The 55741-nt window shown below is 72.3% G+C and carries 52 protein-coding genes, 1 tRNA gene and 1 riboswitch (1 of these 54 only partly in view); of the genes, 19 read left to right on the top strand and 34 right to left on the bottom strand.

Features of this window, described 5'->3' with window-relative positions:
• Positions 1-120: 120 nt before the first annotated feature.
• Both ACFRAC_RS12100 and ACFRAC_RS12105 read right to left on the bottom strand, forming a co-directional pair.
• The gene (locus ACFRAC_RS12100; protein WP_382923789.1) at positions 121-483 is read right to left on the bottom strand and encodes a four-helix bundle copper-binding protein; all 363 of its coding nucleotides are present in this window, start codon (positions 481-483) and stop codon (positions 121-123) included.
• A 218-nt stretch (positions 484-701) separates the two neighbouring features.
• Entirely contained in the window at positions 702-1859 is a 1158-nt protein-coding gene (locus ACFRAC_RS12105; protein WP_382923790.1) for an acyl-CoA dehydrogenase family protein, read from the bottom strand.
• A 191-nt stretch (positions 1860-2050) separates the two neighbouring features.
• On the opposite strand from ACFRAC_RS12105, the gene ACFRAC_RS12110 reads away from it, so the two are divergent.
• Positions 2051-3394, top strand: coding sequence for a UDP-glucose dehydrogenase family protein (locus tag ACFRAC_RS12110; protein WP_382923791.1), 1344 nt, complete (start codon positions 2051-2053; stop codon positions 3392-3394).
• Positions 3395-3536: 142 nt separating this feature from the next.
• Here the strand turns inward: ACFRAC_RS12110 and ACFRAC_RS12115 are convergent, their stop codons facing one another.
• Positions 3537-4037, bottom strand: coding sequence for a CGNR zinc finger domain-containing protein (locus ACFRAC_RS12115; protein WP_382923792.1), 501 nt, complete (start codon positions 4035-4037; stop codon positions 3537-3539).
• Positions 4038-4162: 125 nt separating this feature from the next.
• Here ACFRAC_RS12115 and ACFRAC_RS12120 point away from each other — a divergent pair, with 125 nt between their 5' ends.
• Both ACFRAC_RS12120 and ACFRAC_RS12125 read left to right on the top strand, forming a co-directional pair.
• Positions 4163-4522 (top strand): VOC family protein, encoded by a 360-nt coding sequence (locus ACFRAC_RS12120; RefSeq protein ID WP_382923793.1) that lies wholly within the window; start codon positions 4163-4165, stop codon positions 4520-4522.
• 14 nt (positions 4523-4536) lie between these two features.
• Positions 4537-4923 carry a VOC family protein gene (locus tag ACFRAC_RS12125; protein ID WP_382923794.1) on the top strand — a complete coding sequence of 129 codons (387 nt, stop codon included), beginning with the start codon at positions 4537-4539 and terminating at the stop codon, positions 4921-4923.
• Positions 4924-4935: 12 nt separating this feature from the next.
• Here ACFRAC_RS12125 and ACFRAC_RS12130 read toward each other — a convergent pair whose 3' ends face one another.
• The 4 genes from ACFRAC_RS12130 to ACFRAC_RS12145 form a co-directional block, all read right to left on the bottom strand.
• Positions 4936-6048, bottom strand: a complete 1113-nt coding sequence (locus ACFRAC_RS12130) for a dipeptidase (protein ID WP_382923795.1) — start codon at positions 6046-6048, stop codon at positions 4936-4938.
• 135 nt (positions 6049-6183) lie between these two features.
• On the bottom strand, positions 6184-7368 hold the full coding sequence (locus ACFRAC_RS12135) for a dipeptidase (RefSeq protein WP_382923796.1): 1185 nt from the start codon (positions 7366-7368) through the stop codon (positions 6184-6186).
• 5 nt (positions 7369-7373) lie between these two features.
• Positions 7374-7901 (bottom strand): 5-(carboxyamino)imidazole ribonucleotide mutase, encoded by a 528-nt coding sequence (gene purE, locus ACFRAC_RS12140; protein WP_361340673.1) that lies wholly within the window; start codon positions 7899-7901, stop codon positions 7374-7376.
• Positions 7898-9037 carry a 5-(carboxyamino)imidazole ribonucleotide synthase gene (locus tag ACFRAC_RS12145; protein ID WP_382923797.1) on the bottom strand — a complete coding sequence of 380 codons (1140 nt, stop codon included), beginning with the start codon at positions 9035-9037 and terminating at the stop codon, positions 7898-7900. The genes purE and ACFRAC_RS12145 overlap by 4 nt, the downstream gene beginning before the upstream one ends.
• 151 nt (positions 9038-9188) lie before the next feature.
• Here ACFRAC_RS12145 and ACFRAC_RS12150 point away from each other — a divergent pair, with 151 nt between their 5' ends.
• Complete coding sequence (locus tag ACFRAC_RS12150) at positions 9189-9740, top strand: GtrA family protein (protein ID WP_361340679.1); 552 nt, start codon at positions 9189-9191, stop codon at positions 9738-9740.
• 40 nt (positions 9741-9780) lie between these two features.
• On the opposite strand, the gene ACFRAC_RS12155 is transcribed toward ACFRAC_RS12150, so the two are convergent.
• On the bottom strand, positions 9781-11055 hold the full coding sequence (locus ACFRAC_RS12155; protein ID WP_382923798.1) for an ATP-binding protein: 1275 nt from the start codon (positions 11053-11055) through the stop codon (positions 9781-9783).
• 49 nt (positions 11056-11104) lie between these two features.
• Complete coding sequence (locus ACFRAC_RS12160; protein WP_055624243.1) at positions 11105-11782, bottom strand: response regulator transcription factor; 678 nt, start codon at positions 11780-11782, stop codon at positions 11105-11107.
• Positions 11783-12278: 496 nt separating this feature from the next.
• Between ACFRAC_RS12160 and ACFRAC_RS12165 the strand changes: the two genes are divergently transcribed.
• On the top strand, positions 12279-13775 hold the full coding sequence (locus tag ACFRAC_RS12165) for an oligopeptide:H+ symporter (RefSeq protein ID WP_382923799.1): 1497 nt from the start codon (positions 12279-12281) through the stop codon (positions 13773-13775).
• 78 nt (positions 13776-13853) lie between these two features.
• Here ACFRAC_RS12165 and ACFRAC_RS12170 read toward each other — a convergent pair whose 3' ends face one another.
• The 6 genes from ACFRAC_RS12170 to ACFRAC_RS12195 form a co-directional block, all read right to left on the bottom strand.
• Positions 13854-15131, bottom strand: a complete 1278-nt coding sequence (locus ACFRAC_RS12170; protein WP_382923976.1) for a hypothetical protein — start codon at positions 15129-15131, stop codon at positions 13854-13856.
• A gap of 62 nt (positions 15132-15193) precedes the next feature.
• A complete protein-coding gene (locus ACFRAC_RS12175) occupies positions 15194-16255 on the bottom strand; it encodes a hypothetical protein (protein ID WP_382923800.1) in 1062 nt (353 codons plus the stop codon).
• Positions 16252-17064, bottom strand: a complete 813-nt coding sequence (locus tag ACFRAC_RS12180; RefSeq protein ID WP_382923801.1) for a hypothetical protein — start codon at positions 17062-17064, stop codon at positions 16252-16254. The genes ACFRAC_RS12175 and ACFRAC_RS12180 overlap by 4 nt, the downstream gene beginning before the upstream one ends.
• Before the next feature lie 28 nt (positions 17065-17092).
• Positions 17093-17779 carry an LPXTG cell wall anchor domain-containing protein gene (locus ACFRAC_RS12185; protein WP_382923802.1) on the bottom strand — a complete coding sequence of 229 codons (687 nt, stop codon included), beginning with the start codon at positions 17777-17779 and terminating at the stop codon, positions 17093-17095.
• Between the two features lie 262 nt (positions 17780-18041).
• Positions 18042-18635: an ATP-binding protein gene (locus ACFRAC_RS12190; protein WP_382923803.1), complete on the bottom strand. Its 594-nt coding sequence runs from the start codon at positions 18633-18635 to the stop codon at positions 18042-18044.
• Between the two features lie 232 nt (positions 18636-18867).
• Complete coding sequence (locus tag ACFRAC_RS12195; RefSeq protein WP_382923804.1) at positions 18868-19254, bottom strand: STAS domain-containing protein; 387 nt, start codon at positions 19252-19254, stop codon at positions 18868-18870.
• Positions 19255-19493: 239 nt separating this feature from the next.
• Between ACFRAC_RS12195 and ACFRAC_RS12200 the strand changes: the two genes are divergently transcribed.
• Both ACFRAC_RS12200 and ACFRAC_RS12205 read left to right on the top strand, forming a co-directional pair.
• The gene (locus ACFRAC_RS12200) at positions 19494-20444 is read left to right on the top strand and encodes an RNA polymerase sigma factor SigF (RefSeq protein WP_382923805.1); all 951 of its coding nucleotides are present in this window, start codon (positions 19494-19496) and stop codon (positions 20442-20444) included.
• Positions 20445-20674: 230 nt separating this feature from the next.
• A complete protein-coding gene (locus tag ACFRAC_RS12205; RefSeq protein ID WP_382923806.1) occupies positions 20675-22258 on the top strand; it encodes a ricin-type beta-trefoil lectin domain protein in 1584 nt (527 codons plus the stop codon).
• Here ACFRAC_RS12205 and hutI read toward each other — a convergent pair whose 3' ends face one another.
• The 4 genes from hutI to hutU all read right to left on the bottom strand — a co-directional run bounded on the left by hutI (position 22259) and on the right by hutU (position 27889).
• Entirely contained in the window at positions 22259-23530 is a 1272-nt protein-coding gene (gene hutI / locus ACFRAC_RS12210; RefSeq protein ID WP_382923807.1) for an imidazolonepropionase, read from the bottom strand.
• Positions 23527-24903 (bottom strand): formimidoylglutamate deiminase, encoded by a 1377-nt coding sequence (locus ACFRAC_RS12215; RefSeq protein ID WP_382923808.1) that lies wholly within the window; start codon positions 24901-24903, stop codon positions 23527-23529. The genes hutI and ACFRAC_RS12215 overlap by 4 nt, the downstream gene beginning before the upstream one ends.
• A complete protein-coding gene (locus tag ACFRAC_RS12220) occupies positions 24900-26102 on the bottom strand; it encodes an allantoate amidohydrolase (RefSeq protein WP_382923977.1) in 1203 nt (400 codons plus the stop codon). Before ACFRAC_RS12220 ends, ACFRAC_RS12215 begins: the two co-directional genes overlap by 4 nt.
• A gap of 122 nt (positions 26103-26224) precedes the next feature.
• A complete protein-coding gene (hutU, locus tag ACFRAC_RS12225) occupies positions 26225-27889 on the bottom strand; it encodes a urocanate hydratase (RefSeq protein WP_382923809.1) in 1665 nt (554 codons plus the stop codon).
• A 115-nt stretch (positions 27890-28004) separates the two neighbouring features.
• Here hutU and ACFRAC_RS12230 point away from each other — a divergent pair, with 115 nt between their 5' ends.
• The 5 genes from ACFRAC_RS12230 (at position 28005) to ACFRAC_RS12250 (ending at position 31759) form a co-directional block, all read left to right on the top strand.
• Entirely contained in the window at positions 28005-29429 is a 1425-nt protein-coding gene (locus ACFRAC_RS12230) for a diaminopimelate decarboxylase (RefSeq protein WP_382923810.1), read from the top strand.
• 180 nt (positions 29430-29609) lie between these two features.
• Positions 29610-30002, top strand: a complete 393-nt coding sequence (locus ACFRAC_RS12235; protein ID WP_361340718.1) for a hypothetical protein — start codon at positions 29610-29612, stop codon at positions 30000-30002.
• Positions 29999-30790, top strand: coding sequence for a transcriptional regulator (locus tag ACFRAC_RS12240; protein WP_382923811.1), 792 nt, complete (start codon positions 29999-30001; stop codon positions 30788-30790). The genes ACFRAC_RS12235 and ACFRAC_RS12240 overlap by 4 nt, the downstream gene beginning before the upstream one ends.
• A gap of 82 nt (positions 30791-30872) precedes the next feature.
• Positions 30873-31370: a roadblock/LC7 domain-containing protein gene (locus tag ACFRAC_RS12245; protein WP_382923812.1), complete on the top strand. Its 498-nt coding sequence runs from the start codon at positions 30873-30875 to the stop codon at positions 31368-31370.
• A 14-nt stretch (positions 31371-31384) separates the two neighbouring features.
• On the top strand, positions 31385-31759 hold the full coding sequence (locus ACFRAC_RS12250; protein ID WP_382923813.1) for a hypothetical protein: 375 nt from the start codon (positions 31385-31387) through the stop codon (positions 31757-31759).
• Positions 31760-31769: 10 nt separating this feature from the next.
• Here the strand turns inward: ACFRAC_RS12250 and ACFRAC_RS12255 are convergent, their stop codons facing one another.
• The 3 genes from ACFRAC_RS12255 to ACFRAC_RS12265 form a co-directional block, all read right to left on the bottom strand.
• Positions 31770-32357 carry a hypothetical protein gene (locus ACFRAC_RS12255; RefSeq protein WP_382923814.1) on the bottom strand — a complete coding sequence of 196 codons (588 nt, stop codon included), beginning with the start codon at positions 32355-32357 and terminating at the stop codon, positions 31770-31772.
• Positions 32358-32449: 92 nt separating this feature from the next.
• Positions 32450-33310, bottom strand: coding sequence for a MurR/RpiR family transcriptional regulator (locus ACFRAC_RS12260; RefSeq protein WP_382923815.1), 861 nt, complete (start codon positions 33308-33310; stop codon positions 32450-32452).
• Positions 33307-34824 carry an aromatic amino acid ammonia-lyase gene (locus ACFRAC_RS12265; protein ID WP_382923816.1) on the bottom strand — a complete coding sequence of 506 codons (1518 nt, stop codon included), beginning with the start codon at positions 34822-34824 and terminating at the stop codon, positions 33307-33309. Before ACFRAC_RS12265 ends, ACFRAC_RS12260 begins: the two co-directional genes overlap by 4 nt.
• A 182-nt stretch (positions 34825-35006) precedes the next feature.
• Between ACFRAC_RS12265 and ACFRAC_RS12270 the strand changes: the two genes are divergently transcribed.
• Positions 35007-35447 carry a hypothetical protein gene (locus ACFRAC_RS12270; protein WP_382923817.1) on the top strand — a complete coding sequence of 147 codons (441 nt, stop codon included), beginning with the start codon at positions 35007-35009 and terminating at the stop codon, positions 35445-35447.
• A gap of 328 nt (positions 35448-35775) precedes the next feature.
• On the opposite strand, the gene ACFRAC_RS12275 is transcribed toward ACFRAC_RS12270, so the two are convergent.
• Positions 35776-37164: a cystathionine beta-synthase gene (locus ACFRAC_RS12275; RefSeq protein WP_382923818.1), complete on the bottom strand. Its 1389-nt coding sequence runs from the start codon at positions 37162-37164 to the stop codon at positions 35776-35778.
• A 159-nt stretch (positions 37165-37323) separates the two neighbouring features.
• Between ACFRAC_RS12275 and ACFRAC_RS12280 the strand changes: the two genes are divergently transcribed.
• The 3 genes from ACFRAC_RS12280 to ACFRAC_RS12290 all read left to right on the top strand — a co-directional run bounded on the left by ACFRAC_RS12280 (position 37324) and on the right by ACFRAC_RS12290 (position 40862).
• Positions 37324-38364, top strand: coding sequence for an SGNH/GDSL hydrolase family protein (locus ACFRAC_RS12280; RefSeq protein WP_382923819.1), 1041 nt, complete (start codon positions 37324-37326; stop codon positions 38362-38364).
• Between the two features lie 172 nt (positions 38365-38536).
• Positions 38537-39757, top strand: coding sequence for an acetyl-CoA C-acetyltransferase (locus ACFRAC_RS12285; RefSeq protein WP_382923820.1), 1221 nt, complete (start codon positions 38537-38539; stop codon positions 39755-39757).
• A gap of 283 nt (positions 39758-40040) precedes the next feature.
• Positions 40041-40862 carry a hypothetical protein gene (locus ACFRAC_RS12290; RefSeq protein WP_382923821.1) on the top strand — a complete coding sequence of 274 codons (822 nt, stop codon included), beginning with the start codon at positions 40041-40043 and terminating at the stop codon, positions 40860-40862.
• Positions 40863-40875: 13 nt separating this feature from the next.
• Here the strand turns inward: ACFRAC_RS12290 and ACFRAC_RS12295 are convergent, their stop codons facing one another.
• Positions 40876-41187 carry a hypothetical protein gene (locus tag ACFRAC_RS12295; RefSeq protein ID WP_382923822.1) on the bottom strand — a complete coding sequence of 104 codons (312 nt, stop codon included), beginning with the start codon at positions 41185-41187 and terminating at the stop codon, positions 40876-40878.
• Between the two features lie 102 nt (positions 41188-41289).
• Between ACFRAC_RS12295 and ACFRAC_RS12300 the strand changes: the two genes are divergently transcribed.
• Positions 41290-41520, top strand: a complete 231-nt coding sequence (locus ACFRAC_RS12300; protein WP_055624215.1) for a DUF4287 domain-containing protein — start codon at positions 41290-41292, stop codon at positions 41518-41520.
• A gap of 90 nt (positions 41521-41610) precedes the next feature.
• Here the strand turns inward: ACFRAC_RS12300 and ACFRAC_RS12305 are convergent, their stop codons facing one another.
• Positions 41611-42504 carry a Bax inhibitor-1/YccA family protein gene (locus ACFRAC_RS12305; RefSeq protein WP_382923823.1) on the bottom strand — a complete coding sequence of 298 codons (894 nt, stop codon included), beginning with the start codon at positions 42502-42504 and terminating at the stop codon, positions 41611-41613.
• Positions 42505-42799: 295 nt separating this feature from the next.
• Positions 42800-42883 (bottom strand) — tRNA-Leu (locus tag ACFRAC_RS12310).
• A gap of 392 nt (positions 42884-43275) precedes the next feature.
• Here ACFRAC_RS12310 and ACFRAC_RS12315 point away from each other — a divergent pair.
• Positions 43276-44046: an ABC transporter ATP-binding protein gene (locus ACFRAC_RS12315; RefSeq protein WP_382923824.1), complete on the top strand. Its 771-nt coding sequence runs from the start codon at positions 43276-43278 to the stop codon at positions 44044-44046.
• Positions 44046-46580, top strand: a complete 2535-nt coding sequence (locus tag ACFRAC_RS12320) for an ABC transporter permease (protein ID WP_382923825.1) — start codon at positions 44046-44048, stop codon at positions 46578-46580. The genes ACFRAC_RS12315 and ACFRAC_RS12320 overlap by 1 nt, the downstream gene beginning before the upstream one ends.
• A gap of 76 nt (positions 46581-46656) precedes the next feature.
• Here ACFRAC_RS12320 and ACFRAC_RS12325 read toward each other — a convergent pair whose 3' ends face one another.
• The 8 genes from ACFRAC_RS12325 to ACFRAC_RS12360 all read right to left on the bottom strand — a co-directional run.
• Positions 46657-47955, bottom strand: a complete 1299-nt coding sequence (locus ACFRAC_RS12325) for a class I SAM-dependent methyltransferase (RefSeq protein WP_382923826.1) — start codon at positions 47953-47955, stop codon at positions 46657-46659.
• 190 nt (positions 47956-48145) lie between these two features.
• The gene (locus ACFRAC_RS12330; RefSeq protein ID WP_382923827.1) at positions 48146-49534 is read right to left on the bottom strand and encodes an NAD(P)/FAD-dependent oxidoreductase; all 1389 of its coding nucleotides are present in this window, start codon (positions 49532-49534) and stop codon (positions 48146-48148) included.
• Between the two features lie 665 nt (positions 49535-50199).
• The gene (locus ACFRAC_RS12335) at positions 50200-51141 is read right to left on the bottom strand and encodes an exopolyphosphatase (RefSeq protein WP_382923828.1); all 942 of its coding nucleotides are present in this window, start codon (positions 51139-51141) and stop codon (positions 50200-50202) included.
• Complete coding sequence (locus ACFRAC_RS12340) at positions 51138-51671, bottom strand: DUF501 domain-containing protein (RefSeq protein ID WP_382923829.1); 534 nt, start codon at positions 51669-51671, stop codon at positions 51138-51140. The genes ACFRAC_RS12335 and ACFRAC_RS12340 overlap by 4 nt, the downstream gene beginning before the upstream one ends.
• 10 nt (positions 51672-51681) lie before the next feature.
• A complete protein-coding gene (locus tag ACFRAC_RS12345; protein ID WP_382923830.1) occupies positions 51682-52170 on the bottom strand; it encodes a septum formation initiator family protein in 489 nt (162 codons plus the stop codon).
• Positions 52171-52264: 94 nt separating this feature from the next.
• A complete protein-coding gene (eno, locus tag ACFRAC_RS12350; RefSeq protein ID WP_361340767.1) occupies positions 52265-53545 on the bottom strand; it encodes a phosphopyruvate hydratase in 1281 nt (426 codons plus the stop codon).
• A gap of 223 nt (positions 53546-53768) precedes the next feature.
• Positions 53769-54446 (bottom strand): transglycosylase family protein, encoded by a 678-nt coding sequence (locus ACFRAC_RS12355; RefSeq protein ID WP_382923831.1) that lies wholly within the window; start codon positions 54444-54446, stop codon positions 53769-53771.
• A 4-nt stretch (positions 54447-54450) separates the two neighbouring features.
• A riboswitch (cyclic di-AMP (ydaO/yuaA leader) is annotated at positions 54451-54643 on the bottom strand.
• A 207-nt stretch (positions 54644-54850) separates the two neighbouring features.
• Positions 54851-55741, bottom strand: partial view of a transglycosylase family protein gene (locus ACFRAC_RS12360; RefSeq protein ID WP_382923832.1) — the 3' portion only. It continues 108 nt past the right edge of the window; 891 of the gene's 999 nt are visible here — the last part of the coding sequence; its start codon lies off the right edge, out of view — the gene reads right to left on this strand; it ends in the stop codon at positions 54851-54853.

Raw genomic sequence — 55741 nt, forward strand, 5'->3', positions numbered from 1 at the left:
AACACCACCCCCCCCCCCTCCTCCTTTCTCCTTGGTGGTGTGGTGGTTTTTGTTTTTTCCCCCCGCGCGGGGGGGGGGGGCCCCCGGGGGGCCCCCCCCCCCCACGTCTGCCGGGGGGTGCTACATCGTGGCGCCGGCCATCGAGCGGCAGGTCGCGGCGCAGCGGCGACACGCCTCGGCGCAGCGCATCATCTGCGGATCGTTCGGCATGGACATGCACGCCTCCGCGCACATCTCGCACGCCTTGGCGCACATCGCGCACATGTCCGCCGACATGGGCGAGCGGCGCATCATCATGTCGGCGCACATGCGGGTCGTCTCGGCGCAGTCCATCAGCGCCCGCATGATCTGCATCTGGCCCTGGCCGTCCATCTGCATGCAGGAGCTCATGGTCTCCTCGCAGATGCTGTGGCACGTCATGCAGGCGTCGATGCAGTCCTGCATCTCCTTGGTCATCGCGGGCATGGTTCCGGGCTGGGTCATGACTCCTCCTGGGGACGCGGGAGCCCGGGGCGGGCCCCGTGCCCTTCCGTCCTACGCCCGCCCGGAGTGGGGCGCCATCGGACGGACGCCGTCAATTCCCGGCAGAACGCCCATACGGTGCACACTCCCTCACTCCACCGTCCTCACCGCCACGGGTCCGAACGAGTGAAGGGCGCCCGGAGGCACCCGGACGCCCTTCCTCGTCAAGTCCCGTCGGGTCACGGCAGGTTGCGCGCCATCACGATCCGCTGGACCTGGTTCGTGCCCTCGTAGATCTGGGTGATCTTGGCGTCACGCATCATGCGCTCCACCGGGTAGTCGCGGGTGTAGCCGTAGCCGCCGAGGAGTTGGACGGCGTCGGTGGTGACCTCCATGGCGACGTCGGAGGCGAAGCACTTGGCCGCGGCGCCGAGGTAGGTGAGGTCGGCGTCGCCGCGCTCGGAGGCGGCGGCGGCCTGGTAGGTCAGGGCGCGGGCGGCCGAGATCTTCATGGCCATGTCGGCGAGCATGAACTGGATGCCCTGGAAGTCGGCGATGGCCTTGCCGAACTGCTTGCGCTCCTGGACGTAGCCCTTGGCGTAGTCGAGGGCGCCCTGGGCGATGCCGAGAGCCTGGGCGGCGATGGTGATGCGGGTGTGGTCCAGCGTCTTCATCGCGGTGGCGAAGCCGGTGCCCTCCTCGCCGATCATGCGGTCGGCGGGGATGCGGACGTTGTCGAGGTAGACCTCGCGGGTCGGGGAGCCCTTGATGCCGAGCTTCTTCTCGGGGGCGCCGAAGGAGACGCCCTCGTCGGACTTCTCGACGACGAAGGCGCTGATGCCCTTGGAGCGCTTGGTCGGGTCGGTGACCGCCATGACGGTGTAGAACTCGGAGACACCGGCGTTGGTGATCCAGCGCTTGACGCCGTTGAGGATCCAGTGGTCGCCGTCGCGGACGGCCTTGGTCTTCATGCCGGCCGCGTCGGAGCCCGCGTCGGGCTCGGAGAGGCAGTAGGAGAACATGCCGTCGCCCTTGGCGAGCGAGGTTATGTACTTCTTCTTCAGCTCCTCGGAGCCGGAGAGGATGACCGGCAGCGAGCCGAGCTTGTTCACGGCGGGGATGAGGGAGGAGGACGCGCAGACGCGGGCCACCTCCTCGATCACGATGACCGTGGCGAGGGCGTCGGCGCCCGCGCCGCCGTACTCCTCGGGGACGTGCACGGCGTGCAGGTCGTTGGCCACGAGGGCGTCGTGTGCCTCCTGCGGGAAGCGCGCCTCCTCGTCCACCGCCGTGGCGTGCGGCGCGATCTTCGCCTCGGCCAGCGAGCGGATCGCGTCGCGGAGCATGTCGTGCTCCTCGGTCGGGCGGTACAGGTCGAAGTCAGCCGATCCGGCCAAGGTCTCTCACGCTCCAGGGACGCTCGTGTGGCAAGGGTGATGCCGACGCTAATTACCGTTAAGTAACTCAAATTTTAGAGGCCGCCCCACGGGACTGATACGTGAGCTTGGCGACAGCGGGGAGACTGCCCGCCGGGCCCGTTGACTATGCTCGGGCGCGCATCGCCCGCCCTCACCCCTGGAGTCCCCCCATGGCCCTCAAGATCACCGTGATCGGCACCGGCTATCTCGGCGCCACGCACGCCGCGGCCATGGCCGAGCTCGGGTTCGAGGTGCTGGGTCTGGACGTGGTGCCGGAGAAGGTCGAGATGCTGGGGCGCGGCGAGGTGCCGATGTTCGAGCCGGGCCTGGAGGACCTGCTGCGCAAGCACGTCGCGGGGATCGAGGGCTCGACGGGGCGGCTGCGGTTCACGATGGACTGGGCGGAGGTCGCCGAGTTCGGCGATGTGCACTTCGTCTGCGTGAACACGCCCCAGAAGCACGGCGAGTACGCCTGCGACATGTCGTACGTCGACGCGGCGGTCGAATCGCTCGCCAAGCATCTGAGCAGGCCGTGCCTGGTCGTGGGCAAGTCGACGGTGCCGGTGGGCAGCGCGGACCGGCTGGCGGCGCGGCTGCAGGAGCTGGCGCCCGGCGGGGGCGAGGTGGAGCTGGCCTGGAACCCGGAGTTCCTGCGGGAGGGCTTCGCCGTGCAGGACACCCTGCACCCGGACCGGGTCGTGGTGGGGGTGCGCAGCGAGCGGGCGGAGAAGCTGCTGCGCGAGGTGTACGCGACGCCGATCGCGGACGGCTCCCCCTTCGTGGTCACGGACTTCCCGACGGCGGAGCTGGTGAAGACCTCGGCGAACTCGTTCCTCGCCACGAAGATCTCCTTCATCAACGCGATGGCGGAGGTGTGCGAGGCGGCCGGCGGCGATGTCGCGAAGCTGGCGGAGGCCATCGGGCACGACGACCGGATCGGCCGGAAGTTCCTGCGGGCGGGCATCGGGTTCGGGGGCGGCTGTCTGCCGAAGGACATCCGGGCGTTCATGGCGCGCGCGGGTGAACTGGGCGCGGACCAGGCGCTGACGTTCCTGCGCGAGATCGACTCGATCAACATGCGGCAGCGCGGTCAGATGGTGGAGCTGGCGCGTCAGGCGCTGGGCGGCGGGCCGTTCCTGGGCAAGCGGGTGGCCGTGCTGGGCGCCACGTTCAAGCCGGACTCGGACGACGTGCGGGACTCGCCGGCGCTGAACGTCGCCGGGCAGATCCATCTGCAGGGCGGCCAGGTGACGGTGTACGACCCGAAGGGCATGGCGAACGCCCGGCGGCTGTTCCCGACGCTCGGCTACGCGGACAGCGCGATCGAGGCGGTGCGGGGTGCGGACGTGGTGCTGCATCTGACGGAGTGGCGGGAGTTCCGTGAGTTGGACCCGCGGGAGCTGGGCGAGGCGGCGGCGGTGCGTCTGATCCTGGACGGCCGCAACGCCCTTGACCCGGAGCTGTGGCGGGATGCGGGCTGGACGTACCGGGCGATGGGCCGGCCCACGGCCTAGCCACCTCTCCACCGCGGTACCAAGGACGCCGTTTCGGCCGAGGCTCAGTCGGCCGAAACGGCGTCCTTCGCATTCTGCCGCACACCACCGCGCATTGCCGAATGAATCTTCAACAACCTTTCCAAATGGTGCGTCAGGTGGCTCATTTCGCCCGGTACCGGCGCATCTTGGCGCGTGCTCCGCACACCTGCATCGAGCACCAGCGGCCGCGGCCGGCCGGACTGCGGTCGTAGTACGCCCAGTGGCAGTCGGCCGCCTCGCAGGCCTTGAGGCGCATCCAGGTGCCGTCGACGAGGCTCTGGGCGACGGCGGCGGCGACCCGGGAGAGCAGGGGGGCGGTGCCGGCGGGGGTGAGAGCCGCCGAGCCGTCGGCGGGCTCGACGGCCACGACGAGGGGGGCGGCGGCGAGCAGGTCGCCGAGCGGGGTGACCGTGCGGTGCGGCGGGTGGCCGGCGTGGGCCAGGAGGGTCACGCGCAGGGACTCGCGCAGATCGCGCGCGGCGGACAGGTCCGGCTCGCCCAGCCCGAAGCGCGCCCTGCCCTCCGCCGTGTCGAGCGCGTCGGCGCCGGACTCCAGGTCCAGCGTGTTCACCAGGGCCTGGACCAGTTCCAGGGCACCGGGCGCGGGCGATCTGTCACTCATGGCTGCCGCTGTCTCCGCTTCTCGTCCATCCCCTTGCGACGTTACCTCCTGTACGGGAGCATGAGGTAACGCCGTTACCGGTTGACCCGGTCTGCCGGTAACCCCGAGGCTTCGAGGAGGAAGTCATGGCCATCGCCGAAGTGGGCTCCGTCGTCCTGGACTGTCCCGACCCGCGCGCGCTCGCGGAGTTCTACGCCAGGGTGCTGGACGGCACGATCGTGGACGAGGGCGACTGGGTGGACGTGAAGGTGCCCGGTGGGCCGACGCTGGCCTTCCAGGCCGCGCCCGGCTACGTACCGCCGCGGTGGCCCTCGCCGGAACACTCGCAGCAGTTCCATCTGGACCTGACCGTCGAGGACTTGGACACGGCCGAGAAGGCGGTGCTGGAGCTGGGCGCGCGGCCGCTGGAGGCCGACGACCGCGAGCGGACCTTCCGGGTTTACGCGGACCCGGCGGGGCACCCGTTCTGCCTCTGTGCCGGCTAGACGAGGAGGACTCCATGGCACCCGCGGCGCGTCTGCGTTCCGTCGTCGTCGACTGCCCCGATCCGCGCGCACTGGCCCGCTTCTACGCGGGCGTCGGCGGCGGCACCCCCGAGGACGAGGACCCGGACTGGGTCGTGCTGCGGCTCCCGGACGGGCCGCGGCTGGCCTTCCAGCGGGCGCCCGGGTACGCCCCGCCGGACTGGCCGCGGGCGGACCACGACTCCCAGCAGTTCCACCTCGACTTCGACGCCGGGTCCACCTGGGAGGAGGTCGACGCGGCGCAGGAGAAGGTGCTGAAGCTGGGCGCGCGGCTGCTCCAGGCCCAGGACGAGGAGGGCTTCCGGGTGTACGCCGACCCGGTGGGCCATCCGTTCTGCCTGTGCAGGATCGAGGAGGGATGAGCCGGGCGGCGGTCAGCCGTCCAGGTCGGTGATCGCGGCCGTCGAGGGTTCCCGGCGGCGCTGTGCCTCGCGGGCGGCGAAGTCGGCCTCGCGCAGGACCCGTTGGACGTTCCCCCAGGTCAGCAGGGCGATGTCGGTCTCGGACCAGTCGCGGCGCAGCAACTCGGCGACGAGCCGCGGGTAGCCGGAGACATCGGCCAGGTCCTGGGGGTGGGCGGTGCCCGCGTCGTACGTGCCGGACAGGCCGACGCAGTCCGCCCCCGCCAGCGCGCGCACATGGTCGAGGTGGTCGGCGACGTCCCGGACGGACGGGCCGGTCTGCTCGGCGGTGAGCGGCACCATGCACAGCCCCTTGGCGGCGCCGAGCGCGGCCAGCAGGTCGTCGGGGAGGTTGGCGGCGTGCGGGCGCAGGGCACGGGCCGCGGAGCGCGTGCAGAGCACGGGTGCCTTGGAGACCGCGCAGGCCCGGCGGACGGTGTCGGGGGCGGCGCCGGAGAGGTCGGCCAGCACGCCGAGCCGGTTCATCTCGCGCAGGACCTCCTCGCCGAACCGGCTGAGCCCCGCCTCGGAGGCCCAGGAGACCCCGGTGAGCGTCAGAGCGCGCAGCCCGAGGCCGTGCAGGGAGCGCAGGATGCCGAGGGAGTCGCCGAGGGCGACGGCCCCGGCGGGTCCGGGCAGGACGGCGGTGCGGCCGCTGTGCCGGACGTCGGTGACCGGGCCGGGGGCGCAGGCCAGGCGCAGGCCGTCCGGGTGGGCGCGGACGACGGTCTTGACGAGGTCGAGCTGGTCCAGGGCGGCGCCGACGGCCCGGTCGCCGCTCAGGCCGTCCGGCAGGTGCAGCGCCCAGAACAGCGCGCCGACGCGGCCCTCGCGCAGGCGCGGCACATCGGTGTCGACGGCGCTCTCGCCGAGTTCGAGATCGAACCAGGACAGCCGGCGGAGCGCCCGGGACAGGCCGCTGTATCCGTCGGCGACGGGGTGGGCGTCGAGCAGGGCGCGGGCGTGCGTGAGCAGGTCGGCCGCGGCGGGGTCCTGGACCGGTCCGGGACCTTCCTCGGTGAGCGGTGCGGGCAGATCGTCCGTCGCGCCGGCCTCGGCCCCGGCGTCGTACTTGAGCTCTGCCATGGCGGTCTCCGTACGGGATCGGCGTCCTGATCAGCGGTAGTACGGTTCACCGTCGCACGCGGGCGCGGGGGCTTCTCGGTGAGTAGGGCGTTCGGGGGTAGGCGGGGCGCGGCCGGCCCCGCCCACCCCCGCTGGTCAGGCGTCCAGCTCCGCGAGGGTGGCGTTGGACGGTCCGCGGGTGGCCTGGAGGTCGCGGGCGACGTCCTCGGCCGCGCCGAGCACCCGGACGGCGTTGCGCCACGTCAGCTTGGCCAGGTCGGTCCTCGACCAGCCGCGGTCCAGCAGTTCGGCGATCAGGTTCGGGTAGCCGGTGACGTCGTTCAGGCCGTCGGGCGTGAACGCGGTGCCGTCGTAGTCGCCGCCGATCCCGAGGTGGTCGATCCCGGCGACCTCGCGCATGTGGTCGAGGTGGTCGGCGACCGTGGCCACGGTGGCGACCGGACGCGGGTTGCCGTCCTCGAAGGCGCGGTGCACCTTCATCGCCTCGGCGGTGGTGTCGAGGTGGTGGAAGCCGTGGGCCCGCATGTTCTCGTCGGCCGCGGCGGTCCAGTCGACGGCCGCCTGGAGGACGAACTTCGGCACGAACGTGACCATCGCGACGCCGCCGTTGGCGGGGAGGCGTTCCAGCACGTCGTCGGGGATGTTGCGCGGGTGGTCGCAGACCGCGCGGGACGAGGAGTGGGAGAAGATCACCGGGGCGGCGGTGGTGTCGAGCGCGTCGCGCATCGTCGTGGCCGCCACGTGCGAGAGGTCCACCAGCATGCCCTCGCGGTTCATCTCCCGCACGACCTCGCGCCCGAAGGCGGACAGGCCGCCCACGCCGGGCTCGTCGGTCGCCGAGTCGGCCCACGCGATGTTGTCGTTGTGCGTGAGCGTCATATAACGGACGCCGAGCGCGTACAGCGCCCGCAGCGTCGCCAGGGACTCCGCGATCGAGTGGCCGCCCTCGGCGCCCATCAGGGAGGCGATACGGCCCTCGGCGCGGGCCGCCTCCATGTCGGCGGCCGTCAGCGCCGGGCGCAGGTCGGCCGGGTAGCGCGCCAGCAGCTGCCGTACGCAGTCGATCTGTTCCAGGGTGGCGCTGACCGCCTGGTCGCCGGCGTAGTCCGAGCGGACGTACACCGACCAGAACTGGGCGCCCACACCCCCGGCGCGCAGGCGCGGGATGTCGGTGTGCAGGTGGGCGCTCTGGTCGGCGGCGATGTCGCGGGCCGCTATGTCGTAGCGCACCTGTTCGCGCAGCGCCCACGGCAGGTCGTTGTGGCCGTCGACGACCGGGAACTCGCGCAGCAGGTCCCGGGCGGTCTCCAGGGAGGTCACCGGCGTCACTTCCCGGCACCGAAGCCGAAGCCGGCCGCGCCCTCGACCTTGGCCCGCAGCCGCTTGCCCTTCTCGGTCGCCTGGTCGTTCAGCTCCTGCTGGAACTCGCTCATCCGCTGCAGCAGCTCCTCGTCGTGCGCGGCGAGGATCCGGGCGGCGAGCAGACCGGCGTTGCGGGCACCGGCGACGGAGACGGTGGCGACGGGCACGCCGGCCGGCATCTGCACGATGGACAGCAGGGAGTCCATGCCGTCGAGGTACTTCAGCGGGACGGGGACGCCGATGACGGGCAGCGGGGTGACGGAGGCGAGCATGCCCGGCAGGTGGGCGGCGCCGCCGGCGCCGGCGATGATCACCTTCAGTCCGCGCTCGGCCGCGTGCTCGCCGTAGGTGATCATCTCGCGGGGCATGCGGTGCGCGGAGACGACGTCGACCTCGTAGGCGATCTCGAACTCGTCGAGGGCCTTGGCGGCGGCCTCCATGACGGGCCAGTCGCTGTCCGACCCCATCACGATGCCAACAACGGGGCTCATTCGGTGATCGTGCCTCTCAGGTAGCCGGCAGCGTGACGAGCGCGTTCCAGCACGTCGTCGAGGTCGTCGCCGTAGGTGTTCACGTGACCGACCTTGCGGCCGGGCTTCACGTCCTTGCCGTACATGTGGATCTTGAGCTGGGGGTCGCGGGCCATGCAGTGCAGGTACGCGGAGTACATGTCCGGGTAGTCGCCGCCGAGGACGTTGACCATGACGGTCCACGTGGCGCGGGGGCGCGGGTCGCCGAGGGGGAGGTCGAGGACGGCCCGGACGTGGTTGGCGAACTGGCTGGTGATCGCGCCGTCCTGGCTCCAGTGCCCGGAGTTGTGCGGGCGCATCGCGAGTTCGTTGACGAGGATGCGGCCGTCGCGGGTCTGGAACAGCTCGACGGCGAGGTGGCCGACGACGCCGAGTTCCTTCGCGATCCGCAGCGCCATCTCCTCGGCCTGCAGGGCGAGGGTCTCCTCCAGGCCGGGGGCCGGGGCGATGACGGTGTCGCAGACGCCGTTCACCTGCCGGGACTCGACGACCGGGTAGGCGACGGCCTGGCCGTGCGGGGAGCGCACGACGTTGGCGGCGAGCTCGCGGACGTAGTCGACCTTCTCCTCGGCGAGGACCGGGACGCCGGCACGGAACGGCTCGGCGGCCTCCTCGACGGAGTCGACGACCCAGACGCCCTTGCCGTCGTAGCCGCCGCGCACCGTCTTCAGGACGACCGGGAAGCCGTCCCCCTCGGCGGCGAACGCGGCGACGTCTTGCGGGTCGCTCACGATGCGGTGCCGGGGGCAGGGCACCCCGATCGCATCGAGCCTCGCCCGCATCACGCCCTTGTCCTGGGCGTGCACGAGCGCGTCGGGGCCGGGGCGCACGGGGATGCCGTCCGCCTCCAGGGCCCTGAGGTGCTCGGTGGGTACATGTTCGTGATCGAAGGTGATCACATCGCACCCTTGCGCGAACGCGCGCAGCGTGTCGAGGTCGCGGTAGTCGCCTACGACGACATCACCGACGACCTGCGCCGCGGAATCCTGAGGGGTGTCACTGAGGAGCTTGAACCTGATGCCGAGCGGGATGCCCGCCTCGTGTGTCATACGAGCGAGCTGACCCCCGCCGACCATGCCGACTACCGGGAACGTCACGCTCCTAGGGTATCGGCCCCGCCGGGCACCCCTCTTACCGGACTTTTCCAGGGCTCTTCCCGACCCTGGACGCCACGCGCGGGCGATCACCGAGAGGGCTGGTTAGCATGGCGGAGTTGACGACCACCGACCGACAGGAGCCTTCACGACCATGGAACGTGGTTCCTCGGGGCTTCAGGAGGCACCCGCGGCGCGCGGTACGGTGCGGCGGCGCCTGGACCGGCTGGTCCGCGAGGTCGCCAAGTTCGGCGCGGTGGGCGGGGTGGGGCTGCTGGTCAACCTGCTCGTGTTCAACCTCGTACGGCAGGTCACCGACCTGCAGGTGGTGCGGGCGAGCGTCATCGCGACCGTCGTGGCGATCATCTTCAACTACCTCGGCTTCCGCTACTTCACCTACCGCGACCGCGACAAGGGCCGGCGCACCAAGGAGATGACCCTGTTCCTGCTGTTCAGCGCGGCGGGCCTGGTCATCGAGAACGGGGTGCTCTACACGGCGACCTACGGGTTCGGCTGGGACAGCCCGCTGCAGAGCAACATCTTCAAGTTCCTCGGCATCGGCGTCGCGACGCTGTTCCGCTTCTGGTCCTACCGCACGTGGGTGTTCCGTGCGCTGCCGGTGCAGAAGGACCCGGTGGCCGGTGGGGAATCGTTCCTGGAGTCCCGCCGCGGCTCGGACAAGGCCACCCGCCAGCGGGTGGGCTGACCGCCCACCGGACCCTCCGGGGCACCTCGCGGAACACGCCCTAGCGGACCATGGGCTCCGTGTCCCCGGACGACTTCTTCGGCGGGGCCGTGCGGGACAGGAACAGGCCGAAGACCGGCGGGTTCGTCTGCAGCATCTCCAGCCTGCCCCCGTCCGCCTCGGCGAGGTCGCGGGCGACCGCCAGGCCGATCCCGGTGGAGTTGCGGCCGCTGATGGCGCGCTCGAAGATGCGGGCCCCCAGGTCGGCCGGGATGCCGGGCCCCTCGTCCGTGACCTCGATGACCGCCTGGTTGCCGGTGACCCGGGTGCGCAGCGCCACCGTGCCCCCGCCGTGCATGAGCGAGTTCTCGATCAGGGCGGCCAGCACCTGCGCGACCGCGCCCGGGGTGCCGACCGCCGTCAGGTGCCGTTTGCCCGAGCTGACGATGGCCCGGCCCGCGCTGCGGTACGCCGGGCGCCACTCCGCGAGCTGCTGCTGGATCACCTCGTCGAGGTCGAAGGTGACCGCGGAGCCGCTGCGGGGATCCCGCGAGTTGGTCAGCAGCCGCTCCACGACGTCCGTCAGCCGCTCCACCTGCGTCAGCGCGATGGTCGCCTCGTCCTTCACCGTGTCGGGGTCGTCGGTGAGGGTGATCTCCTCCAGCCGCATGGACAGCGCGGTCAGCGGGGTGCGCAGCTGGTGCGAGGCGTCGGCGGCCAGGCGCCGCTCCGCCGTCAGCATCCGCGCGATGCGCTCGGCGGAGGAGTCCAGTACGTCGGCGACCCGGTCCAGCTCCGGCACGCCGTAGCGCTTATGGCGGGGGCGGGGGTCGCCCGAGCCGAGCCGTTCCGCCGTCTCGGCGAGGTCGGTGAGCGGTGAGGCCAGCCGGTTGGCCTGGCGCACCGCGAGCAGGACGGCCGCGATCACCGCGAGCAGCGCCACCGCGGCGATGATCAGCAGGGTCCGGCCGACCTCGCGGGTCACGGAGGAGCGCGGCTCCTGGACGGTGACCGTCTCGCCCTCCTCGCCCCGCTCGCGGGCGCTGATGACGTCCCCGTCGGGCCGGTCGCCGACCTCGATCACGGGCTTGCCGGGAATGCGGATCTCGGCGTAGCGGTCGCCCTGGATCTGATCGCGCAGCACGGCGGCGTCGACGGTCTCGTCGCCGAGCAGCCGGCTGTCGACGATGCTGGCCAGCCGCACCGCCTCGGTGTCCACCCGCTCCTGCGCGGTGTTGGTGATCGTCCGGGTCTCGACGATCACCAGGGACACCCCGAACACGGCGATCACGACGAGGACGACGGCGAGGGTGGACTGGATCAGTCGGCGGCGCATGGCGTGTTACTCACCTGTCGGGCTCGGGAACCGGTACGGGGCCCGCGGCTCAGCTCTTCTCGAAACGGAAACCCACGCCCCGCACCGTCGCGATGTAGCGGGGGTTCGCCGCGTCGTCGCCCAACTTCTTACGCAGCCAGGAGATGTGCATGTCCAGGGTCTTGGTCGAGGACCACCAGGTGGTGTCCCAGACCTCGCGCATGAGCTGGTCGCGGGTGACCACCCGGCCCGCGTCGCGCACCAGCACCCGCAGCAGGTCGAACTCCTTGGCGGTGAGCTGGAGTTCCTCGTCGCCCATCCACGCCCGGTGCGACTCGACGTCGATCCGCACGCCGTGCGTGGCGGGCGGCTGCTGGGGCTCGGCGGAGCCGCGCCGCAGCAGGGCCCGGACGCGCGCGAGCAGCTCGGCGAGCCGGAACGGCTTGGTGACGTAGTCGTCGGCGCCCGCGTCCAGCCCCACGACGGTGTCGACCTCGTCGGCGCGCGCGGTCAGGATCAGGATGGGCACGGCGTGACCGTCGGCCCGCAGCCGGCGGGCCACCTCGAGCCCGTCCATGCCGGGCAGCCCGAGGTCCAGCACGACGAGGTCAATGCCGCCCTGCATCCCGGCGTCGAGGGCGGTGGGCCCGTCCTCGCGGACCTCGACCTCGTACCCTTCCCGGCGCAGTGCGCGGGCCAGCGGCTCCGAAATGGACGCGTCGTCCTCGGCGAGCAGTACTCGGGTCATGAGCTGATGGTAGTCCGCGCGCGTCGGGCGCCGGGGCGGGATCAACCCGTTGCCTCTTACCGTTCTCCGTCGTGCTTCTTACCTTCGCCGGCGTCTGGTACAGACCATGCCCGGAAGGTGCGACCCTGGAGGGACCTTCGAATGGGTGTGCGCGGTTGCGTCGAAACCTGTGATTCGCGTCTCAAGACCTTCCATATGGGGCGGTGTCGTGACGTATGGTGAATCTACGCCTGTAGCACTGCGGGGACCTCCGGCCACTTGACGCCGGGGGTCTCTTCTTGCGTAGGGGTCGCTCCTTGGCCCCGTAACGGCAATGACCTGTGGCCGGGCCTCCGATGGCGGGGGCGTGGATCCCGGCGGTCGCCGTCTTCCGTCCCTCATCCGGACGGACTCCCCGAGGACGTGGGGACGACGGTTTCGTCCGCCGGTGCCGGCCGCCCCCCACCGGGCGCGTGACCGCTCCATTCGATACGCGTCCCGACAGCAAGGAACGACCATGGCGTCCAGCCTGACGAAGGACTCGGCCCCCACCGGAATGCCCGGTTCCGATCACACCTTCTTCGGCCACCCCCGCGGACTGGCCACCCTCTTCATGACCGAGATGTGGGAGCGCTTCTCCTACTACGGCATGAGGGCTCTGCTCCCGCTGTACCTCGTCGCTCCGGCCGGCCTGGGCCTCAGTGCCACCACGGCCACGGCGATCTACTCGGTCTACCTCTCGCTCGTCTACCTGCTCGCCCTGCCGGGCGGCTGGTTCGCCGACCGCGTGCTCGGCCCGCGCAAGACGGTGGCCGTGGCCGGTGCCGTGATCATGCTCGGCCACCTGACGCTGGCCCTCCCCTGGTCCGGCAGCTTCTTCGCGGGCCTCGGGCTGGTGGCGATCGGATCCGGCCTGCTCAAGGCCAACATCTCGACGATGGTCGGCCACCTCTACAACGGCCCGGAGGATCCGCGCCGCGACGGTGGCTTCACGATCTTCTACATCGGGATCAACCTGGGCGCCTTCGCCGCCCCGCTGATCATCGGCACCGTCGGTGAGAGCGTCAACTGGCACCTGGGCTTCGCGCTCGCCGCGCTGGGCATGGCGCTGGGTCTGGCCCAGTTCCTGCTGGGCAGCCGCCACCTGAACTCCCGGTCGGACATCGTCCCCACGCCGCTGACCGCCGAGCAGAAGGCCGCGACCCTGCGCAAGGCCGGCTTCTGGGCCGCCGTGGCCCTGGTGTTCTACGCGATCGTCGGCTTCTCCGGCGTCTACACGCTGAACTGGCTGCTGGTCCCGATCACCCTCGCCGGTCTGATCATCCCCGTCATGGTCATCGGCCGGATGAAGCGCGACAAGCAGCTCGACCGCGGCGAGCAGTCCAAGCTGACCGCGTACATCTGGTTCTTCGTCGCCGCCGCCGTGTTCTGGATGATCTACGACCAGGGTGGCTCGACGCTCTCCCTGTTCGCCGAGTCCTCGGCCGACAACTCGGTCTTCGGCTGGGGCTTCCCGGTCTCCTGGTACCAGTCGGTCAACCCGGTCATGATCATGGCGCTGGCCCCGGTCTTCGCCTGGGCGTGGATCGCGCTGGCCAAGCGGGGCAAGGAGCCGAGCACCGCGTCGAAGTTCGCCCTGGGCCTGATCCTGGTCGGCGCGTCCTTCTTCCTCTTCCTGGCCCCGCTGTCGATCGCCGACGGCGGCCACAAGGCGGCCGCGCTGTGGCTGGCGGCGATCTACTTCGTGCAGACCGTCGGTGAGCTGATGGTGTCCCCGGTCGGCCTGTCGGTCACCACGAAGATGGCCCCGGCCAAGTACGCCTCCCAGATGATGGGTGTCTGGTTCCTGGCCGTCACCGCCGGTGACGCCACCACCGGTCTGCTCTCCATCGCGGGCGTCGACCTGAACAAGACTGGCATCGTCGCCCTGGAGGCCACGCTCGCCGTGATCGCCGGGTTCGCGGTCTGGATGTACCGCAAGAAGGTCAAGGAGCTCATGGGCAGCGTCAACTGACGCCCGTCCCCGAGTCCGCCCGGAGGGCCACCGCACGCCACGCGCGCGGTGGCCCTCCGGCGTTCCCGGACGCCGTGGTCAGCGCGGACGCCCCGGAAGGAAGGTGAACACCGCGCCCCCCAGCAGCAGGAGCGTTCCCCCCACCAGTCCGAGCGCCTTCAGGGTGCCCCGCTCGTCCGCGCCGGTCGCCGCGAGGCCGCCGGTCACGGCGGAGCCGCCCGCCGTGCCTCCCACCGCACCGCCCGCGCCGCCCCCTGCCGCGCCGCCGCCGGAGGCCCCGCCCTCCTGCTCCGAGGTGTCCAGGGTCAGGGAGACCAGGGACTTCTCCGGGGTGCAGGTCGTCGTCGTGCCGAGGGCCCGCACCGTGAGCACACCCGGCGACAGCGTCGAGCGCCCGCTCGCGCCCGGCCGGTACGTGCCCGTCAGGTCGGGGACCTCGATCGGGTCGCCGGCCTTGATGTCCTCGGCGTTCGCGGGCCCCTCGACGTGCACCGTGCCCCGGTCGGCGCCGCCCAGGGCCACCTCCATCGACGGCTTCACCGAGCCCTTGGGAATGTCGGCGGGACTGTCCATCACCGAACCGCGGAACCGGACGGTGAGGCCGAAGCTCCCGCCGTCGCGCGTGGCGTCGATCCGGACCGGTGAGGTGGCGTTCCGGTCCCCGATGGGCGTCCTGCACGCGTAAGGGACCTGGACCTCCTCACCGGTGACCGTGTCCGGCCCGCCGCTGCCGCCGCCCGGTTCGCTCTCCCCGGGAGTCGGAGTCGGCGGCTCCGTGGGGGTGGCGGTCGGCCCGGTCGGGTCGTCCGTGGGTTCCCCGCCCGTCGTACCGCCCGGGCCCGCGCCGCCGTCGGTCACCGTGATCGTCGCCGCCGGCCGCACCGGCTCCTTCGGGGTGCACACGGTGTCCGTCGAGATCGGCTTGTCCACGTTGATGGTGTACGCGTCCGGGGTCAGGGTGACCTCGCCGGGCGAGGTCAGTTTCAGGGTGCCCTTCATCGCGGACAGCTTCATGGCGCCGCCCTTGGGGATCGGCGGGTTCTCCCGGGGGCCCCGCAGGACGACGTCCGCCGTCTGCGCGCCGGCCGCCTTCAGGGTGCCCGTCGGCTGGACGGTGTCCTCGCCCAGGTCGAGGATGTCCGGATTCTCCGACGCCGCCTGGACGAACGTCCAGACGATCTCGACCTCGTCGCCGGTCCTGGCCCGCGCGGGCGCACTGACCGCCACGGTCGTGGTGCCCCGGACCGGTGGCAGCCCCGAGATCGGGGGCGGTACGCACTCGGTCGCGTACGACACCTCGGCCGCCTGCGCCGGGGCGGCGGACACGCCCAGCAGCAGGCCGGCACCGCCGAGCATCAGGGCGGCGCCCGCCGCGCCCGCTCTTCGGGTCCTGGGGGAGGTGGCTCTCCTCGGCTCACTCACGGGGGTCCCTTCCTGGTGGGGGTCGCAGGACGCGTGGGGCTGTCGTCACGTGGTGCGCCGGGGTCGCGGTCCGGGGCGAACCACGGCAGGGCCGGGGACGGGCGCGAGGAGTGCCGTGCCCGCTCACGCGGCCTCAGGCCGACGAGACGCAGGGTCGGTCCGGGCAGGCGTATCCGGGGCCCGGGGGCGGTCCGCCGCGGCCGGACCCGGTCGACGAGCGCCATCCCGGCGCGGAACACCGCGGCCGGCACGACGACCGCCGCCAGGATCCAGAACAGCGTCACGCCCCACGGGCGGCCCACGTCCCAGGGCTGCTCGGCCAGCACCCGGCCGCCGTACTTCAGGGACACCGTGTAGGCGCCGTGCGCCCCGGCGGCGAGGTCCACCGGCAACTCGATGCGGGCCTTCGCGCCGGGCCGGACCGTGCCGCGCCACCGCTGCTCCTCCCACCGCGGGGCGAACACCCCGTGGGAGGTCCCCACCTGGAAGACCGGGTCGCGCACCGGCGAGGCGCCCACGTTGCCGACGGTGAGGACGAGCGTGCGCTCCGCCGGGGCGCCGAACCAGGTCAGCAGGCCGTCCGAGCCGTCCAGCCGGGTGTCCGTGAACACCGACAGGCGTCCGCCCAGTGGTTCGGCGGGCAGCGGCTCCACGGCGTGCCCGGCGACCTGGAAGACGGCGTCGGCCTCGGCCCCCGGCCCGGTCGCCGTCGCCACATGCACCACACAGGGGCACGGCACCGGCGGCTCGGCCACCGGCAGCTTCCGCCGGAAGCGCCCCTCGGCGTCCGTCGTCACGGCCCTGCCGTCGGCGTTGGCGCAGGAGTTGGTACCGCCGCGCACCCCGGTCGTCGGTACGGCCTGACCGCACACGAGGAGCATCAGCAGGGTGCGCGGCCGCCAGCCGCTGCCGCTGACGGTGACCGAACCGCCCGTACCCGCCTGGGACGCGGACAACCGCACCGTGGGCCGGTCCGCCGCCGACGCCGTCCCCGCCGCCGGTGGCAGCAGCAGCGCGAGCACCGCCACCAGCACCGTCCACCGCGCCCTGCCGTTCATGTGCGCGCTCCCCTCGGCTCGGCCTGCCTTTCCGGTCCGCGCCGTCGTCGTACGGCGATCAGGGCGGCCCCCGCGGCCAGCGCCCCCGCCGTCCCCGTCACCGCGCCCCGGGGCACGAACCGGGCCGACGTCCCCGCGGTGTCGCCCGCCCCGCCCGCCGCCGTCACCGTCAGGCGCACGTCGACGGCGTCGAGCGCGGGCCGCCCGGGCCACGGCTCGGTGAGCCGCGTACGGCTGCCCGGCGGCAGGTCGACGTCGAGGGCGCGGGGGCCTCGGTCGAGGAGGCGCCCGAAGAGCCCGTCGGCCCGGACCTCCAGCCGCGGGGCGAGCGGGACCGTCCCCCGGTTGACCAGCTCGTACGTGATGCCGTCGGCGCCCACGGCCACCCGCTCGACGGTCAGCGCGGTCAGTTCCGGACCGGTCGCGCGCAGCCGGAGGGGGACGGTGCGGGTATGGCCGTCCCGGTCCCGGGCGACGACCGCCCCGGAGCGGACGCCGGGGGCGGCGGCGACCGGGACGGTCACGGTGAACGGGACGTCGGCGCGGGTGCGGGCCGGCACCCGGACGGACCGCTCGGCGAAGACGAGCCGGACGCCGTCGCCGGTCAGCCGGACGGTGAGCGGCCGCCCGCCCGGGTTGGTCACGGACACCGTGTCCTCGAGGACCGTGCCGGGCGCGCCCTCGGCGTAGAAGGAGGGACGTCCGCCGCCGGAGGGCACGGCCGACCAGGGCGCGTCGGCGGCGGCCGGCGGGGCGGCCGCCGTCAGCGCGAGCAGGGACAGGCACAGGACGCGGACGGCTGACGGCATCGGTGGCTCCGGCGTCTCGGGCGAGCGGTCAGCGGCCGGCCGGCCGGTGCCGCCGCGTCAGCCACAGCGCGCCCGCCGCGCCCGCCAGGAGGACGGTGCCGCCGAGCGTACCGAGGGCGATCGCGGAGTCCTCGGGACCGGTGCGCGGGAGGCCGGCCGCCGGGTCGCCGCCGGACGAGGAGGTGCCGCCCGCTCCCCCGCCGCCCGCCGCCGTCACGTCGAGGGTGAGCGAGGGGCCCGGATCGTTGGTGGGGGTGCAGGTCGTCGTGGTGCCGAGCGCCTTGATGGTGAGCACGCCCGCGGTGAAGGTGACCCTGCCGCTCTTCCCCGGGGTGTAAGTGCCCGTCAGATCACTGATCTTGATGGGGGTGTTGGCCGGTATCGCTTCCTGGTTGGCCGGGCCGGTCACGTTCAGGGTGCCGCTGTCGGCGCCGCCCACCTCGATGGTCGCGCTCGGGCTCATCGCGCCCTTGCCGAGCTCGACCGGGCTGGACGAGACGCCCTTCTGCCACGACATCGTGATCTTGTATCCGGTACCGCTGCGGACGCCCTTGATGTCGATGGGCGAGACGGCGCTCTTGTCGCCGATCGGCGTCTTGCAGGCGTAGTCGACGTCGACGACCTCGGCCCGGGCCGCGGGGGCGGCCAGCAGCACCGCCGAACCGGCCAGGGCCGCGGCCGTCGCGAGCGCGGCGGTTCGCTTCTGCTTCGACACGGTCCCCTCATTCCTGACGGCGTATCAGATCGGCCGTCAAGGTACGCCGGGGGCCTCGAGGAAGGAAGACACGGCGCACGCCGGAGTTGCGGCGATCGTGAGTGCCCCGAAGGGAGGGGGTGATCCCGGATGGCGCGAGGTCGGTCGCGTGGGCGCTTCGGCGGCGGCCCGCGCGCAGGCAAGGAGGCCGGAAACGTGGGAACCCGCAGGGGATGGAACGGAAGGGCCACGGGAAAACCGATTCTTCCCGCGGCCGGACGGGTCAGGCCGGAGCGCCCAGCTCCGCCCACACGGTCTTCCCGACCTGCCCCGCGGTGCGGACGACGCCCCAGTCCAGGCACAGGCGCTGCACGATGAACATGCCGTGGCCGCCGGGGCGGCCCGCGCGGTGCGGGGTACGGGGGGAGGGCTGGCCGGTGCCCTTGTCGGACACCTCGACCCGGATCACCTTGTTGTCGTAGGCGATCAGCAGTTCGTCGGGACCCTCGGCGTGCAGGCAGGCGTTGGTGACGAGTTCGGAGACCACCAGCAGGACGTCCTCGGCGGCGGCCCGCCGGTCGGCGGAGGGGGCCGGCAGCCAGCCCCACGCGTACAGCGCCTGCCGGGCGAAGTCACGGGCGAGCGGGACGACGCCGCTCTGGTCCGTGAAGTCCAGCGTGCGGACCTGACGCGCCACGGACGGCTGCGCGGGCTCCACGGGCACCAGGGGAGCCCTGGGGGCCCCCGCGGACGGCTCCACGGCCGGTGGGCCCTCCGCGGAGCCGTCCGGCGCCGGAGCAGCGGCCCCGGACGCCCCGGAAGCGCCGCTGGGCTCCGGGCCGCGGTCGCCCGGCGAGAAAGGCCGGGTGGTGCTCATCAGCGCTTCACCTCACCGATTCACCAGTTAAACGTTCAATTCTTCAATGGATCTGTACGCAGAGTCAGTACACCAGTACACGACCCTTGCCCGGTGCGCCGGTCACGGCCCCTGCCGGTGGCCGACGTCACAGCCGACGGTTCCAGGATCTCTCCTGCCCGACCCGAGCGGCGGAACACCCCTCTTCTTCGGCCGAAAGATGTGACGTCCGTTGCGCGGGCGACACAAGGGGTCAGCCGGAGCCGGCGGTTCCGTCGGCGAGGGCGGCCTCCAGGGTGTCGTGGACCGTGAAGACGGCCTCGGCCCCCGTGATCTCGAACACGCGCGCGACGACGGGCTGCATTCCGGCCAGGTGGACCCCACCGCCGGCGGCCTCCGCCTTCAGACGCGCCCCGAGCAGCACGTTCAGGCCCGTGGAGTCGCAGAACTCCAGCCGGGAACAGTCGACCACCAGTCGGCTGAAACCCTTCGTGAGGCACTCGTCGAGTGGCTCACGCAACAGATCTGCGGTGTGGTGGTCCAACTCACCCACCGGGGTCACGACGGCACTGGAGCCCTCTTCGCGAACCTCCACCAGAAGTCGGCCAGACTGTGCGCTGCCGACCGTCCCGCGGTCCATGCCGTCTCTCACTCCCGACGTCGTGGCTGCTGACTGACGCTGTCGAACACTACGCCTTCCCTACGCCCTCCAACACCCGAACATCCACCCACAAATGGACATTTATGGACAATGCGGACTTGCGGTGGGCTCTGCAAAGCCGATAGGGCTAGTAGAGACACGCAACCGACTCGGCCGGCTTTGGAGGCGCCGCACACCGCAGTGCACGCAACGGCTTCGGCAGCCATATGCCGAGAACGATGGAGGACATCATGTCACCCCGGCTCGACGCATCGCATACCCCCGTCGCGACGTCGGCACCCCGACCGGAAAACCCGGATCCCATCGAGCGCGGCGGCGCATCCGCCGAACCGGCCCTCGGCCAGGACTTCGCTCAGCACGACGCACTCGCCGGGCTTCCGGACATCCCCCCGTACGACGAGGTGGGGCCGGTGGACGCGCGGGCCCTGTCCAAGACCCTCTTCGAGCGGCTGGAGTCGCTGGAGGAAGGCACCCACGACTACTCGTACGTCCGCAACACGCTGGTCGAACTCAACCTCGCCCTCGTCAAGTTCGCCGCCTCCCGCTTCCGCTCGCGCAGCGAGCCGATGGAGGACATCATCCAGGTCGGCACGATCGGCCTGATCAAGGCGATCGACCGTTTCGAGCTCAGCCGCGGAGTGGAGTTCCCCACCTTCGCGATGCCGACCATCATCGGCGAGATCAAGCGCTTCTTCCGTGACACCTCGTGGTCCGTGCGAGTGCCGCGCCGCCTCCAGGAGCTCCGGCTCGACCTGGCCAAGGCCGGCGACGAACTCGCCCAGAAGCTCGACCGCGCCCCCACGGTGGCCGAGCTCGCCGAGCGCCTCGGTCTCACCCGTGACGAGGTCGTCGAGGGCATGGCCGCGTCGAACGCCTACACCGCCTCCTCGCTGGACGCCCAGCCCGAGGACGACGACGCCGAGGGCGCGCTGGCCGACCGGATCGGCTACGAGGACAACGGCATCGAGGGCATCGAGTACGTCGCCTCCCTCAAGCCGCTCATCGCCGAACTCCCGCCGCGCGACCGTACGATCCTGTCCCTGCGGTTCGTCGCCGGCATGACCCAGTCCGAGATCGGCGAGGAACTCGGCATCTCCCAGATGCACGTCTCACGCCTGCTGTCGCGGACGCTGGTCCGGCTCAGAAAGGGCCTGACGATCGAGGAGTGACGGGCCGTCGGAGGCCGACGACACGCCTCCGGACCCCGGGACTGTGCCCGGTGCCCCGCCGAAACCAGTCGGCCGGGCACCGGGCACAGTGCTGTGCGGGTCCCGTGGCGACCGTAGGGGTTACCGGCGGAAACCCTTTCCCCAGGGCTCCCCCTCCTCCACTATGAGCCGTCATACCCGCCGGTTGTCCGTACCCCGCGCGGGTCGAACGGCTGCGAGGAGGCGGCGGGATGACTGGGGCCGAGGAAATAGGCCACGACCGTGAGGACACCGGTCCCCGGATCCACGCGGACACCTCCGACGCCCGGCTGACCGAACTGCTGCGCGGTCACACGACCACGGCGTACCCCGCCCTCCAGGAGCTGCGCGCCCGCCACCTCCCGCACGTCCTCGCCTACGCCCGGCTGTGCGCCCCCGACGACGCCCTGGCGCGTCAACTGGCCGCCGGGGCCGTCACGTCGGCTGCCCGGCAGGCCGCGCGCGGCATCGACCCCGGCCTGCCCTGGCGGCACCACCTCCTGCTCCTCGCCGCCCGGACGGCCGGGACCTGGGCGACGGACGAACGGGCGGCGGGCCTCGACCCCGCCCTGCTGCTCCTGCTGCGCACGACCGGTCCCGACGGGCCGCTCCCGCCCATGCTCACCGCCTTCCAGTCCCTGCCGGACCGTGCCCAGGGCCTGGTCTGGTACGGGCTCGTGGAGGGGGAGGCGCCCGAGCGCACGGCGGCCCTGCTCGGCCTCACCCGCGAGGACGTCGCGTACGGCACCGGCCCGGCGCTCCAGCAGCTCGCCCGCGCCTGCCTGCACACCCGCCTCGCCGCCTCCGACGACCCGGACTGCCCGGACTTCGGCCGTCTCATCGAGGAGTCCGTACGGCCGGACAACCCGCGCGACAGCGCCGATCTGCAGGCTCACATGGCGCGCTGCGCGCACTGCGCCGCCGCCCACGACGAGCTGGCGGCACTGCGGGACACCCCGCGCGCGGCCCTGGCGGAGGGGCTGCTGCCGTGGGGCGGTACGGCGTACACCGGGGACGCGGCACGGGAGACGACGACCTCCGGCCGGGGCACGCGCATACGGCCCGGCCGCGTGCGGGAGACACGGCCGGACCGCCGTCAGCTCGTCCTGGTGTCGGCGGCGCTCGGGGTGGCTCTGCTGCCGCTGGTGGTGTTCCTGGGGGCGCAGGGCGGATCGGAGGCGGGGGACCCGGCGGGCGCGGCGGTCAGCGTGCCTCCGGCGGCGGTGACGAGTTCGGCGGCGACCGAACCGACCACGTCGTCGACGTCGTCGCCTCCGCCGTCACCGTCACCGTCCCCTTCACGGACCACGAAGTCGCCCTCGCCGACTCCGAGTCCGACGCCCACGAAGACCGCGACGCCACGACCGCCGTCCTCCACCGCGCGCCCGCCGTCCTCCTCGTTCGCGCAGGTCGTGAACGCCGGTTCGGGACTGTGCCTGGACGTGGGCGGCGCCTTCTTCGACGGGACCGACGTGGTCACGGCCCGCTGCTCCGGGTCGCGCACCCAGCGCTGGCGGGTCGACGAGGACCGCGGGGTGCTCCAGTCGGCCGCCGACCCCGGCTTCTGCCTGGACAGCCGGGGCGACACGGACCGGGGCGTCGGGATCTGGGACTGCGACTCGGTGTCGGGCCGCAACGGGCGGAACCTGATGTTCGTGGTGGACGGGGACGGGCTGATCCGCCCCGTCATCGCCTTCGGGACGGCCCTCACTCCCGACGGCGGCGCCGGCGACGGGCTGTCGCTGGAGCCCGCGCGCAGCGGCGCCGGCCAGCGGTGGCGGGCGGGGGCCGCCTGATCAGGCCACGCGAACGCCGCGCCGCCACACCTCGCCCACCAGGGGCACACCGGGCCGGTAGGCCAGGTGCACATGGCTCGGGGCGTCGAGCAGCAGCAGGTCGGCGCGGGCGCCCGGGGTGAGCCGTCCGATGTCGTCCCGGCGCAGTGCCGCCGCACCGCCCGCCGTGGCCGACCAGACCGCCTCGTCGGGCGTCATCCCCATGTCCCGTACGGCGAGCGCCACGCAGAACGGCACCGACGAGGTGTACGACGAACCCGGGTTGCAGTCGGTGGACAGCGCCACGGTGACCCCGGCGTCGAGCAGCCTGCGGGCGTCGGGCCACCGCGCCCGGGTGGAGAACTCGGCGCCGGGCAGCAGGGTGGCGACGGTACGGCTGTGGGCGAGCGCGTCGACGTCGGCGTCCGTGAGGTGCGTGCAGTGGTCGGCGCTGGCGGCGTCCAGTTCGACGGCCAGCTGTACGCCGGGGCCGTAGGAGAGCTGGTTGGCGTGGACGCGCGGGTGCAGGCCCCGGGCCTTTCCGGCGGTGAGGATCGCGCGGGCCTGGTCGCCGTCGAAGGCACCCTTCTCGCAGAACACGTCGATCCAGCGCGCGTACGGGGCGCAGGCGTCCAGCATCTCGCCGGTGACGAGCTCGACGTAGGCCGCCGGGTCGCCGGCGTGGTCCGGGGGGACGATGTGGGCGCCGAGGTAGGTGACCTCGTCGGTGTGGGCGGCGGCGATGCGCAGGGCGCGGGCCTCGTCCTTCACGGTCAGGCCGTAGCCGGACTTGGTCTCGAAGGTGGTGGTGCCCTGCCGCAGGGCCTCGGCGAGGTGCCGGGTGAGGGTGCGCTCGAGGTCGGCGTCGCTCGCCGCCCGGGTGGCGGCGACCGTGGTGCGGATGCCGCCCGCGCTGTACGGCCGGCCCGACATCCGGGCGTTGAACTCCTCGGTGCGGTCGCCCGCGAAGACGAGGTGCGAGTGGGAGTCGACGAAGCCCGGGATCACCGCCCGGCCACCGGCGTCGACCCGGTTGTCAGTGGCGGGTGCTTTCCTTTGATCACCGGTCCACACGACGCGGTCGCCCTCGACGGCGATCGCCGCGTCGTGGACCAGTCCGAGGGGGGAATTGTCACCGAGGGAGGGGTCGTTGGTGACCAGGGCGGCGATGTTGGTGATGAGCGTGCTGGCGGTGCTCGCTGAGTGGGCGGGGCTGACGGTCGTCGCGTTGCTCATGGCGTCCTTGGTTGCCTGGTCGGCGGTGGGGTCGGGGGCGGAGCGGCCCGGGGTCATCCGCGCAGGGCTGCGACGGCGTCCGCGAGGGCTCGCGGCACGTCCGGCACAAGGGTGTGGACCCCGTCCCGCACGACGTGCCGGCCGGCCACGACCGTATGCGACACGTCCGCTGCCGACGCAGCGAATACGGCCGTCTCGGCCCCGAGCCGCGGAAGCGGCCCTGCCGTCCTGACGGAGTCCAGCGCGACGGTCGTGAAGTCGGCGAGCGCACCGGGCTCCAGCGTGCCCGCCCGGTCCCAGCCGAGGGCCGCGTGGCCGTCGGCGGACGCGGCCCGCAGCAGGGCGGCCGCCGTCCAGTGACCGCGGGTGCGGGTGCGCAGCCGCTCGTTCAGCTCCAGGGCGCGGGCCTCTTCGAGCAGGTCGATGACGGCGTGGCTGTCGGAGCCGAGACACAGCGGTGAGCCCTCGTTCTGGAGGGCGGCGGCCGGTCCGATGCCGTCGGCGAGGTCCCGTTCGGTGGTGGGGCACATGCAGGTGCCGGTGCCGCTGCCGCCGATCAGGGAGATGTCCTCGGGCGTGAGGTGGGTGTTGTGCACACCGGTGGTGCGCGGGCCGAGGACCCCGTGCAGGGCCAGCAGCTGGGTGGGGGTGCAGCCGTGGGCCTCGCGGCAGGCGTCGTTCTCGGCGGTCTGCTCGGACAGGTGCACATGGAGCGGGGCGCGCCGCTCCTCGGCCCAGCGGGCGACGGTCGCCAGCTGGTCGGCGGGCACGGCCCGCACGGAGTGGACGGCCGCGCCGATCCGCGCGTGATCGTGTTCCTTGAGAAGTGAACAGCGTTCGGCCCAGGCGTCGGCGTCCCCGTCGGAGAAGCGCAGTTGGTGGGCGGTGGGCGGGCGGCCGAAGCCGGAGGAGAGGTAGGCGGTGTCGAGGAGGGTGATCCGGATGCCGGCCTCGGCGGCGGCCGCGATCAGGGCCTCGCCCATCGCGTTGGGGTCGGCGTACGGGGTGCCGCCGGGCGCGTGGTGGACGTAGTGGAACTCGCCGACGGCGGTGATGCCGGCGAGCGCCATCTCGGCGTACACGGCGCGGGCCAGGGCGTGGTAGGTCTCCGGCGTCAGCCGCTCGGCGATGGCGTACATGACCTCACGCCAGGTCCAGAAGGTGCCGGAGCCGACCTGGGCGGTGCCGCGCAGGGCGCGGTGGAAGGCGTGGCTGTGCGCGTTGGCGAGGCCGGGCAGGGTCAGTCCGCGCAGGGCCTCCGCGCCGGGCGGCGGGGTGGGCACATCGGTGCGGACGGCGGTGACACGGCCGTCCGCCACGTCGAGCGCGACGCCCGGCTCGATGGGGGTCCTCCCTGCTCGAGCGGAGCCGAGAGCTTGGGGGAGGGTGTCGAGCCAGGCGTGCTCCAGCCAGTACGTCTTCGCTGTCACCTGCGGGCCAGTCCTTCCAGTACGTCGGCGAGTGCGAGCACCCCGGCCACGCAGTCGTCCTCGGCGGCGAACTCGGCCGGGGAGTGCGAGACACCCGTGGGGTTGCGTACGAACAGCATGGCCGTCGGGATGCGCCCGGAGAGGATTCCGGCGTCGTGTCCGGCGCCCGTCCCCAGGACGGGCACGGTGATGTCGGTGTCCTTGCCGAGGATGCGGGCCAGTTCGTCGCGCAGTCCGTGGTCGAACTCGACGACCGGCGTGAAGGACTCGCGGACGACGTCGAGTCCGACGCCGTGTGCGTCGGCGTGGGCGCGGGCCGCCTTCTCGATGCCGCCGACGACGGTGTCGAGCACCGCCTGGTCCCGGGCGCGGGAGTCGAGCCAGCCACGCACCAGGGAGGGGACGGCGTTGACGCCGTTGGGCTCGACGGCGATCTTGCCGAAGGTGGCGACGGCGCCGGCGTGTTCGGCCTCCCGGCGGGCGGCGAGCGCCGTCTCGGCGTAGGGGAGCATGGGGTCGCGCCGGTCGGTGAGCCGGGTGGTCCCGGCGTGGTTGGCCTCGCCCCGGAAGTCGAACCGCCAGCGGCCGTGCGGCCAGATGGCGCTGGCGATGCCGACCGGGTCGCCGGTCAGGTCCAGGGCGCGGCCCTGCTCGACGTGCAGCTCGACGAAGGCGCCGATGCGGGCCAGCCGTTCGGGGTCGGCGCCGAGGGCGTCGGGGTCGTATCCGGCGGCCTCCATGGCGCGCGGCATGCTGGTGCCGTCCGCGTCGGTCAGGCGGTGCGCCTCCTCGGTGCTGAGCGCTCCGGCGGTGAGCCGGGAGCCGACGCAGGCGAGCCCGAAGCGGGCGCCCTCCTCGTCGCCGAAGTTGACGACGGCGAGGGGCTTGGCGAGGTCCGTGCCGCGGGCGCGCAGTTCGTCGAGCGCGGCGAAGGAGGACACCACGCCGAGGGGGCCGTCGAAGGCCCCGCCGTCGGGCACGGAGTCCAGGTGGGACCCGGTGACGACGGCGTCCCCGGCGGTGGGGTCGCCGAGCCAGGCCCACTGGTTTCCGTTGCGGTCCACCTCGTAGGCGAGGCCGCGGGTGCGTGCCTGCTCCTCGAACCAGGCCCGGCAGTCGAGGTCGGCGCCGGTCCAGGCGGAGCGGCGGTAGCCGTGGGAGTCGGGGTGCCGCCCGATGGGGTGCAGCTCGCGCCACATCTCGTGGAACGAGCTGCCGCCAGGCTGCGGGCCGTCGTTCCGCGGGGCGGCACGGGTGGGCGCGGCCGGTCCCGCGGTCGGCGGCGGACCGCCCGCCCTCACCGGGGGGTTGCCGTTCTCACTCACGCCGGGTCACCCTCGCGCATCGGCACGCGGACCCGCCGCTCGTCGGCGACCGACTCCGCGATGTCGTAGCCGGCGTCCACGTGCCGGATGACGCCCATGCCGGGGTCGTTGGTCAGCACGCGGCGGATCTTCTCGCCGCCGAGCTTCGTGCCGTCGGCGACCGTGACCTGGCCGGCGTGGATGGAGCGGCCCATGCCGACGCCGCCGCCGTGGTGCAGGGAGACCCAGGAGGCGCCGGAGGCCACGTTCACCATGGCGTTCAGCAGCGGCCAGTCGGCGATCGCGTCGGAGCCGTCGAGCATGGCCTCGGTCTCGCGGTACGGGGAGGCGACGGAGCCGCAGTCGAGGTGGTCGCGTCCGATGGCCAGCGGCGCGGCCAGCTCGCCGCTCGCGACCATGTCGTTGAAGCGCTCGCCGGCCTTGTCGCGTTCGCCGTAGCCGAGCCAGCAGATCCGGGCGGGCAGGCCCTGGAAGTGGACGCGCTCCCCGGCCAGCTTGATCCAGCGGGCGAGGGACTCGTTCTCCGGGAACAGGTCGAGGATCGCCTTGTCGGTCTTCGCGATGTCGGCCGGGTCGCCGGACAGGGCGGCCCAGCGGAAGGGGCCCTTGCCCTCGCAGAAGAGGGGGCGGATGTAGGCGGGGACGAAGCCCGGGAAGGCGAAGGCGCGGTCGTACCCGGCGAGCTGGGCCTCGCCGCGGATGGAGTTGCCGTAGTCGAAGACCTCGGCCCCGGCGTCCATGAAACCGACCATGGCCTCGACGTGCCGGGCCATGGACTCGCGGGCCCGCTGGGTGAACCCGGCCGGGTCCTTGGCGGCGGCGTCGGCCATGTCCTCGAAGGCGACGCCGGCCGGCAGGTAGGCGAGCGGGTCGTGGGCGGAGGTCTGGTCGGTGACGATGTCGACGGGGGCGCCCTCGGCGAGCATCCGCGGGAGCAGCTCGGCCGCGTTCCCGAGAAGTCCGATGGACAGCGGCCTGCGCGCGTCGCGGGCCTCGGTGGCCAGCTGGAGCGCGTGGGCGAGATCGTCGGCCTTCACGTCCAGGTAGCGGTGCTCGATGCGGCGCTCGATGGCGCGCGGGTCGCAGTCGATGCAGATCGCGACGCCGTCGTTCATGGTGACGGCGAGCGGCTGGGCGCCGCCCATGCCGCCGAGGCCGGCCGTGAGGGTGATCGTCCCGGCGAGGGTGCCGCCGAACTTCTTCGCGGCGACGGCGGCGAACGTCTCGTAGGTGCCCTGGAGGATGCCCTGGGTGCCGATGTAGATCCAGGAGCCGGCGGTCATCTGGCCGTACATGGTGAGGCCGAGGGCCTCCAGGCGGCGGAACTCCTCCCAGTTGGCCCAGTCGCCCACCAGGTTGGAGTTGGCGATGAGGACGCGCGGCGCCCACTCGTGGGTCTGCATGACGCCGACGGGGCGGCCGGACTGGACGAGCATCGTCTCGTCCTGCTTGAGGGTCCTCAGCGTGCGGACCATGGCGTCGAAGGAGCGCCAGTCGCGGGCGGCCTTGCCGGTGCCGCCGTAGACGACGAGCTTGTCGGGGTGCTCGGCGACCTCGGGGTCGAGGTTGTTCTGGAGCATCCGCAGGGCGGCTTCCTGCTGCCATCCCAGGGCACTCAGTTCCGTACCGCGCGGAGCTCGGACGGTGCGGGGTCCTGACATGGTCTGCCTCCCAGCGGACGGTGACGATGACTGTTGAGGTTGCTATTCACATCCTGGCTTCATGAATAGAGCTAGTCAATACATCCGCGCGCCAGCAGGGGCACCCGGTCGGTGTTTGGCTGGACGCAGTGGTGCGGACGACGACGGGACGGAGGACGCGGTGGACGAGGCGGCGGGGATCGAGGCGCACGACGGACGGCGGGCGGCACGGCGGGACGAGGCGGTGCGGGCGGCCGTGGAGCGGGGGCTGCTCGGCCCCGACTCCCCCGTCGTCGGCCTGCTCGACGTCACCGGCATCCGGGAGTCGGCGGCGGCGCTGCGGGCGGCCTTCGACGCCGTGGTGGCGCCCGGCACCCCCGTGCTGCACGCCTTCGCCGTCAAGGCGTGCCCGCTGGTGCCGGTGCTGCGGCTGCTGCACGAGGAGGGGGTCGGCGCCGAGGTGGCCAGCCCCGGCGAGCTGGCGCTGGCCCGGGCGGCCGGCCTGCGCCCGGAGGCGACGGTCCTGGACTCGCCCGCGAAGACCCCGGCCGAGCTGCGCCAGGCGCTCGCCCTGGGCGTCGCCGTGAACGCCGACAATCCGCAGGAGCTGGAGCGCCTCGACGCCCTGACGCGCTCGGCCGCCGGCCGCTCCCCGCTCGGGCTGCGGGTGAACCCTCAGGTCGGCGGGGGGTCCATCGGGGCGACGTCGACCGCCACGCCCACCTCGAAGTTCGGCGTGGCGCTGCGCGACCCAGGGGCCCGCGCGTGGGTCGTCCAGGCGTACCGGGACCGTCCATGGCTGACCCGGCTGCACACGCACACCGGGTCGCAGGGCATCCCGCTGTCCCTGATGGCCCAGGGCGTGGCGGAGGCGTACGCGCTGGCGGAGGAGATCAACGAGGCGGTCGGACGGCGGCAGATCGACACCCTCGACCTCGGCGGCGGACTGCCCGTGAACTTCGCCTCGGACGCGACCACCCCGACCTACGCGCAGTACGCGCGCCTGCTCGCGGAGACGGTGCCGGGGCTGTTCGACGGCCGCTACGGCCTGGTCACCGAGTTCGGCCGGTCCCTGCTCGCCAAGCACGGCACGATCGTGGCCCGGGTCGAGTACGCCAAGAGCGCGGGCGGGCGGCCTGTCGCGATCACGCACGCGGGGGTGCAGGTCGCCGCGCGGACGGTGTACATGCCGGGCAGCTGGCCGCTGCGGATCGCCGCGTACGACGCCAAGGGGCGCCCCAAGGAGGGGCCGGACGTGACCCAGGACGTGGCCGGGCCGGCCTGCTTCTCCGGCGACCTGCTGGCCGAGCGGGCCTCGCTGCCGCTGCTGGAGCAGGGGGACCACGCGGCGGCGCTCGACACCGGGGCGTACTACTTCGCGCACCACTACGCGTACAACTCCCTGGCGCGGCCCGGGGTCTACGGCTTCGCGGCCGGCGCGGACGGGGAGGTCGCGTTCGCGACGGTACGGGAACCGCAGTCCGTCGAGGAGATCGTGGCCGAGTCCGGAGGGGCGCACGTCACCGCGCTCACCACCCTCGCCGAGCCCGAACGCCGTTGACGCACCCCAGGGCAGCACTGTGAACAGGCGAGGTCAACTCGCCTGCGCAGGTGGTCAGTCGACCCACCCTAGCCACTCGGCGCATGTTCCACCGGAAAATGCCCGAAGGCTCACTCGCCGCACACACGTTGCGTAGTTTGGCGGTCACTCAGCCGGACCCCAGGCGGGAGGGGAGCGACGGTGCCCGGAATCGACGAGTGCTTGCTGGAGACGATGCGACTGCCAGGTGCCCGGGGCGCGGCACTCGTGGACTGGACGAGCGGGCTGGCCCTGGGCACGGTGGGCGACCCTCCGGGAGGTGACCACGAGACGGCGGCGGCCGAGGCGGCGGAACTGGCCCGGCTGGCCGCCGAGCAGCAGGCGTTCGGCCCGCAGGACGGCGGCGACCCCGCGGATCCCCCGGTCGAGGACGTGATCCTCAGCAACCGCGACAGCTACCACGTGCTGCGGTTCGTGCCGACGTCGTTCGACAGCAGCGTGTGCCTGTATTTGTGGCTGGCCCGCTCGGACGGCAATCTCGCGCTGGCCCGCATCCGGCTCGGCGAGATGGCCGAACGGCTGGTGCTGGGATGACCGTGGTCGCCGATACCCCGCCGCCCCGGCTTCCGGTCCGGGACCGGCAGGCGGCCCTCCGGGAGAGCCGGGGTGTGGTCTCCCCGATGCTGACCCGGCTCGCGGACGAGCACGCCACCGGCGTCCTGCACCGCGAGCACGGCACGCTCCACCTCGTCGACGGCCGGGTGGTGCACGCGGAGAGCCCGCTCGCCCCCAGCCTCGGCACGCTGCTGACGGCCCACGGCGGTCTCGACGCCACCGCGTGGCAGGACGCCGAGGACACCGCCGACGAGGCCCATCTGCTGCGGCACGGCGTCACCGCCGGCGTGCTGGAGCTGGCCCAGGTCAGCGCCCTGTACGACGCGGCGTACTTCGCGCTCGCCCCGAGCAGCACGCCCGGCCGCTTCCGGTACGGCGGCGCCCACTGGCTCGCCGCCGTGCACCCGGTGCCGGTGGACGACCTGGAGCGCGAGACGCTGCGCCGCCGCGCCCTGCTGCGCCACATCTGGCCGGACCCGGCGATCGACGGCGCGCCGCTGGTGCGGGCCGACCCGGTCGCGGCGCCCGCGGTGCCGTCCCGGCAGGCGGCCGTACTGGCCCGGGTGGACGGCGTCCGCAAGGCCGTGGACATCGCGCGGGAGCTGGGCAGGCCCGCCTTCCACACCCTGGTGCACCTGCGGCGGCTGGCCGCGGCGGGCCTCGTCTGCGCGCGGACACCGCTTCACCAGGACCATCCGTCCGACGCCGCCGGCGATCCCTATGTCGCGCTGCTGAAGAGGGTCAGGGATGCGCTGGAGGCCCTTTGACCGCAAACCCTTCGAGGACCGCGACACGGCGGACGGGCTGCCCCGCCCGCCCCAGCGGTCCCGTGCCGAGAGGAGAAAACTGATGGCGGCCGAGGCCGCTCTACTCGACGAGTTCCGCCGGCTCAGAGCCCGGGTTCCCCAGCTGACCGGGGCCCTGGCGGCCGGCGTCGACGGCCTCGTCCTCGCCCACGACACACCCGGCGTCGAGCCGGACGGCCTGGCCGCGCTCACCGCGGCGGCGCTCGGCGTCGCGATGCGCGTGACGGACGCGACCGGCCGGGGCGACTTCCGCGAGCTGCTCCTGCGCGGCACCGGCGGCTATGTCGCCACCTACGCCGCCGGACGCACCGCCGTGCTGACGCTGCTCGCCGAGGACGGCGTCAACGTCGGCCGGCTGCACCTGGAGGGCCGCCGCGCCGGCGCCCGCATCGGCGAACTCGTCGACGTCGATGCGGCGCTGCCGAAGCGGCACCCGGCCGAGAGCTCCGCGAAGGAGCCCGCCAGACCCATGCCCACCCGTACGAGAAGCACGCGCGCCGCGCGCACCGCCGCGAACGCGCGCACCACTACCGAAAGTTGAGAGGACACCACGTCATGGCCAACACCGAGACCACTCTGAAGGAATGCCTCGCGTCGATCGAGGGGGCGACCGGCGCCGCGCTCGTCGACTACACCAGCGGAATGGCCCTCGGCACCCTGGGCGGCAGCAAGACCTTCGACCTCAACGTCGCCGCCGCGGGCAACACCGACGTCATCCGGGCCAAGATGCGCACCATGGAGCACCTCGGCCTCAAGGGCGGCATCGAGGACATCCTGATCACCCTCAGCGACCAGTACCACCTGATCCGGCTGCTCACCGGGCGCGGCGGCAACGGCCTCTTCCTCTACCTGGTGCTCGACGCCAAGCGCGCCAACCTGGCCATGGCCCGGCACCAGCTGAAGAAGATCGAGGAGGAGCTGGAGGTGTAGGGCGCCGGACTCACACCAGCGCCGCGGTGCGGCGGCGGGCCCCGCCCGGGGCCGCGTCGCCCGCGGCGATGCCGGTGCTGCGGTAGCCCTTCACGGCCTTGCCGGCCGGGCGGCCCGCCCGGGCGTCCAGCCAGTCGACCCGCACCCACAGCAGGACGCCCCCGGCCAGCTCACGGCGGCCCAGCCAGGCCGCCTTCAGCCACAGCCCCGCCCCGCAGCCCGCCAGCAGCAGCCCGCCGGCCACCGGCACCGCGAACGCGGAGGCCACGGCGGCGGCGAAGGCCACCAGCAGCCACCAGCGGTGGCCCCGGCGCCAGGCGCGCACGCTCACCGCCCGGTCCTGGAGCACGTCCTGCTTGGCGGCCCGGGCGGCCGACCCGATCAGCGCGGCGTACCGTCCGCGGCGGGCGTACGAGACGACGGCGAGGGCCACGAGGAACAGCGCCGCCCCGGCGAGCCCGCCGATCCGGCGCCCCGTCAGGCCGGGCACCAGCGCACCGACACCGGCCGCGCACACCCCGGTCCACCACAGCGGCGCGGCCCCGGCCCGTACGACGACGGCGACCCGAGCCAGCCCATGTCCTCCACCGCGCACCACGTTCAGCCTCCCGTCTCGTTGCCGTCCAGACACGTGTGGCGGGCAGGTTAGCCGGCCAACGTGAGATGAGTCTTAAGAGCGCACGGACCGGTTCACTCGACGAACAGCCCCCGTGCCGCCGCCCGTGCGTCGAACTCCTCAAGACGCGCCTGGGCGTCCGGCAGGTCGTCGCACATGGCCTCCAGCAGGACCCGGCCCAGCAGCATCGGCGCGCACGCGGTGTCGAAGGCGAGACCGGTGCCGACGGCCGCGGGCAGCAGCAGGTCGGAGGCCCGGGCGACGGGCGCGAACGCGGAGTCCGCCACGGTCACGACGGTCAGCCCGGCCTCCTTGGCGTAGACCAGGGCGTCCAGGACCTCGCGCGGGTGCCGGGGCAGCGCGAAGCAGAGCAGGGCACTCGCCCCGGCCCGGACGGCGGCGTCGATCCGGTCGTGGAGCATGGTGCCGCCCTCGTCCAGCAGCCGGACGTCCGGGTGCACCTTGGCGGCGAAGTACGCGAAGCCGTACGCCTGGGCGGCCGCGGCGCGCAGGCCGAGGACGGGCAGCGGGCGGGAGGCGGCGAGGACGTGCCCGGCGCGCTGCACGGGGCGCGGGTCGGCGAGCGCCTCGGCCAGGTGGCGCAGGTTCTCGATCTCCGCCTCGACGGCCTGCTGGTACTCGTTGTACGAGCCGGTGTCCGGGGCCGGTTCGGCGGGCGCGACCTCGCGCAGGTGCCGGCGCAGCGCCGGGTAGCCGTCGAAGCCGAGGGCGACGGCGAAGCGGGTCACGGACGGCTGGCTGACGCCGGCCAGTTCGGCCAGCTCCACGCTGGACAGGAACGGCACGTCGGCGGCCCGGCGCACCATGCTGTGGGCGATGCGCCGCTGGGTCGGGGTCAGCCGGTGCCCCTCGAACAGCGTCTGGAGTCGCGCGGCGGGGCCGTCCGTCCCGGTCGTGTTCCTGTCGGCGCTCATGCCGCGCTTCCCCTCCAGAGGTCGGTGAACCGGTCCAGCAGTGCCGCCGCCGCGGTGACGTCGCCGGTGAGCGGGCGGTCGGCCGGGTCGTCGTCGAGCACCGCCTCGGCCAGCTCCAGGGCCCGGCCCGCCGGCAGCGCGGGGTCCGGCCGCAGGTCGCGCTGGCGCAACGCCCGTACGGCGGAGACGAGTTCGCAGCCGACGACGAGACGGTACGCGTCGCACGCGCGCAGTGTCTGCCGCGCGGCGAGCGAGGCGAAGCTGGCCTGCTCCTCCACGCCCCGGGAGAGTACAGCGTGCCCGAGGGAGGCGGGGGCGGAGAACGCGCGCAGATCGCCGAGGGCGGCGCCGGCCGCGTACTCGAGGATCATCACGCCCGACGCGGCGGGCGCGGGGTCGGCGAGGAACGGCCGAAGGCGCGTGTAGGCCGGTTCGTTGAGGGTCGACAGACGGGACGTCGACAGCCGGGCGACCTGCGTGAGCGCGAGCCGGAAGTGATCGAGGGCCAGGGCGAGTTGGGCCTGGTAGAAGCCGCCGTGGTGGTAGGCGGCCATGTCCTCGGGGGAGATGAGGGGGTTCTCGGCGGCCGCGTTCATCTCCACCGTGAGCACGTGCTCCAGGGCGTCGGCGGCGTCGTGCGCGGGGCCGTGGATCTGGGGCAGGCAGCGGAAGCCGTACGGGTCCTGGATCCGGCCGAGCGGTGGGGTCGGCCGGTCGTCGGCGCCGATGAGGCCGCGCATCCGGCGGGCGGCCTCGGAGCTGCCCCGGTGCGGCCGGGCGGCGTGCACGGGAGCGGCGTACGCCTCGTGGGAGCCGTCGACGGCGAGCAGGGAGAGGGCGGCGACGACCTCGGTGGCGCCGACGAGCCCGCGCAGCTCGTGCAGGGCGAGAGCGGCCTGGCCGAGGGTGAGGGCGTTGCTGCTGATGAACGCGAGGGCGTCGTTGTTGTCGAGCGGCTGCAGCGCGGGCGCCCCGGGGCCGCGCCAGGGGTGCTCACCGGCGAGCGCGAGGCCGGCCTGGGCGAGGGCCGCGATGTCGCCGGTGCCGACGGAGCCGAACTCGTTGACGACCGGGTGGGCGCCGCCCTCCAGCGCCTCGCACAGGGCGGTGACGACGCTGGGGCGCAGGCCGGCGCCGCCCGCGAGGAGCTGGTTGGCCCGTATGGCGAGCATGGCCCGCACCTGCCGGGCGGGCACCTCCGCGCCGATGGCGCCGGCGTGGCTGCGCAGCAGCCGCAGCCCGTGCCCGGCGGCGGCCTCGGTGGGTACGGGCTCGTTGCGGTTGGCGCCGACGCCGGTGGAGCGGCCGTAGACCCGTCCGGTCGCGGCGATGAGGCGGGCGGCGTCCCAGGACAGCTCGGCCCGCTTGAGCGCGTCGGGCGCGGGCACGGGCCGCGCGGTGCCGTCGGCGAGGCGCACGACGTCCTCCACGCCGAGCCCGGCCCCGTCGAGGACGACCGGCCCGGTGTGCCCGGGAGACGGGACGCCCGGCAGGTCCACGCACCGCGACCCCATCGACCAGCACTCCCCTCACGCCGTTATTCAGCTAGAAAGAACTCTGCATGACGCTATGCAGCCGGGCAAGGGACGTCTCGCATCCCGTCCCGTGCGCCCGGGTGGCGGGCGGGGCTTCCCCCGCCGTGAGAGGGGGGTTGTCCCCAGTGCGTGAGGCTCCCGCCGCTGCCTACCGTGGGCGTATGACCGCAATGGACGCGCAGGGCCCCGAGCTCAAGAAGGAACTCGACGCCACGCTGCAGGCCCGCAGGGAACTCGGCGAGGAGTACGAGTCCGCGCTGGTCGACTCGTTCTTGGAGAAGGTCGACCAGCGCATCGACGGCGCGGTGGAACGCCGGCTCCGCCGGCAGCTGGCCGAGCAGCAGATGACCGCGGCCAGGGGCGCCCGGTCGTCCCGGCCCACGGACAGCTGGGGCGAGCGCTTCGGCTTCGGCATCGTCTCGCTGGTCCTGGCGATCCCGTTGTCGGCCATCGGCGGCGGCGTCGCCCATCTGCCGGGGCTGCTGGTCGCCTGGGCCGGGATCGTCGGCGTGAACGTCGCCCAGGTCGCGCGCACCAGCCCGGGGCTGTTCCGGGGCCGGCGGCCCGGGGCCGGCAAGGGCGACGACGCCTGGGAGGACTGAGAGGTTTGTGCGCGGGGACCGCCGCACCCCCGTCACCGGGGGGCGGGACGACGGCGGTCCCCGCGAGGGACGTCGACCGGGTCAGGGCCAGGTCTCACGTCCGGGCGTCCATGGAGGTCCGGGAGCCGCTCCGGAGGTCCTTGGACGTTCGGCGCCGGCTCGGGCGGGGAGCCGCTCCCGCCCGTCTGCCGACACCCATCAATGTGCCGGACGCGTGTTAAGCGTGTGCTGCGTCGACGTGACACGCTCGTACCACTTCGGCGACGGCCGGGACCACCGGTCACCGCACGTTCGCCGCCGGCCCGGCCCGTTCGCCGTGGATCCGCCGCTACTTCCCGCCCTTGGCCAGGAAGGCCAGCAGGTCCTGCCGGCTGACGACCCCGGTCGGCTTGCCCTCGACGAGCACGATCGCGGCGTCCGCGGCGCCCAGCACCGACATCAGGTCGCCGACCGGCTCGCCGGAGCCGACCTGCGGCAGCGGGGCCGACATGTGCTTCTCCAGCGGGTCCTCCAGCGAGGCCCTCTTGGTGAACAGGGCGTCCAGGAGCTCGCGCTCCACGACGGAGCCCACGACCTCGGCGGCCATGACGTCGGGGTGACCGGCGCCCGGCTTCACGATCGGCATCTGCGAGACGCCGTACTCGCGCAGCACCTCGATGGCCTCGCCGACCGTCTCGTCGGGGTGCATGTGGACGAGGGACGGGATGGCGCCGTGCTCCTTGTCGTTGAGGACGTCGGCGACGCGGGCGCTGGGGCCCTCGTCCTCCAGGAAGCCGTAGTCGGCCATCCACTCGTCGTTGAAGATCTTGCTGAGGTAGCCGCGGCCGCTGTCCGGGAGCAGGACCACGACGACGTCGTCCGGGCCGAGCCGCTCGGCCACCCGCAGCGCGCCGACGACCGCCATGCCGCAGGAGCCGCCGACGAGCAGGCCCTCCTCCTTGGCGAGGCGCCGGGTCATCTGGAAGGAGTCCTTGTCGGACACCGGCACGATCTCGTCGGCCACCGTCCGGTCGTAGGCGCTCGGCCAGAAGTCCTCACCGACACCCTCGACCAGGTACGGCCGGCCGGAGCCGCCGGAGTACACCGAGCCCTCGGGATCGGCGCCGATGACCTTGACCTTGCCGTCGCTGACGTCCTTCAGGTAGCGGCCGGTGCCGGAGATGGTGCCGCCGGTGCCGACGCCCGCCACGAAGTGGGTGATCTTCCCCTCGGTCTGCTCCCAGAGCTCGGGGCCGGTCGAGTGGTAGTGGGAGAGCGGGTTGTTCGGGTTGGAGTACTGGTCCGGCTTCCACGCCCCGGGCGTCTCGCGCACCAGCCGGTCGGAGACGTTGTAGTACGAGTCGGGGTGCTCGGGATCGACGGCGGTCGGGCAGACGACGACCTCGGCGCCGTACGCGCGCAGCACGTTGATCTTGTCGGTGCTCACCTTGTCGGGGCACACGAAGATGCACTTGTACCCCTTCTGCTGGGCCACGATGGCCAGCCCGACCCCGGTGTTGCCGCTGGTGGGCTCGACGATGGTCCCCCCGGGCTTCAGCTCCCCGCTCTGCTCCGCCGCCTCGATCATGCGCAGGGCGATGCGGTCCTTCACGGAGCCGCCCGGGTTGAAGTACTCGACCTTGGCCAGGACGGTGGCCTGGATGCCCTTGGTCACGTGGTTGAGCCTCACCAGCGGGGTGTTGCCGACGAGGCTGATCATCGAGTCGTGGAATTGCACCGTTGTCTCCGGATGCTGCAAAAGATGCGGTCGTAGTGGTTCCGCCAGCCTATGGCCTGCACGAGACCCGTGAAGGTCGTTCACGCGCCGTGGGGATTGGGCCACCGTCCGTGCGGGGCAAGCAGTTGATGTACAACTATGAGGAGGTGGCGGCGACGCATGACGAGCATGTCCAGGGCACGGGTGGCCCGACGGATCGCGGCGGGCGCCGCGTACGGCGGGGGCGGTATCGGTCTGGCGGGCGCGGCGGCCGTCGGCCTGCTGCTCGCCGAGGTGCGGATGGCCAGGCGCCACGTCGGCAACGGCACGACCGACCACGTCCCGAACGCCGACGGCCGCTACGGCCGCCTCTACGACGCCCCGGGTGAGACCGCGCTGCGCCTGGCGCTGCTGGGCGACTCGACCGCCGCCGGGCAGGGCGTGCACCGGGCGGGGCAGACCCCGGGGGCGCTGCTGGCGTCGGGGCTGGCCGCGGTGGCGGAACGCCCGGTGGTGCTGCGCAACGTGGCGCTGCCGGGGGCCCGGTCCGACGATCTGGACCGTCAGGTGGCCCTGGTGCTCGCGGACTCCGCCGCGCCGCCCGACGTCTGCGTGATCATGGTCGGCGCCAACGACGTCACCCACCGGATGCCGCCGACGCGTTCGGTCCGGCACCTGTCCTCGGCGGTCCGGCGGCTGCGCACGGCCGGCGCGGAGGTCGTCGTCGGCACCTGTCCCGACCTGGGCACGATCGAGCCGGTGCAGCAGCCGCTGCGGTGGCTCGCCCGGCGGGCGTCGCGCCAGCTGGCGGCCGCCCAGACCATCGGCGTGGTCGAGCAGGGCGGGCGTACGGTGTCGCTGGGCGATCTGCTGGGCCCGGAGTTCGAGGCGAACCCGCGCGAGCTGTTCGGCCCCGACCACTACCACCCCTCCGCGGAGGGGTACGCGACCGCGGCGATGGCGGTCCTGCCGACGGTGTGCGCGGCGCTCGGCCTGTGGCCGGCGGAGGAGGAGCGCCCCGACGTCACCCGCCGCGAGGGCTTCCTGCCGGTCGCCCGTGCCGCCGCCGAGGCCGCGTCGGAGGCCGGCACGGAGGTCACGGCGGCGATGCCGACCGGCCCGAAGGGGCCCTGGGCGCTGCTCAAGCGCCGGCGCAGGCGGAGGCTGGGAGAGGCGGAGCCGTCGCCGGCCGGCTCGTCCGGCGTACGCGAGGCCCCATGAACCAAGCAAGCGCTTAGACAATTGCGGTCAGGGTCACACCCCGATACCCGTGACCCTCCGGGTACGGACGGGTAACTTCCCTCACAGCCCTGCCCGACCCACCGGTATGCGCACCCTCCGCCGGCGCCCCGCAACGAGGCGCCGCGCGCCGCGCCCTTCGACTGGAGCCGTGATGCCCGAAGCCGTCATCGTCTCGACCGCCCGCTCCCCCATCGGCCGCGCCTTCAAGGGCTCCCTGAAGGACCTCCGTCCCGACGACCTCACCGCCACGATCATCCAGGCCGCCCTCGCCAAGGTGCCCGAGCTGGACCCGCGCGACATCGACGACCTGATGCTCGGCTGCGGCCTGCCCGGCGGCGAGCAGGGCAACAACCTCGGCCGGGTCGTCGCCGTGCAGATGGGGATGGACCACCTGCCGGGCTGCACGGTCACCCGTTACTGTTCCTCGTCGCTGCAGACGAGCCGGATGGCCCTGCACGCCATCAAGGCCGGCGAGGGCGACGTCTTCATCTCGGCCGGCGTCGAGACGGTCTCCCGCTTCACCAAGGGCAACTCCGACTCCCTGCCCGACACGCACAACCCGTTCTTCGCCGAGGCCGAGGCCCGCACCGCCGAGGTCGCCCAGCAGGAGGGCACCACCTGGCACGACCCGCGTGAGGACGGCCTGGTGCCGGACGCCTACATCGCGATGGGCCAGACCGCCGAGAACCTCGCCCGCTGGAAGGGCGTCACCCGGCAGGACATGGACGAGTTCGGCGTCCGCTCGCAGAACCTCGCCGAGGAAGCCATCAAGAACGGCTTCTGGGAGCGCGAGATCACCCCGGTGACCCTCCCCGACGGCACCGTGGTCAGCAAGGACGACGGCCCCCGCGCGGGCGTCACCCTGGAGGGCGTGCAGGGCCTCAAGCCCGTCTTCCGCCCCGACGGCCTCGTCACCGCCGCCAACTGCTGCCCGCTGAACGACGGCGCCGCCGCCGTCGTCGTCATGTCGGACACCAAGGCCCGCGAGCTCGGCCTCACCCCGCTCGCCCGCATCGTCTCCACCGGTGTCTCGGGCCTGTCCCCCGAGATCATGGGCCTCGGCCCGGTCGAGGCGTCCCAGCAGGCGCTGCGCCGCGCCGGCCTGACCATCGACGACATCGACCTGGTCGAGATCAACGAGGCGTTCGCCGCGCAGGTGATCCCCTCCTACCGCGACCTCGGCATCCCGCTGGAGAAGCTGAACGTCAACGGCGGCGCCATCGCGGTCGGCCACCCCTTCGGCATGACCGGCGCCCGCATCACCGGCACGCTGATCAACTCCCTCCAGTTCCACGACAAGCAGTTCGGTCTGGAGACGATGTGCGTGGGCGGCGGCCAGGGCATGGCCATGGTCATCGAGCGCCTCAGCTGACCCCGCCGGCGACCCCTGCGTAGTCGCCTCACGACCGAGTGTGAGCCGTCGGCCCAGAACCCGGGAAACCCCTTGGTTCTGGGCCGATTTGTGATCCAATCTCCCTCAGGATGTGACCTATCTCCCTCGCAGGGGGTATTCACGCAGCTCAGAGCCGTTGCACCACCCGTCCCCCGACCCAAAGACCTGTCCGGTTCGTGACGTTACGCACTGACAGCTGGATGGTTTGCCCTTCAAGCTGATGTAGGAAGTCGGGGGTCGACTTTGAACCGGGAGTACGTCAGTGAGCGCCATGCCGATCGCCCTGCTGCTCACCACGGCCGCCACCGGCGCCGTGGGCGTCGCCGTCCTGCGCACCCTCATGGTGCTACGTCGACAGGTCGCGGCCCTGCACACCGAGCTCGCCCGGGGCAACGCCGCGGGGACCGCCGGCCGCGTCCCGCAGGCCCGGCTCTCCGCCGACGCGGACGAGATACGCGCCGCCGTCGCCGAGGCCCTCGCCGAGGAGCGGGAGCGTGAACTGGCCGAGGCGCGTGCCTTCTGGGCCGCGCAGGAGGCCCGGGACGGCTCCGACGGCCCCACGCTGCTGGGCCTGGCCGACAGTGAGCTGTTCCTGCCCCGGCAGGCCGACCTCGCGGGCCTCGACCACCTGGAACCGGTCGCCGAGCCCACCGCGGACGCCGACGAGCTCACCCCCAAGGACCTCGTACAGCCGGGCACCCCGACGGAGTCGCCCGAGCTGGCCGCCGCCCGCCGCCGGCACCCCTCCCACCCGGACTTCGTCCCGGTGCAGTCGCCGGTCGTGAACGACCACGAGCGCACCGTGGCCACCCTGGAGGACCTGGCCGCCTCGGCCATCGGGCTGACGGACGTCCGTCCCGGCCCGCTGGGCACGCTGGACGTGTACGTGTTCGCCGACGGCACCACGCTGTGCATGACACCGGGTCACCGGGAGACGGCCGAGCGGCTGGCGGCTGCCCTGCGCGCCGGCGAGACGCCGGTCCTGCTCGGCGGCTCGGGTGTCTCCGGGGCGTACACCCTGACCTTCGCCTGCGGTGACGACAACGTCTACATCCTGGCCGACCGGGTCATAGCGTCCCTGTAGTCCGGGCCCGCTCTCAGACCCCGGCCCGCTTCTGCGCCTCCTCCACCAGCCGCACCGCGTCCTCGACCTCGTCGTCGGCGCTCAGGACGACGGCCAGATCGTGCACGGCGACGGTGATCTGGTCCGCCGCGGCGAACATGCCGGCGTCCGGCATCTCCCGGGGCTCGGCCCCCGGGTCCTCCAGCAGCTGCGCCCGCCGGGACAACTCCCGCGCCAGGCTCAGGGCTTCGCTCGCCGCCCCGCGCTGCAGCCGGCTCTGCGGAGCCGCCCTCAGACGATCGGCGAAGTGATCCACGGCACGGGTCAGGGGCGTCGTATCAACCACGGCCCCAACCTACGCGCCGCGGCGGCACTGTTGCCAACGGGCCGACGCTCAGGCACGGTGACCTGAAGGACCGGCTTACATCCCCTGCGTTCGGAGGCGCCGATGTCCCAAGTCTTCTCCGAGGAGACCCATCGCAACCTGCTCGCCCGTATCCCCCATTGCACCGGTCGTGAAGTGTCCGACTGGCTCCGTGCCGTCGAAGAAGGACCCGCTCTCTTCAACTTCGAGGAGAAGGTCAGCTGGCTCCGCCACGAGCACAACCTCGCGTACGGCCACGCGAAGGCGATCATCCACGAGTACGACCTGAGGAGGGCCGCGCGCAATCTGCTCTGAGGCCGCCGGCCAGGGCAGGCAGACGCGCCACGACCACGCGAAGGGCCCCGGGTGGGAACCCGGGGCCCTTCCGCGTACGACCGTCGGCGACTAGTCGTTGCTGTTGAGGATCGCGATGAGACGCAGGAACTCCATGTAGATCCAGACCAGCGTCAGCGTCAGGCCGAAGGCCGCCAGCCAGGACTCCTCGCGCGGCGCGCCGTAGGCGATGCCGTCCTCGACCTGCTTGAAGTCCAGGGCGAGGAAGCAGGCGCCGAGCAGGATGCCGATGACACCGAAGAGGATGCCGAGCGGGCCGCTGCGGAAGCCGAGGCCGTCACCGCCGCCGAACACCGCGAACAGCAGGTTGATCGCCATCAGCACGATGAAGCCGAGCGCGGCCGCCATCACGAAGCCGACGAAGCGCCGGTTCACCCGGATCCAGCCGGCCTTGTAGGCCACCAGGACCGCGACGAAGACCGCCATGGTGCCGAGCACCGCCTGCATGGCCGCACCGCTGGCGATGCGGTTGTCCACGACGCTGGAGACCACGCCGAGGAACACGCCCTCGAACGCGGCGTAGGCCAGGATCAGCGCGGGCGAGGCCTTGCGCTTGAAGGACTGGACGAGCCCCAGCACCATGCCGATGAGGCCGGCGCCGATGGCGATGCCGTAGGACCGGCTGATGTTCGCGTCGTCGACGGGCAGCGTGGCCCAGGCGAGGGCCGCCGTGACGATCAGAACACCGAGCGTGGTGCCGGTGCGCATGAGGACGTCGTCCATCGTCATGCGGCCGGTGGTGGGGGCCTGCGGCGGCGCCCCGTGCTGAAGGTCCTGCTGCGCGTAAGGGTTCTGCGCGTACGGGTTGCCGGCCTGCGGCTGGGCGTAGGGGTTGCCCTGCGTGCCGACAGCGGCGCCCCCGGCCTGCGGCGCGGCGTTGAAGCCCGCGTAGCCGTTGTCGCGGCTGAACCCCCGTCGCGAGAAGACCGGGTTGCTGCTCCTCATTTCACTCCTCCATGGCCACCGTGCGCGGCCTTGGCTCAAGAGTAATGGATTGGCAAAGGATCGACCCTAATACCTGGGGAGGATCTTTCCCTCTTCGTGCTCGCCAACACGCTACGCGTCCGGGTGATTCCCGGCCATGACCGGGCGCCTTCATGACCAGACTGGAACGTGCCCGGAACCTGACGGAGATCACCCGGGCGACGGACACCCGTCCGGGGAGTCACGGGACGGGACACGCCTCACCCGGCGCGGTGCGCCGCCGGGACCGGAGGCGGGGACGAGGAAGATCGGAAAGTGCCCAGAGCCGGACTTGAACCGGCACGCCCGCGAAGGGGCAGCGAGGTTTAAGCTCGCCGTGTCTGCATTCCACCATCTGGGCAGGCCATGGGCTCCGCATCGAAGTCCTGAGCCTATCGGGAGCCGTCTCCCGAACAGGGCCCGGGCGGACCGATGTTGTCTTATTTTATTGGCGTCTGAGGGAGCATCAGCCCGCGGAACGGGCCATCCGCACTTGCCAATAGCGTTGCGTGCGGGCCCGGGCGCCGTATGCGGAATGACGGAATTTCACCGTCCGAACGAGGACGCCCCACCTGTTCTCGCGCGGCCCGCTCCCTGCGGGCGCCCGTCATCCTCAGGTATGACGCGGGCGCCCGCGGTCCATCCGCAGGCTGCCCCCGGAACCGGAACAGCGATGGACTACACGCCCCGATACGGCGGGGACGATGGACGTGTCCTTCGTACTCGCCGTCACCCCCCAGGAGCGTCCCTCTCGTGACCACCGCATCCATCGCCGGCCGCGCCACCGCCGTGGCCGCACGCGCCACGGATCTGTCGAAGATCTACGGACAGGGCGAGACCCAGGTGGTCGCCCTCGACCGGGTCTCCGTCGAGTTCCGTCAGGCCGAGTTCACCGCGATCATGGGCCCGTCCGGTTCCGGCAAGTCGACGCTGATGCACTGCGTGGCGGGCCTGGACACCTTCTCCTCGGGATCGGTGCGCATCGGCGACACCGAGCTGGGCTCCCTGAAGGACAAGCAGCTCACCCAGCTGCGCCGGGACAAGATCGGCTTCATCTTCCAGGCCTTCAACCTGCTGCCGACGCTCACAGCGCTGGAGAACATCACGCTCCCCATGGACATCGCGGGCCGCAAGCCGGACAAGGAGTGGCTGGACCGGGTGATCGGCATGGTCGGCCTCTCCGACCGGCTCCGGCACCGCCCCGCCCAGCTCTCCGGCGGCCAGCAGCAGCGCGTCGCCGTGGCCCGCGCCCTCGCCTCCCGGCCCGAGATCATCTTCGGTGACGAGCCGACCGGCAACCTCGACTCGCGCTCGGGCGCCGAGGTGCTCGGCTTCCTGCGCAACTCCGTGCGCGAGATGGGCCAGACGGTGGTCATGGTGACCCACGACCCGGGCGCCGCCTCCTACGCGGACCGCGTGGTCTTCCTCGCCGACGGCCGGATCGTCGACGAGATGTACAAGCCCACCGCGGACAACGTCCTGGACTTCATGAAGCAGTTCGACGCGAAGGGCCGCACCTCCTGATGTTCCGCACCGCCCTGCGCAACGTACTGGCGCACAAGGCCCGCCTGCTGATGACCGTGCTCGCCGTCATGCTCGGCGTCGCGTTCGTCTCCGGCACGCTGGTCTTCGCCGACACGCTCTCCAACGCCTTCCGCAACCAGTCGGCGAAGAGCTACGACGACGTCGCCGTCGCCGTCACCTCGCACGCCGACCCGGACAACCCCGAGGAGGAGCCCGGGCTCTCCCAGAAGACGCTCGACCGGCTGACCGCCGTCGACGGCGTCGCCGCCGCCCACGGCCGCGTCGAGGGCTTCGCCGGGGTCGCCGACCCCGACGGGAAGCTCATCGGCGTCGGCTGGTCCAACAAGGGCTCCAACTTCGCCCCCGGCAAGGACGGCAAGGACGCCGCCTACACCTTCACCGAGGGCTCGGGACCGGTGAAGGACGATCAGGTCGCCCTGGACGAGGAGTCCGCGGCCAAGGGTGAGTACCAGGTCGGCGACCGGGTGCGCGTCGCGACCAACGGCCCGGTGAAGGAGTTCACCCTCAGCGGGGTCTTCACCACCGAGGACGGCGCCGTGAACGCCGGCGGCAGCCTCGTCCTCTTCGACACGGCCGTCGCCCAGAAGCAGTACCTCAAGCCCGGCTACTTCGCGAGCGTCACCCTCACCGCCGCCCCCGGCGCGTCCGACGCGAAGATCCTGGGCGCCGTGAAGCCGCTGCTGCCGGACAGCGCGGAGGCCCGTACCGGCCAGGCGCTCGCCGACGAGCAGGCCGACCAGATCGAGCAGGGCATGGGGAACCTCAAGCAGGTCCTGCTGGGCTTCGCCGGCATCGCGCTGTTCGTCGGGATCTTCCTGATCTCCAACACCTTCACGATGCTGGTCGCCCAGCGCACGAAGGAGATCGCCCTCATGCGCGCCGTCGGCGCCTCCCGGCGGCAGATCAGCCGCTCGGTGCTCGCCGAGGCCGCGCTCGTGGGTCTGGTCGCCTCCCTGATCGGTTTCGCCCTCGGCGTCGGGCTGGCGGTCGGGCTGCGCTCCGGCATGGCCGCGTTCGAGATGAAGGTCCCCGACGGTCCGCTGATCCTGTCCGCCACTCCGGTGATCGCCGCGGTCGCCGTCGGTGTGCTGATCACGATGCTCGCCGCCTGGCTGCCCGGCCGCCGTGCCGCGAAGATCCCGCCGGTGGCCGCCATGAACAGCGTCCACGCCGTGGCCACCACCAAGTCGCTCGTGCTGCGCAACTCCATCGGCGCGGCCATCACCGCACTCGGGGCCACCGGCATCGTGCTGGGCGCCTCGACCGGCGGCGACGACGGCCGCCTGTACATCGGGGCGGGCGCGTTCCTCGCGCTGATCGGCGTGATCATCCTGATCCCGCTGCTCTCCCGGCCCGTGATCGCGCTCGTCCGCCCGCTGCTCGCCGGCCCGTTCGGGGTGGCCGGCAAGCTGGCCGGCCAGAACGCGGTCCGCAACCCGCGCCGCACCGGGGCCACCGCCTCGGCGCTGGCGATCGGGCTGACGCTGGTGACCGGTCTGTCGGTGCTCGGCATCACGGTCGGCACGGCCATCGACAAGATGACCACGGACAACATCAAGGCCGACTACATGGTCTCGATGGCCAACGGCGGGGGCCTCGACCGGTCCGCGCTGACGGCGCTGGAGAAGGCCGAGGGCGTCTCGGCGGCCTCGCCCCAGCAGAGCGTCTACTTCCAGGCCGGCGGTGACGACTTCGTCTCCGCCTCGGCGGTGACGCCGGGCGACATCGGGCGGGTCCTGAAGGTCGACGTGGTCAGCGGTGACATCGGCACCCTCGCCGACGGGCAGATGGCCGTCGCCGAGAAGACGGCCAGGAGCAAGGGCTGGAAGCCCGGCGAGAGCGTCCCCGTCACCTTCGGCGACGACAAGAAGGACACCCTGACGGTCGGTGCTGTCTTCAAGGACAGCGAGTTCCTCTCGCCCGTCCTCGTGGACACCAAGGTCGTGGAACCCCACGAGACCCGCCCGTACATCCAGCAGATCTTCGTGAAGATCGACGGCGGTCAGACCTCGGCGAACGAGAAGGTCCTCATCGACGCGCTGGGCGACAACCCGGCGATCACGGTCATGGACCGGCAGGACATCCGCGACGAGTTCGGCGGCGCCATCAACACCCTGCTGAACATCATGTACGGCCTGCTGGCGATGGCGCTGATCATCGCGGTGCTGGGCGTCGTCAACACCCTGGCGATGTCGGTGTTCGAGCGGCAGCAGGAGATCGGCATGCTCCGTGCGATCGGTCTCGACCGGCGCCGGGTGAAGCGGATGGTGCGTCTGGAGGCCGTCGTCATCTCGGTGTTCGGCGCGGTGGTCGGCGTCGGTCTCGGCGCGTTCCTCGGCTGGGCGATCGGCGAGACCTTCGCGGACCAGGTGCCGGGGTACGCCCTGGTCCTGCCCTGGGACCGGATCGGCGTCTTCCTGGTCCTGGCCGGGCTGGTCGGCGTCCTGGCCGCGATGTGGCCGGCCCGCAACGCGGCACGGCTGAACATGCTCAACGCGATCAAGGCCGAGTAGCCGTACGTCACCCGACGGCACGGAAGAGGGCCGGGCCCCCGCCACGGGGCCCGGCCCTTCGTCGTCCGTGTCCGCCTCAGCCGCCCCACACGCGGGCGCGCAGCGGCATACCGGAGGCACCGGAGTCGGGCGTGCGCACGGCCAGCACCTGGTTGACCCCGATGCGGTTGCGCTCGAACGCCAGCGCGGACGCGGCCATGTAGAGCCGCCAGACGCGGGCCCGCCCCGGACCGGTGAGCCGGACCGCCCGGTCCCAGTGGTCCTCCAGGTTGGCGACCCAGCGGCGCAGCGTCAGGGCGTAGTGCTCGCGCAGCGCCTCGACGTCCCGCACCTCGAACCCGGCGCGTTCCAACTGCGCGACGGTCACGCCCACCGGCTGGAGCTCGCCGTCGGGGAAGACGTAGGCGTCGATGAACTCGTCGACCTGGTACGAGGATTCGTCGCGCTGCGGGCGGCGCCCGATCTGGTGGTTGAGCAGCCGCCCGCCGGGCTTGAGCAGCGCGTGCAGCACGTCGGCGTACTCCAGGTACCGCTCGGCGCCGACGTGCTCGGCCATGCCGATGGAGGAGACGGCGTCGTACGGGCCGTCGGCGACGTCCCGGTAGTCCTGGACGCGGATCTCCACCTTGTCCGTCAGACCCTCGTCGGCGACGCGCTTGCGGGCGTACGCCGCCTGCTCCTGGGAGAGGGTGATGCCGACGACGTCCACCCCGTACTCGCGGGCGGCGTGCACGGCCATCGAGCCCCAGCCGCAGCCGACGTCGAGCAGCCGCATGCCGGCCTTCAGGCCGAGCTTGCGGCAGACCAGGTCGAGCTTGTCGCGCTGGGCGTCCTCGAGGGTGCCCTCGGGGGGCGGGGCCTGCCAGTACGCGCAGGAGTACACCATGGACGGGCCGAGGACGAGTTCGTAGAAGTCGTTGCCCACGTCGTAGTGGTGGCTGATCGCCCGTTTGTCGGTGCGTCTGGTGTGCAGGTGCCGGGGCCGGCGCACCTCCTCCGGCGGGGGCGCGGGCGGCAGCGGGAGCCCGCCGAGCCGCACCAGCCCCCGGACGGCCGCGCGCGCCTCGGGGTCGCGCAGGATCTCCAGCGTGCCCCGCGCGTCGTCGCCGCGCTCCCACACCAGTCCCGCGAGCAGGTCGAGCACGGTGTAGAGGTCGCCCTCGATGTCCAGGTCCCCGGCCACCCAGGCGCGTGCCAGGCCGAGTTCGCCGGGCCTGTAGAGCAGGCGGCGCACGGCACGGCGGTTGTGGACGACGAGCGCCGGGGCCCCCGGCGGCCCCGAGCGGGAGCCGTCCCAGGCGCGGATGCGCACCGGGAGGGGCGTTCCCAGCAGTTTTTCGAGAAGGACCTGCAGCCGCAGCGCGGCGTCAGCCATGGCGCACACCTCCGAATCCCGGAATGTCCAACACCACGTAAACACCTGAGGGGGGCGTGCGCAGTCCCCCACGCTCGTCACGGCTGGGCAAACAACCGTTACGGAGTCCGCAAACGCCGAAGGACCTCCCGCACCACGGATGGCGGGAGGTCCTTCGGCCGGCCCGGAGGCCGGTGGGAAACCGGGAGGGTCAGGAGGCCTTGGCCTTCTCGCCCTTGTCGGCGGCGCTCACGGCGGGCACCGGAGCGGGCTTGGCGGCCTCGTAGAACTCCTCGCGCGGAGTCTCCAGGGCGCCGAGCGACACGACCTCGCGCTTGAGGAACATGCCGAGGGTCCAGTCGGCGAAGACGCGGATCTTGCGGTTGAACGTCGGCATCGCCAGACCGTGGTAGCCACGGTGCATGTACCAGGCGAGACGTCCCTTGAGCTTGATCTTCATCTTGCCCATGACGATCATCGCCACGCCCTTGTGCAGGCCGAGGCCCGCGACCGCGCCCTTGTTGGCGTGGCTGTACTCCTTCTGCGGGAAGCCCCGCATACCGGAGATCACGTTGTCGCCGAGGACCTTGGCCTGGCGCAGCGCGTGCTGGGCGTTCGGCGGGCACCAGGCGTTGGGGTTGCCGGCCTTGCGGCCGACGAGGTCCGGGACCTGGGCGTTGTCGCCGGCGGCCCAGATGTAGTCGGTGCCGGCGACCTGGAGAGTCGGCTCGCAGTCGACGTGGCCGCGCGGGCCGAGGGGCAGGCCGAAGCGGGAGAGCGCCGGGTTGGGCTTGACGCCGGCCGTCCAGACGATCGTGTTGGAGTCGACCTCGAGCCCGTTCTTCAGCACCACGTGGCCGTCGACGCAGGAGTCCATGGAGGTGGAGAGGTAGACCTCGACCCCGCGGGCCTCCAGGTGCTCCTTGCCGTACTGGCCGAGCTTGGGGCCGACCTCGGGGAGGATCTTGTCGGCGGCGTCGACGAGGATGAACCGCATGTCCTCGCGCTTGACGCTGGAGTAGTACTTGGCCGCGTCGCGGGCCATGTCCTCGACCTCGCCGATCGTCTCGGCACCGGCGAAGCCGCCGCCGACGAAGACGAAGGTGAGCGCCTTGCGGCGGATCTCCTCGTCGGTGGTGGAGTCGGCCTTGTCCAGCTGCTCCAGCACGTGGTTGCGCAGGCCGATGGCCTCCTCGATGCCCTTCATGCCGATGCCCTGCTCGGCGAGGCCGGGGATCGGGAAGGTGCGGGAGACCGCGCCCATCGCGATGATCAGGTAGTCGAAGGGCAGCTCGTACGCCTCGCCGACCAGCGGGGCGATCGTGGCGACCTTGCGGTCCTGATCGATGGTGGTGACCCGGCCGGTGAGGACCTCCGCCTTCGGCAACACGCGTCGCAGCGGGACGACGACATGGCGCGGGGAGATGCTGCCGGCGGCGGTTTCGGGGAGGAAGGGCTGGTAGGTCATGTACGACCGGGGGTCGACGACCGTGACGGTCGCCTCGCCGTAGCGCATCTTCTTGAGAATGCGCCGAGCTGCGTACAGGCCTACGTACCCACCGCCTACTACGAGGATCCTGGGACGCTCCGTGGTGCTCATGGCATCGAGTATCCACCCGCCTCAGGGGGGTCGCTCGTGCGCCCCTTCACAAGCTCTTGCAGGGGCTGTGCTACACTCCCCGGCCCGCGTGACGCAGGTCATGGTCACGATCGGGAACCCGGTTCCGCGATGACCCGTTGTCAATGCCGCGTGAGCTGCCCCTCTACCCCAGGGAGCCTCCTGCGAGGGGGTCGGAACAGCGTGCGGGACGGCTCGTCGAGGACCTGCTTACACCGACCATCTGAACATGTTCAAGGGCCTGTTCACCCCTCGGAACGGCCATCCGGCCCCTCCTTGCCCCCGGACTTGACGGAATTCCTTGTGAAGAACTTCACGAACTTTCTGCGAGCCCGTGCCCGGACCGGCCGGCGAGCCCCCCTCGAACCCGCTCACCCGTGCCGTCGTCCGCTCAGCGGAGGCTGTTGACCAGCGCCGTTCACCGCGACGGGGGTTCGAGTCCCGGCGCTCCGGTGGCGTCGGCGGCACCCCCCGCCGACGCCCACGGAACCCCGCTCGCGGGCCCTGTGGGGGGCGCGAGCACGTCGTCATGGAGGAAGGGGAGCAGACCGTCCCGGTGCGGCCCGAAGAGGTGGGCGCGGAGCGCCGAGGAGCGGACCGCAGCCGGGCGCCTCAACTCGGGCGCGTCACACCGGAGCGCGGGCGGATCACACCAGCGACCACGCGATGCCGTCCAGGATGTCGTGCTCGCTGACCACGACCTCCTCGGCGCCGACGCGTTCCATGATCGCCAGCAGCACCAGGGCGCCCGCCGCGATGACGTCGACCCGGCCCGGGTGCATGGACGGCACGGCCGCCCGTTCCGCGTGCGTGGAGCGCAGCAGCCACTCGGTGATCTCCCGGACCCGGTCCCGGCTGACCCGGGAGTGGTGGATGCGGGCCGAGTCGTACTCCGGCAGGTCCTGCGCGATCGCCGACACCGTGGTCACCGAACCGGCCAGCCCGACCAGCGTCCGCGCCTCGCGCAGCGGCACCGTCTCCTCGGCGAGGTCCAGGGCCGCCTCGATGTCGGCCCGTATGGCCGCGATCTGCGCGGCGGAGGGCGGGTCGGAGACGACGCCGTCCCGGACCAGATGACGCTCCGTCATCCGGACGCAGCCCACGTCCACCGAGCGCGCGGCGCGCACGTGCTCCTCGCCGACGACGAACTCGGTCGAGCCGCCGCCGATGTCCACGACCAGGTACGGCCGCTTCAGGTCGGACCGCCCGGTCAGTTCGCGCGTCGCGCCGGTGAAGGAGAACTCGGCCTCCTGGTCGCCGCTGACGACCTCGGGCTCGACCCCCAGGATGTCCACGACCCCGCGGACGAACTCGTCGCGGTTCTCGGCGTCCCGGGACGCGGACGTGGCGACGAAGCGCACGCGCTCGGCTCCGTGCTCCGCGATGACCGCCGCGTACTCGCGGCAGGCGGCGAAGGTGCGCTCCAGCGCCTCGGGCGCCAGCCGGCCCGTGCGGTCGACGCCCTGGCCGAGCCGCACGATCGTCATGCGCCGCTCCAGCTCGGCGAGTTCACCGGTGTCCGGGTGCACGTCGGCCACGAGGAGCCGGATGGAGTTGGTGCCGCAGTCGACGGCCGCGACCCGGGTCACCGGTCCTCCTCCTTCGCGGGAAGCGTCACGCAGGCGCCCTTGCGCCACCACTCCGGCAGCATCGCCAGGGCCTCGTCGCCCAGCGGGTTGACGCCGGGTCCGGCGGCCAGCGAGTGCGCCACCAGCACGTGCAGGCACTTCACGCGGTCGGGCATGCCGCCCGCGCTGGGGAAGCCCGTCAGCTTCTCGATCTCGTCCCGCCGCCGGATGTAGTCCTCGTGCGCCGCGCGGTACGCGGCGGCCAGCTCGGGGTCGCTCTCCAGACGCGCCGTCATCTCCTTCATCACGCCGTTGGCCTCCAGCGTGCCGATCGCCGACGACGCCTTCGGGCACGTCAGGTAGTACAGCGTCGGGAAGGGGGTGCCGTCGGGCAGGCGCGGGGCCGTCTCGACCACGTCCGGCTGACCGCAGGGGCATCGGTGCGCGATCGCGCGCAGCCCGCGCGGGGGGCGGCCGAGCTGCTGCTTGAAGGCCTCGACGTCCGCGTCGGTGGGCTCGGTGCGCGGGGTGGGCGGCGGGGGCGTTTCCATGCCTGTCTTTCTATCGGTTCGGTTCGCTGCGGGCGGCGTCGGCCTTGTCGACGCCCTCCCAGAGGTTCGTGTACCAGGGGCGGCGGGCCGCGCCCAGGTCGGTCCGCGACTGCTTGGCCGCGTCCGGGTCGACGACGATGTAGCCGGTCTCCCCGGGCATCACGTAGTGCAGGCGCAGCCGGACCTGCTGCTCGGCGTAGGCGTCGTCCTGCCAGCGGGCCTTGAGGTCGCGCAGCTCCTCGACGCGCCGGGCGGTCGCGGTCTTCTCCCGTTGGAGGTCGGCGATCTCGGCGCGCTGGGAGACGTACTGCCTTATCGGGTACGCCATGGCCACGACGAGGGTGCACACGACCAGGGCGAGCAGCGCGGCGCGGCCGGTGAGCCGGGAGCGCTGGGCCTGCCGCTTGGTCTGGGAGCGGTAGACACGGGCCGCCGTCTGCTCCCCGAGCAACCGGATCCTGGTCGCGGTGGAGAACCGGTCCCGGTCCTTCACGGCCATGTCCCGCCTCCCGTCTCAACGCGCGTACGTCCCCGCACACGGTACGGGACCGAGTACGGGGACGTACGTACGACGCTTCCTACAGGTGCGTGCCTCAGCCCTTGAAGCGGGGGAACGCGCTGCGGCCGGCGTAGACCGCGGCGTCGTCGAGGATCTCCTCGATGCGCAGCAGCTGGTTGTACTTGGCGACGCGCTCGGAGCGGGCCGGGGCGCCGGTCTTGATCTGGCCGCAGTTGGTGGCGACGGCCAGGTCGGCGATGGTGACGTCCTCGGTCTCGCCGGAGCGGTGGGACATCATGCACTTGAAGCCGTTGCGCTGGGCCAGCTCCACGGCGTCCAGGGTCTCGGTGAGCGAGCCGATCTGGTTCACCTTCACGAGCAGCGCGTTGGCGGCGCCCTCCTCGATGCCGCGGGCGAGGCGCTCGGGGTTGGTGACGAACAGGTCGTCGCCGACGAGCTGGACCTTGTCACCGAGCTTGTCGGTGATGGTCTTCCAGCCCTCCCAGTCGTCCTCGAACAGCGGGTCCTCGATGGAGACGAGCGGGTACGCGTCGACGAGCTCCGCGTAGTACTCGGTCATCTCGGCCGCCGAGCGCTCCTTGCCCTCGAAGGTGTAGACGCCGTCCTTGTAGAACTCGGAGGCGGCCACGTCGAGGGCGAGGGCGATCTGCTCGCCGGGGGCGTAGCCGGCTTCGTTGATCGCCTCGAGGATGAGGTCGAGGGCCTCGCGGTTGGAGCCCAGGTTCGGGGCGAAGCCGCCCTCGTCGCCGAGGCCGGTGGCCAGGCCCTTGCTCTTCAGCACCTTCTTCAGCGTGTGGTAGACCTCGGCGCCCCAGCGCAGCGCCTCGGAGAAGGACTCCGCGCCGATCGGGGCGATCATGAACTCCTGGATGTCCACGTTGGAGTCGGCGTGCGAGCCGCCGTTCAGGATGTTCATCATCGGCACCGGCAGCAGGTGCGCGTTCGGGCCGCCCAGGTAGCGGAACAGCGGCAGGTCGCTGGCCTCGGAGGCGGCGTGGGCCACGGCGAGCGAGACACCGAGGATGGCGTTGGCGCCGAGGGAGCTCTTGTTGTCGGTGGCGTCCAGGTCGAACATGGCCTGGTCGATCAGACGCTGCTCGGTGGCGTCGTAGCCGACGAGCTCCGGGCCGATCTGCTCGATGACGGCGAGGACGGCCTTCTCGACACCCTTGCCCAGGTAACGGTTGGGGTCCCCGTCGCGCAGCTCGACGGCCTCGAAGGCGCCGGTGGAGGCGCCGGACGGGACGGCGGCACGACCCGTGCTGCCGTCGTCGAGGCCGACCTCGACCTCGACCGTGGGATTGCCTCGGGAGTCCAGGATTTCCCGGGCTACGACGACGTCGATGGACGGCACGAGCATCTCCTTCGTGATGTGAAGCCTGTACGCAGCCCGCGATGGGTGCTGCGAGACGAGCCTATCCGGCTCGGGGGCTTCGGCCAGCGGTCGACCGCTCTATGGACGGAACCGAGAGCGAATTGTTTCCGAACGGAACAAAAACCGGGCCCTGCATCCGCACAGAACCCCGCCCCGGTGCGTACGGGGGAACGCGCACCGGGGCGGGGAGCCTGTGGGGGTCCTACTTGAGGTGGAGCTGCTGACCCGGGTAGATCAGGTCGGCGTCCTGGACGATGTCCTTGTTCAGCTTGAAGAGCTTCTCCCAGCCGCCCTTGACGTCGTGGTCGGCGGCGATCGTGCTGAGGGTGTCGCCCTTGACGACCTTGTACTCGCCGTCGCCCTTCTTGACCTTCTTGCCGGTCGGGGTGGTGACGGTCTTGGTGCTCTTCTCGGCGGCCGGACGCTCGGCGGAGCGGGAGGCCGGCTTCTCCTCGGTGGAGCGGGTGCCCTGCTCGCCGCCGGTGGCGGAGGAGCCGTTGTAGGCCGCGCTCGACAGGCCGGTGCCGCAGTTCGGCCAGGCGCCCTTGCCCTGGCTGGCGAGGACCTTCTCGGCTATCGCGATCTGCTGGGCCTTGGTGGCCTGGTCGGCGGTGGAGGCGTACTGCGTGCCGCCGTAGGCCGCCCAGGTCGAGGCGGAGAACTGCAGACCGCCGTAGTAGCCGTTGCCGGTGTTGATCGACCAGTTGCCGCCGGACTCGCACTGGGCGACGGTGTCCCACTCGGAGGCGGTGGCGGCCGAGGCGCTGCCGGCGGCCATCAGCGGGCCGGCGACGGCGGCGGCGCCGGTGACGCCGACGACGGCGATGGCGCGGGCCGCCTTGGACGGACGACGGTGCTTGGCCTTGCTGGAGAACAGCATGGAGAGATCCCCTCACCGACGCCTACGAGGTGAGCTGTCGGGTTCGGGCCGGTTGAGTTGCCCGGTCGCGCACCGCTGGTGCGTGCTGCGCGACTTCACCCCAAGCCGGTTCCGGCCGTCCGGCCCCGAAGGGCCTCGACTTCCGGACCCGGCGCTTACCTTGGGTCCCCCGCTCCTGCCTACGGCGCTTGACGCGACGACTGTTCCCGTACGGCCGTCGGCAGGATTCGGCGTGACGGCTGACGGGGCTCGCTGGTGGCGAGCGATCACGACCGTAGACACGCCGCTCGGGGATTTTCAAAGACGATCAAGGCTTCTGAGATCTATCTCTCAGTCCATTCAAAACGGACATTACCCATGAAAGCAGGGCGTGAACTGCCGCTTCATTTGGCCCTGTTCGGCCGTTATTCGGTGGGGACGTCCAGCGTCTGACCGGGGGCGATGCTGTTCGCGTCGGCACCGATGGCCGCCTTGTTCGCCTCGTACAGCGCGCGCCATCCGCCGTCGACGTCAAGGGAGTCGGCGATGGAGGCGAGCGTGTCGCCCTCCCGGACCCGGTAGGAGGCGTGGCGGCCGGAGGAGCCGGCGGTGGCGTCCACGGCCGCGGACTCCTCGGCGCTGGCGCCGCGGTGACGTCCGGAACCGGTCGGCACGTCCTCGATCGCGGCGGTGTCGACGAGGCTCCAGGACCCCGCACTCTGCCCGGAGTTGTCCCGATTGCCGCTCTCGAACGTCTCCACGGGGGAGCTGTCCGGCGACTCCGAGACCGTCGCTCCGCCGGACGCGCCGGCTCTCTCGGACTTACCGGACTTATCGGCCTTGGAGGCCGAAGAAGGGGAGGAAGTGGAGCTGCCGGGCGATTCGGATGAGTCGTCCGCCGAAGCACTCGGCGTGCCCGACGTGTCGCCGGAGGGGGCCGAATCGCCGGAGGAGCCAGAGGATTCGGATGAGTCAAGCAGGCCGGACGACCCGGACACCTCGCTCGGGGAGTCCCCCGCGACCCCGGTGTCGAGGTCGATGGCTCCCGACTTCTTCGTGAGCCCGTTGAGCACGGCGCAGGTGCCCCAGGGGCCCGTCCCGCGCTGCGCGAGGATGTCCTGCGCCACGGCGATCTGCTGGGAACGGCTCGCCAGGTCCGGGCTGGCGGCGAAGTCGAGACCGCCGGACTTCTCCCAGTCCGCCTGGGTCAACTGGAGCCCGCCGTAGTGCCCGTTGCCCGTGTCCGCGCTCCAGGAGCCGCCGCTCTCGCAGTCGGCGACCTTGTCCCACACGTTGCCGTCCGCCGCGCTCGCGCC

The sequence above is a fragment of the Streptomyces sp. NPDC056628 genome (genome assembly GCF_042792555.1).
Taxonomy (GTDB): domain Bacteria; phylum Actinomycetota; class Actinomycetes; order Streptomycetales; family Streptomycetaceae; genus Streptomyces.

Bases quoted from the DNA above. Each gene is read 5' to 3' on its own strand.
- ACFRAC_RS12175 (WP_382923800.1), bottom strand. From the start codon at position 16,255: ATGAACGGCAGGGCGCGGTGGACGGTGCTGGTGGCGGTGCTCGCGCTG.
- ACFRAC_RS12160 (WP_055624243.1), bottom strand. From the start codon at position 11,782: ATGACCCGAGTACTGCTCGCCGAGGACGACGCGTCCATTTCGGAGCCG.
- ACFRAC_RS12260 (WP_382923815.1), bottom strand. From the start codon at position 33,310: ATGAGCGCCGACAGGAACACGACCGGGACGGACGGCCCCGCCGCGCGA.
- ACFRAC_RS12165 (WP_382923799.1), top strand. From the start codon at position 12,279: ATGGCGTCCAGCCTGACGAAGGACTCGGCCCCCACCGGAATGCCCGGT.
- ACFRAC_RS12240 (WP_382923811.1), top strand. From the start codon at position 29,999: ATGACCGTGGTCGCCGATACCCCGCCGCCCCGGCTTCCGGTCCGGGAC.
- ACFRAC_RS12150 (WP_361340679.1), top strand. From the start codon at position 9,189: ATGGAACGTGGTTCCTCGGGGCTTCAGGAGGCACCCGCGGCGCGCGGT.
- ACFRAC_RS12205 (WP_382923806.1), top strand. From the start codon at position 20,675: ATGACTGGGGCCGAGGAAATAGGCCACGACCGTGAGGACACCGGTCCC.
- ACFRAC_RS12125 (WP_382923794.1), top strand. From the start codon at position 4,537: ATGGCACCCGCGGCGCGTCTGCGTTCCGTCGTCGTCGACTGCCCCGAT.
- ACFRAC_RS12330 (WP_382923827.1), bottom strand. From the start codon at position 49,534: ATGAGCACCACGGAGCGTCCCAGGATCCTCGTAGTAGGCGGTGGGTAC.
- ACFRAC_RS12120 (WP_382923793.1), top strand. From the start codon at position 4,163: ATGGCCATCGCCGAAGTGGGCTCCGTCGTCCTGGACTGTCCCGACCCG.
- ACFRAC_RS12250 (WP_382923813.1), top strand. From the start codon at position 31,385: ATGGCCAACACCGAGACCACTCTGAAGGAATGCCTCGCGTCGATCGAG.
- ACFRAC_RS12300 (WP_055624215.1), top strand. From the start codon at position 41,290: ATGTCCCAAGTCTTCTCCGAGGAGACCCATCGCAACCTGCTCGCCCGT.
- ACFRAC_RS12340 (WP_382923829.1), bottom strand. From the start codon at position 51,671: ATGGAAACGCCCCCGCCGCCCACCCCGCGCACCGAGCCCACCGACGCG.
- ACFRAC_RS12285 (WP_382923820.1), top strand. From the start codon at position 38,537: ATGCCCGAAGCCGTCATCGTCTCGACCGCCCGCTCCCCCATCGGCCGC.
- ACFRAC_RS12180 (WP_382923801.1), bottom strand. From the start codon at position 17,064: ATGCCGTCAGCCGTCCGCGTCCTGTGCCTGTCCCTGCTCGCGCTGACG.
- ACFRAC_RS12220 (WP_382923977.1), bottom strand. From the start codon at position 26,102: ATGTGGCGCGAGCTGCACCCCATCGGGCGGCACCCCGACTCCCACGGC.
- ACFRAC_RS12115 (WP_382923792.1), bottom strand. From the start codon at position 4,037: ATGAGTGACAGATCGCCCGCGCCCGGTGCCCTGGAACTGGTCCAGGCC.
- ACFRAC_RS12170 (WP_382923976.1), bottom strand. From the start codon at position 15,131: ATGCTCGGCGGTGCCGGCCTGCTGCTGGGCGTGTCCGCCGCCCCGGCG.
- hutI (WP_382923807.1), bottom strand. From the start codon at position 23,530: ATGACCCCGGGCCGCTCCGCCCCCGACCCCACCGCCGACCAGGCAACC.
- ACFRAC_RS12155 (WP_382923798.1), bottom strand. From the start codon at position 11,055: ATGCGCCGCCGACTGATCCAGTCCACCCTCGCCGTCGTCCTCGTCGTG.
- ACFRAC_RS12200 (WP_382923805.1), top strand. From the start codon at position 19,494: ATGGAGGACATCATGTCACCCCGGCTCGACGCATCGCATACCCCCGTC.
- ACFRAC_RS12195 (WP_382923804.1), bottom strand. From the start codon at position 19,254: ATGGACCGCGGGACGGTCGGCAGCGCACAGTCTGGCCGACTTCTGGTG.
- ACFRAC_RS12270 (WP_382923817.1), top strand. From the start codon at position 35,007: ATGACCGCAATGGACGCGCAGGGCCCCGAGCTCAAGAAGGAACTCGAC.
- ACFRAC_RS12280 (WP_382923819.1), top strand. From the start codon at position 37,324: ATGACGAGCATGTCCAGGGCACGGGTGGCCCGACGGATCGCGGCGGGC.
- ACFRAC_RS12320 (WP_382923825.1), top strand. From the start codon at position 44,046: ATGTTCCGCACCGCCCTGCGCAACGTACTGGCGCACAAGGCCCGCCTG.
- hutU (WP_382923809.1), bottom strand. From the start codon at position 27,889: ATGTCAGGACCCCGCACCGTCCGAGCTCCGCGCGGTACGGAACTGAGT.
- ACFRAC_RS12345 (WP_382923830.1), bottom strand. From the start codon at position 52,170: ATGGCCGTGAAGGACCGGGACCGGTTCTCCACCGCGACCAGGATCCGG.
- ACFRAC_RS12355 (WP_382923831.1), bottom strand. From the start codon at position 54,446: ATGCTGTTCTCCAGCAAGGCCAAGCACCGTCGTCCGTCCAAGGCGGCC.
- ACFRAC_RS12110 (WP_382923791.1), top strand. From the start codon at position 2,051: ATGGCCCTCAAGATCACCGTGATCGGCACCGGCTATCTCGGCGCCACG.
- ACFRAC_RS12245 (WP_382923812.1), top strand. From the start codon at position 30,873: ATGGCGGCCGAGGCCGCTCTACTCGACGAGTTCCGCCGGCTCAGAGCC.
- ACFRAC_RS12325 (WP_382923826.1), bottom strand. From the start codon at position 47,955: ATGGCTGACGCCGCGCTGCGGCTGCAGGTCCTTCTCGAAAAACTGCTG.
- ACFRAC_RS12265 (WP_382923816.1), bottom strand. From the start codon at position 34,824: ATGGGGTCGCGGTGCGTGGACCTGCCGGGCGTCCCGTCTCCCGGGCAC.
- purE (WP_361340673.1), bottom strand. From the start codon at position 7,901: ATGAGCCCCGTTGTTGGCATCGTGATGGGGTCGGACAGCGACTGGCCC.
- ACFRAC_RS12130 (WP_382923795.1), bottom strand. From the start codon at position 6,048: ATGGCAGAGCTCAAGTACGACGCCGGGGCCGAGGCCGGCGCGACGGAC.
- ACFRAC_RS12100 (WP_382923789.1), bottom strand. From the start codon at position 483: ATGACCCAGCCCGGAACCATGCCCGCGATGACCAAGGAGATGCAGGAC.
- ACFRAC_RS12190 (WP_382923803.1), bottom strand. From the start codon at position 18,635: ATGAGCACCACCCGGCCTTTCTCGCCGGGCGACCGCGGCCCGGAGCCC.
- ACFRAC_RS12305 (WP_382923823.1), bottom strand. From the start codon at position 42,504: ATGAGGAGCAGCAACCCGGTCTTCTCGCGACGGGGGTTCAGCCGCGAC.